This is a genomic window from Bradyrhizobium sp. (genome assembly GCF_035273305.1).
In the GTDB taxonomy this organism is placed as follows: Bacteria; Pseudomonadota; Alphaproteobacteria; order Rhizobiales; family Xanthobacteraceae; genus Bradyrhizobium.
The window spans coordinates 1-46,276 of record NZ_DATEPI010000043.1 but is presented as its reverse complement, the minus strand read 5'-3'; the positions used below and the strand labels follow the sequence as shown (position 1 = coordinate 46,276).

43 protein-coding genes are annotated in these 46,276 nt (G+C 60.3%); 24 read left to right on the top strand and 19 right to left on the bottom strand.

What is annotated here, in order from left to right:
- The 3 genes from VJV58_RS03060 to VJV58_RS03050 all read left to right on the top strand — a co-directional run.
- Positions 1-705, top strand: a 705-nt coding sequence (locus tag VJV58_RS03060) for an FAD-dependent monooxygenase (RefSeq protein WP_324135865.1), incomplete at its 5' end; no start/stop codon positions are given.
- A 93-nt stretch (positions 706-798) separates the two neighbouring features.
- Positions 799-2,175, top strand: a complete 1,377-nt coding sequence (locus VJV58_RS03055; protein ID WP_324135864.1) for an MFS transporter — start codon at positions 799-801, stop codon at positions 2,173-2,175.
- A gap of 64 nt (positions 2,176-2,239) precedes the next feature.
- Entirely contained in the window at positions 2,240-2,401 is a 162-nt protein-coding gene (locus VJV58_RS03050) for a hypothetical protein (protein ID WP_324135867.1), read from the top strand.
- A 5-nt stretch (positions 2,402-2,406) separates the two neighbouring features.
- On the opposite strand, the gene VJV58_RS03045 is transcribed toward VJV58_RS03050, so the two are convergent.
- Together VJV58_RS03045 and putA are read right to left on the bottom strand one after the other, a co-directional pair.
- Positions 2,407-3,612 carry a CoA transferase gene (locus VJV58_RS03045; RefSeq protein ID WP_324135863.1) on the bottom strand — a complete coding sequence of 402 codons (1,206 nt, stop codon included), beginning with the start codon at positions 3,610-3,612 and terminating at the stop codon, positions 2,407-2,409.
- A gap of 131 nt (positions 3,613-3,743) precedes the next feature.
- Complete coding sequence (putA, locus tag VJV58_RS03040) at positions 3,744-6,830, bottom strand: bifunctional proline dehydrogenase/L-glutamate gamma-semialdehyde dehydrogenase PutA (RefSeq protein ID WP_324135862.1); 3,087 nt, start codon at positions 6,828-6,830, stop codon at positions 3,744-3,746.
- 98 nt (positions 6,831-6,928) lie between these two features.
- Between putA and VJV58_RS03035 the strand changes: the two genes are divergently transcribed.
- Positions 6,929-7,600, top strand: coding sequence for a hypothetical protein (locus tag VJV58_RS03035; protein ID WP_324135861.1), 672 nt, complete (start codon positions 6,929-6,931; stop codon positions 7,598-7,600).
- Between the two features lie 101 nt (positions 7,601-7,701).
- Here VJV58_RS03035 and VJV58_RS03030 read toward each other — a convergent pair whose 3' ends face one another.
- The 4 genes from VJV58_RS03030 to VJV58_RS03015 form a co-directional block, all read right to left on the bottom strand.
- Positions 7,702-7,902: a cold-shock protein gene (locus tag VJV58_RS03030; RefSeq protein ID WP_079600225.1), complete on the bottom strand. Its 201-nt coding sequence runs from the start codon at positions 7,900-7,902 to the stop codon at positions 7,702-7,704.
- A 293-nt stretch (positions 7,903-8,195) separates the two neighbouring features.
- Complete coding sequence (locus VJV58_RS03025) at positions 8,196-8,522, bottom strand: cytochrome c (protein WP_324135857.1); 327 nt, start codon at positions 8,520-8,522, stop codon at positions 8,196-8,198.
- Between the two features lie 11 nt (positions 8,523-8,533).
- A complete protein-coding gene (locus tag VJV58_RS03020; protein WP_324135855.1) occupies positions 8,534-9,733 on the bottom strand; it encodes a molybdopterin-dependent oxidoreductase in 1,200 nt (399 codons plus the stop codon).
- 118 nt (positions 9,734-9,851) lie between these two features.
- Complete coding sequence (locus tag VJV58_RS03015; protein ID WP_324135854.1) at positions 9,852-11,606, bottom strand: adenylate/guanylate cyclase domain-containing protein; 1,755 nt, start codon at positions 11,604-11,606, stop codon at positions 9,852-9,854.
- A 216-nt stretch (positions 11,607-11,822) separates the two neighbouring features.
- On the opposite strand from VJV58_RS03015, the gene VJV58_RS03010 reads away from it, so the two are divergent.
- Entirely contained in the window at positions 11,823-13,367 is a 1,545-nt protein-coding gene (locus VJV58_RS03010) for a glycosyltransferase family 39 protein (RefSeq protein ID WP_324135866.1), read from the top strand.
- A 3-nt stretch (positions 13,368-13,370) separates the two neighbouring features.
- On the opposite strand, the gene VJV58_RS03005 is transcribed toward VJV58_RS03010, so the two are convergent.
- Both VJV58_RS03005 and VJV58_RS03000 read right to left on the bottom strand, forming a co-directional pair.
- Entirely contained in the window at positions 13,371-14,402 is a 1,032-nt protein-coding gene (locus VJV58_RS03005; RefSeq protein ID WP_324135852.1) for a TIGR01620 family protein, read from the bottom strand.
- Positions 14,399-15,868, bottom strand: coding sequence for a YcjX family protein (locus VJV58_RS03000; RefSeq protein WP_324135851.1), 1,470 nt, complete (start codon positions 15,866-15,868; stop codon positions 14,399-14,401). Before VJV58_RS03000 ends, VJV58_RS03005 begins: the two co-directional genes overlap by 4 nt.
- A gap of 165 nt (positions 15,869-16,033) precedes the next feature.
- Here VJV58_RS03000 and trhA point away from each other — a divergent pair, with 165 nt between their 5' ends.
- Together trhA and VJV58_RS02990 are read left to right on the top strand one after the other, a co-directional pair.
- Positions 16,034-16,729 (top strand): PAQR family membrane homeostasis protein TrhA, encoded by a 696-nt coding sequence (gene trhA, locus VJV58_RS02995; protein ID WP_324135850.1) that lies wholly within the window; start codon positions 16,034-16,036, stop codon positions 16,727-16,729.
- 27 nt (positions 16,730-16,756) lie between these two features.
- Complete coding sequence (locus VJV58_RS02990) at positions 16,757-17,551, top strand: SDR family oxidoreductase (protein WP_324135848.1); 795 nt, start codon at positions 16,757-16,759, stop codon at positions 17,549-17,551.
- 34 nt (positions 17,552-17,585) lie between these two features.
- On the opposite strand, the gene mdlC is transcribed toward VJV58_RS02990, so the two are convergent.
- The 6 genes from mdlC to VJV58_RS02960 form a co-directional block, all read right to left on the bottom strand.
- Entirely contained in the window at positions 17,586-19,214 is a 1,629-nt protein-coding gene (gene mdlC, locus VJV58_RS02985; RefSeq protein ID WP_324135847.1) for a benzoylformate decarboxylase, read from the bottom strand.
- A 44-nt stretch (positions 19,215-19,258) separates the two neighbouring features.
- Positions 19,259-20,113, bottom strand: coding sequence for an FAS1-like dehydratase domain-containing protein (locus VJV58_RS02980; protein ID WP_324135846.1), 855 nt, complete (start codon positions 20,111-20,113; stop codon positions 19,259-19,261).
- On the bottom strand, positions 20,110-21,240 hold the full coding sequence (locus VJV58_RS02975; protein WP_324135845.1) for a CaiB/BaiF CoA-transferase family protein: 1,131 nt from the start codon (positions 21,238-21,240) through the stop codon (positions 20,110-20,112). Before VJV58_RS02975 ends, VJV58_RS02980 begins: the two co-directional genes overlap by 4 nt.
- Positions 21,241-21,249: 9 nt before the next feature.
- Entirely contained in the window at positions 21,250-22,416 is a 1,167-nt protein-coding gene (locus VJV58_RS02970) for an acyl-CoA dehydrogenase family protein (protein ID WP_324135844.1), read from the bottom strand.
- Between the two features lie 114 nt (positions 22,417-22,530).
- Positions 22,531-23,805 carry a cytochrome P450 gene (locus VJV58_RS02965; protein WP_324135843.1) on the bottom strand — a complete coding sequence of 425 codons (1,275 nt, stop codon included), beginning with the start codon at positions 23,803-23,805 and terminating at the stop codon, positions 22,531-22,533.
- Positions 23,806-23,841: 36 nt separating this feature from the next.
- Positions 23,842-25,113, bottom strand: coding sequence for a cytochrome P450 (locus VJV58_RS02960; protein WP_324135842.1), 1,272 nt, complete (start codon positions 25,111-25,113; stop codon positions 23,842-23,844).
- Between the two features lie 240 nt (positions 25,114-25,353).
- Here VJV58_RS02960 and VJV58_RS02955 point away from each other — a divergent pair, with 240 nt between their 5' ends.
- The gene (locus tag VJV58_RS02955) at positions 25,354-26,526 is read left to right on the top strand and encodes an isovaleryl-CoA dehydrogenase (protein WP_324135841.1); all 1,173 of its coding nucleotides are present in this window, start codon (positions 25,354-25,356) and stop codon (positions 26,524-26,526) included.
- 55 nt (positions 26,527-26,581) lie between these two features.
- On the opposite strand, the gene VJV58_RS02950 is transcribed toward VJV58_RS02955, so the two are convergent.
- Positions 26,582-27,397, bottom strand: coding sequence for a DUF2927 domain-containing protein (locus VJV58_RS02950; RefSeq protein ID WP_324135840.1), 816 nt, complete (start codon positions 27,395-27,397; stop codon positions 26,582-26,584).
- 76 nt (positions 27,398-27,473) lie between these two features.
- Positions 27,474-28,043 (bottom strand): L,D-transpeptidase, encoded by a 570-nt coding sequence (locus VJV58_RS02945; protein WP_324135839.1) that lies wholly within the window; start codon positions 28,041-28,043, stop codon positions 27,474-27,476.
- A 221-nt stretch (positions 28,044-28,264) separates the two neighbouring features.
- On the opposite strand from VJV58_RS02945, the gene VJV58_RS02940 reads away from it, so the two are divergent.
- The 6 genes from VJV58_RS02940 (at position 28,265) to VJV58_RS02915 (ending at position 33,722) form a co-directional block, all read left to right on the top strand.
- The gene (locus VJV58_RS02940; RefSeq protein ID WP_324135838.1) at positions 28,265-29,809 is read left to right on the top strand and encodes an acetolactate synthase large subunit; all 1,545 of its coding nucleotides are present in this window, start codon (positions 28,265-28,267) and stop codon (positions 29,807-29,809) included.
- A gap of 45 nt (positions 29,810-29,854) precedes the next feature.
- Entirely contained in the window at positions 29,855-30,361 is a 507-nt protein-coding gene (locus tag VJV58_RS02935) for a hypothetical protein (protein ID WP_324135837.1), read from the top strand.
- 23 nt (positions 30,362-30,384) lie between these two features.
- A complete protein-coding gene (locus VJV58_RS02930; protein ID WP_324135836.1) occupies positions 30,385-31,734 on the top strand; it encodes a M20/M25/M40 family metallo-hydrolase in 1,350 nt (449 codons plus the stop codon).
- Between the two features lie 178 nt (positions 31,735-31,912).
- On the top strand, positions 31,913-32,095 hold the full coding sequence (locus tag VJV58_RS02925; RefSeq protein WP_324135835.1) for a hypothetical protein: 183 nt from the start codon (positions 31,913-31,915) through the stop codon (positions 32,093-32,095).
- 113 nt (positions 32,096-32,208) lie between these two features.
- Positions 32,209-32,337, top strand: coding sequence for a hypothetical protein (locus tag VJV58_RS02920; RefSeq protein WP_324135834.1), 129 nt, complete (start codon positions 32,209-32,211; stop codon positions 32,335-32,337).
- Between the two features lie 302 nt (positions 32,338-32,639).
- Positions 32,640-33,722 (top strand): AraC family transcriptional regulator, encoded by a 1,083-nt coding sequence (locus tag VJV58_RS02915; RefSeq protein WP_324135833.1) that lies wholly within the window; start codon positions 32,640-32,642, stop codon positions 33,720-33,722.
- 87 nt (positions 33,723-33,809) lie between these two features.
- Here VJV58_RS02915 and VJV58_RS02910 read toward each other — a convergent pair whose 3' ends face one another.
- The gene (locus VJV58_RS02910; protein WP_324135832.1) at positions 33,810-35,045 is read right to left on the bottom strand and encodes an MFS transporter; all 1,236 of its coding nucleotides are present in this window, start codon (positions 35,043-35,045) and stop codon (positions 33,810-33,812) included.
- 404 nt (positions 35,046-35,449) lie between these two features.
- Between VJV58_RS02910 and VJV58_RS02905 the strand changes: the two genes are divergently transcribed.
- From VJV58_RS02905 to VJV58_RS02875, 7 genes are all read left to right on the top strand, one after another.
- A complete protein-coding gene (locus VJV58_RS02905; RefSeq protein WP_324135831.1) occupies positions 35,450-36,619 on the top strand; it encodes a helix-turn-helix transcriptional regulator in 1,170 nt (389 codons plus the stop codon).
- Positions 36,620-36,828: 209 nt separating this feature from the next.
- Positions 36,829-37,095 carry a hypothetical protein gene (locus VJV58_RS02900; protein ID WP_324135830.1) on the top strand — a complete coding sequence of 89 codons (267 nt, stop codon included), beginning with the start codon at positions 36,829-36,831 and terminating at the stop codon, positions 37,093-37,095.
- Between the two features lie 87 nt (positions 37,096-37,182).
- Positions 37,183-37,602, top strand: coding sequence for a GFA family protein (locus tag VJV58_RS02895; protein ID WP_324135829.1), 420 nt, complete (start codon positions 37,183-37,185; stop codon positions 37,600-37,602).
- A 322-nt stretch (positions 37,603-37,924) separates the two neighbouring features.
- The gene (locus VJV58_RS02890) at positions 37,925-39,034 is read left to right on the top strand and encodes a helix-turn-helix transcriptional regulator (RefSeq protein WP_324135828.1); all 1,110 of its coding nucleotides are present in this window, start codon (positions 37,925-37,927) and stop codon (positions 39,032-39,034) included.
- 182 nt (positions 39,035-39,216) lie between these two features.
- Positions 39,217-39,414, top strand: a complete 198-nt coding sequence (locus VJV58_RS02885; protein WP_324135827.1) for a hypothetical protein — start codon at positions 39,217-39,219, stop codon at positions 39,412-39,414.
- Between the two features lie 74 nt (positions 39,415-39,488).
- A complete protein-coding gene (locus VJV58_RS02880; RefSeq protein ID WP_324135826.1) occupies positions 39,489-39,872 on the top strand; it encodes a hypothetical protein in 384 nt (127 codons plus the stop codon).
- 247 nt (positions 39,873-40,119) lie between these two features.
- Positions 40,120-40,635, top strand: a complete 516-nt coding sequence (locus VJV58_RS02875) for a hypothetical protein (RefSeq protein ID WP_324135825.1) — start codon at positions 40,120-40,122, stop codon at positions 40,633-40,635.
- An 877-nt stretch (positions 40,636-41,512) separates the two neighbouring features.
- On the opposite strand, the gene VJV58_RS02870 is transcribed toward VJV58_RS02875, so the two are convergent.
- Positions 41,513-41,752, bottom strand: a complete 240-nt coding sequence (locus VJV58_RS02870) for a hypothetical protein (RefSeq protein ID WP_324135824.1) — start codon at positions 41,750-41,752, stop codon at positions 41,513-41,515.
- A gap of 223 nt (positions 41,753-41,975) precedes the next feature.
- Here VJV58_RS02870 and VJV58_RS02865 point away from each other — a divergent pair, with 223 nt between their 5' ends.
- From VJV58_RS02865 to VJV58_RS02855, 3 genes are all read left to right on the top strand, one after another.
- Complete coding sequence (locus tag VJV58_RS02865; protein WP_324135823.1) at positions 41,976-42,788, top strand: RMD1 family protein; 813 nt, start codon at positions 41,976-41,978, stop codon at positions 42,786-42,788.
- Positions 42,789-43,126: 338 nt separating this feature from the next.
- Positions 43,127-44,110, top strand: a complete 984-nt coding sequence (locus VJV58_RS02860) for an ABC transporter substrate-binding protein (protein WP_324135822.1) — start codon at positions 43,127-43,129, stop codon at positions 44,108-44,110.
- A 154-nt stretch (positions 44,111-44,264) separates the two neighbouring features.
- Entirely contained in the window at positions 44,265-44,729 is a 465-nt protein-coding gene (locus VJV58_RS02855) for an ester cyclase (protein ID WP_324135821.1), read from the top strand.
- Between the two features lie 270 nt (positions 44,730-44,999).
- Here VJV58_RS02855 and VJV58_RS02850 read toward each other — a convergent pair whose 3' ends face one another.
- A complete protein-coding gene (locus VJV58_RS02850) occupies positions 45,000-45,971 on the bottom strand; it encodes an ABC transporter substrate-binding protein (RefSeq protein WP_324135820.1) in 972 nt (323 codons plus the stop codon).
- Positions 45,972-46,276 lie beyond the last annotated feature (305 nt).

The window sequence follows — 46,276 nt, the reverse complement described above, 5'->3', positions numbered from 1 at the left end:
GAGCCGCGTTATTCGGGCGTCAACATGTGGCGGGGCGTAACCAGGTGGAAACCGATTTTGTCCGGCGCCAGCATGATACGCGCGGGCTGGCTCTCGCACGGCAAGATGGTGATCTATCCGATCCGGCCGGCCGGGCCCGATGGCCTGCAACTGATCAACTGGGTGGCGGAGATCGAGACGCCAACCTATCGCAAGCGCGACTGGAATCGCCGCGGTGCGATCGGGGACTTCATCGGCGGGTTCGGCGATTGGCATTTTGACTGGCTCGACGTGCCGGCGTTCATTAGCGCCGCTGATAGTGTGCTGGAATTTCCGATGGTTGATCAGGACCCGCTGCCGCGTTGGAGCTTCGGGCGCGCGACGCTGCTCGGCGATGCCGCCCATCCAATGGTGCCGCGCGGCTCGAACGGCGCTGGGCAAGCGATCCTGGATGCGCGCGCGCTCACCTCGGCTCTACTTCAAAACGATAATCCCGTGGCGGCGCTCACCGCTTACGAAAAGCAGCGGCTGGACGCGACCACGCGTATCGTTCTCACCAATCGAACCAATCCTCCTGACGCAATCTTGCGCGAGGTATTTCAGCGGACCCATGATCGGCCGTTCGTCGTTATTGATGACGTCATCAGCCGCGAGGAACTGGTTGCCCTATCCGACGGATACAAGCGGATCGCCGGCTATTCAAAGGATGCACTTCGCACGCCGTGAGCGGCAGGTCTGCCCCGGATAGGTGGTAGGCTCATATCGATGACAAGACGGCGCGAGCGCCGCGGCGTGTAAAAATCCAAGGGAGGGACGATGATGGCGATTTCCGAGGCTCAGGCTAGTGGCGCGCCCGTTGACGTCGCCGAGTTCATCGATCAGCAACCGGTCGGCAGATTTCAGTTGAAGCTCTTGTCGCTGTGCGCGGCCGTGCTCTTTCTCGACGGCTTCGATACCCAGGCGATCGGCTATGTCGCGCCGGCACTTGCCAAGGAATGGGGCCTGACCAGGGCCGCACTGGGTCCGGTTTTTTCGGCTGGCCTGTTCGGGCTGATGATCGGGGCGCTGCTGTTCGGACCACTGGCGGACCGGGTCGGACGCAAGAAAATCATCATTTTTTCCACACTGGCGTTCGGCATCGGCGCGCTTGTCACGGCTTTCGTCCACGACGTCAGCGCGCTGCTCGCGATTCGTTTCCTGACCGGCCTTGGTCTCGGCGGCGCCATGCCGAATGCCGTCGCCATGACATCGGAGTTTAATCCGCGCCGGCGACGCGCCACGATGGTGATGATCATGTTCTGCGGCTTTTCGGTGGGCGCGGCGCTCGGCGGCCTGCTCGCGGCCGCCCTGATTCCGCAGTTCGGCTGGCGCTCGGTGTTTGTGGTGGGCGGCGTCGCGCCGCTTCTGCTTGCTCCGATCCTTGCGCTGAGTCTGCCGGAATCGGTTCGGTTCCTCGCGCTCACCGGCCGCTCTGATGACAGCGTTAGTGGCCTGCTGGGATGCATCAATCCGAAAGCTGCTTTCGCGGCTGGGACGCAATTTATGATGCACGAACCACATTTGCCTGGGATTCCGGTGCTGCATCTGTTCCGGCAAGGGCGGACCTTGGTCACGCTTTTGCTGTGGGTCGTGTTCTTCATGAGCCTGCTCGATATTTATTTCCTGGCGAACTGGCTGCCGACGGTGCTTAACGATCTCGGCTCGTCGGTATCCGCCTCCGCAGCGATCGGATCGATGCTGCAGGTCGGCGGCGTGGTCGGGACCTTTGCGCTCGGAAGCATCATCGACCGCTTCTCATTCCGCGCGCTGGCGCTGGTGTACTTCATCGCCGTATTCGCGGTCGGCGCTATCGGCCAGTTCGGCCATTCGATCATTTTGGTCACGGTGGCCATCTTTGCCGCCGGGTTCTGCATCATCGGCGGTCAGATCGCAGCCAATGCGTTGGCCGCGGCATTCTATCCGACTTCGGTGAGAGCGACCGGCGTCGGCTGGGCACTCGGTATCGGCCGGATCGGCTCGATTGTTGGGCCGCTGGTCGGCGGCATGCTGATGACCATGAAATGGAGCGCGGCCTCGGTATTCATGGCGGCCGCAGCCGCCGCCCTCTGCGCGGCATTGGCGGCGTTTTGGCTGAGCCGCCTTGCCGGCATGGGAGGAACCGGCAAGCTGGTCCGTGAGGCACAGGTGATCGCGTGACGCAGGTTGCTTCAAAGAATGGCCAGCGCGAACCGGTAATCGAGCTTCAGATGGAGCGCAGATGGTGAACGACGAGAAGAACACAAAGGCGCGCAACCGCAAGATCGCCCGCAACGAGAGCGCAAGGCAGATGATCGGCGACATCCGCGTCAGTGCATGGGCGATCGGGATTGCGGTGATCGCAGCTCTCGTCGTCGTCACCTGGATATTGGTTAAGAACAGATAGGGCGGTCAGGCCACCGCGCCCGACGCCCGCAATTGCTTGATCGCGGTCTCGTCATAGCCCGCCTGCTTTAGGATTTCATCGCTGTGCTCGCCGATCTCGGGTGCGCGCCGCGGCCCGACTTTCTGGCTGCCATCGACCCAGATCGGGCTGTTGATGGTCAGCATCGTGTCGCCCTCGAACGGGATCAGTACCTCGTTTACGATCATCTGCTGGTCATGCGGGATATCGTCGAGGATGCCGACCACACCGAACACCAAGCCGTTGCCGTCCAGGATGCGGCGCCATTCGGCCAGGTCTTTGGTGGCAAAAATTCCGTCGAAGATCTTGATCAACTCCAGCGAGCGCGCGTGGCGATCGGCCTTGGTGGCAAACCTCGGATCTCCAATGAAATCTTCGCGGCCCAGGCACCGCGCCAGCGTCGGCCATTGCCGCTCCTCATTGAGCAGCGACAGGATAATCCAGCGCCCGTCCTTGCACTGGTAATGATTGGTGACTGCGTTTAGCGCCCGTTCACGCGGGCGTCGCTCCTGAAACTTGGCGCCGCATAGTTTGGCCTGGGCAAGCACAGACGCGGCCCAGATTCCGTTGGCCATCAGGTTTGAACTGACATGCGATCCCTTGCCGGTGCGCTCGCGCTTGTACAGCGCGGTGACGATCGCGCCGTAAAACGCCATCGCGCAGGGGTGGTCGCCCATGCCTGCGACCGAGCGCGCCGGCGTGGTGTGCTCATCCGCGCGCACCAGATCCATCAACCCGGAACGAGCCCAATAGGCGTTGCTGTCGAAACCCGGCTTGTCGGCCTCTTCACCCTTCTCGCCGTATCCGGTGAACGAGGCATAGATCAGTCGTTGGTTGAGCGGCATCAATTCCGGATGGGTGATTCCCAATCGCTTGCGAACTCCAGGCGGGAAGTTGGTGATGAAGACATCGGCCTCGGCGATGAGGCGATACAGCACGGCTTGGCCTTCAGCTTTGGAGAGGTCGAGCGCGAGGCTCTTTTTATTACGAGACTCGAGCATCCACGCGAAGTTGTGCTGGCTGGCGGGATATCCGGGCAGGTTGGGCAGGTTGCGATAGGGATCGCCGAGGCCCGGCGGCTCGATCTTAATCACGTCGGCACCGAAATCGGACAGCACGGTGGCGGCCGCCGGCGCTGCGATAAAGCTCGCGCAGTCCAAAACCTTCAGGCCTTCGAAGATGCCCTTTTCCATGGTGCCGTCGCTCCCTTAGAGGCTGCTTGTTTATTCCGTACTGTGGAATCTCTCGACAGCCTGCATTTGAGCCATGTTGGCGGCGCGATGCAACGGGCGAAGATCGATGACGCACGCCTCGCCGTCCGGACTCAATCGATGTCCGACATCAATGCAGCGTTGCCGCCGACGGCGGCTGTGTTGATAGTCACCGTCTGTTCGGTTGCGAAGCGCGTCAGGTAGTGCGGCCCACCGGCTTTCGGGCCGGTGCCGGATAATCCCTGGCCGCCGAATGGCTGCACCCCGACCACGGCGCCGATCATGCTGCGGTTGACATAGACATTGCCGATCCCCAGCCGGTCGATCGCGGCATCGATCGTGTCGTCGATCCGCGAGTGAATTCCGAGCGTCAGGCCGTAGCCGCTGCGCTCGATCGATTCCAGAACGCGCTCAAACTGATCGGCCTGATAGCGAACTACATGCAGGACAGGTCCGAATACCTCGTCCGTTAGTTGTGAAGCGTCTGCCAGCTCGAAAATATGCGGCGCGACGTAATTTCCATCGGGAGCAACTCCGGCGTAGTGCAGCACGGCCTGCTTCTTCATTCGCGCGATGTGCGCATCCAGCCGCTGCTTTGCCTCGGCGTCAATGACGGGCCCTATATGGGTGGCGATGTCACGGGGATCGCCGATCGTCAGCTCGCGCGCCGTGCCTGAGATCATCTCTATCATTCGATCGGCGACGTCATCTTGAACGAACAGCAGCCGCAACGCCGAGCAGCGCTGGCCGGCCGAACGAAATGCGGAGGTCGCAACATCGTCGGCGACTTGTTCCGGCAGCGCGGTCGCATCCACCACCATCGCGTTGATGCCACCGGTCTCCGCGATCAGCGGCACAATCGGCCCGTCCTTGGCCGCCAGCACGCGGTTGATAGCATGCGCCACTTCGGTCGAGCCGGTAAAGACGACGCCGGCAATACCGGGATGCCCGGTCAGCGCCGCGCCAATTTTACCGTCACCCGGCAACAGATGCAGCGCCGAGACCGGCACGCCCGCCGCATGAAGCAAACGAACAGCCTCAGCGGCAATCAGGGGGGTCTGCTCGGCTGGTTTCGCAACGACGGTGTTGCCGGCCATCAGCGCCGCCGCGACTTGCCCGGTGAAAATCGCCAGTGGAAAATTCCACGGCGAAATGGCAGCGAACACGCCACGGCCGCGCAGCCTGAGCGTATTGCTCTCGCCGGTCGGCCCTGGGAGGGGCATAACATGTCCGAATAGCGCGCGGCCTTCGGCGGCGTAGTAGCGGCAAAAATCCACAGCCTCGCGGACTTCCGAAACCGCATCGTCCAGCGTCTTGCCACCCTCGCGCTGCAGCAGCGCGATCAGATGCGCGCCTCCTTGCTCCAGCAGGTCGGCGGCCCGCTCCAGGATTTCCGCGCGCCGTTCGGCTGGGGTTCGGCTCCACTCTGGAAATCCCTGATGGGCCGCAAGTACAGCCGCGTTTGCATCGTCCGGCGTTGCATCGACGACGCTTCCGACAATGGTCGTTCCGTCGATCGGACTGACGATCGGACGGCTCGGGCCTGTGTTTGTCTTGCCTTCGATGAGCGGCGCTGCGCGGTCGGCGCTGTTTTCTGATGCGATGGCGGCGATCAATCGGTTCAATGCCGCCCAGTCGCCGAATTCGATGCCGCGCGAATTCTGCCGTTGTGGTCGATACAGATCGCGCGGCAAGGGAATTTTCGGGTTCCGTGCATTCTCCGCTGTGCCGACGATTTCTGCAGGGCGCCGCAGTAATGTCGCAAGGGAAATTGCATCATTGCTTGCCATGGCCACAAAGGATGAATTGGCGCCGTTCTCAAGCAGGCGCCGCACCAGATAGGCGAGGAGATCGCGATGGCTGCCAACCGGCGCATAGGTTCTGCAGGCGATTGTTGGATGGTCTTCGACGAATCGCGCGTACAGCGCCTCTCCCATGCCGTGAAGGCGTTGAAACTCGAAACCAGTTTCGCGGCCCGCCAGTTCGAAAAGGGTCGCCACAGTCAGCGCGTTGTGGCTGGCGAACTGCGGAAACAGCCGGGGCCGCAGCGCCAGTAGCTTTTGGGCGCAGGCCACGTAATTGAGGTCGGTCATCGCCTTGCGTGTGAACACCGGATAATCGTCAATCCCGCGTTCCTGCGCGCGCTTGATCTCCGTGTCCCAATAGGCGCCCTTCACCAAGCGGATCATCATTCGTCGATTCAGCGCGCGCGCGAGTTCGTCGACGTAGTCGATCACGGCTGTGGCGCGTTTCTGGTAGGCCTGGATCGCCACTCCAAAACCGTCCCAGTTCTTCAGCGAGGCATCGCTGAATGCCGCGGCGATCACGTCCAGCGACAGCTCCAGGCGATCCGCTTCTTCCGCATCAACCGTGAAATTGAGATCGTAAGTCTTAGCGCGACGCGCGAGCTCAATCAGCCGCGGCACCAGTTCAGCCATGACACGTCGAGCGCTAAGGGATTCGAAACGCGGATGCAATGCGGAGAGCTTGACCGAGATGCCGGGTCGATCGGGGAGGGGCCGATCGCCCGCGGTACGTCCGATTGCTTCGATCGCGCTCGCATAGGAATCGAAGTAGCGCTCGGCATCGGCGGCAGTACGGGCGGCCTCGCCGAGCATGTCGAACGAATAGCGCATCGCCCCGGCCGAATGCGCGCGCGAGAGCGCCGCTTCTATGGTTTCACCAAGCACGAAGTGGCTGCCCATCAGCCGCATCGCCTGTCGCGTGGCGGCGCGTATCGCTGGGACGCCCAGCCGTTTTGCTATTCGTCCGATAGTTCCTTCCGGACTCTCGCCGGATTGAACCACGCGCGCTGAGACGCCGAGCGCCCAGGCCGAAGCGTTGACCAGAAACGCGCTCGATTGGGTCTCATGATGGACGAAATCGCCCTGGCCGAGCTTGTCCTCGATGAACTGATCGGCGGTGCGGCTGTCGGGTACCCGAAGCAGGGCTTCCGCGAGCACCATCAGCGCCAGGCCCTCCTTGGTCGAGAGTGCAAACTCGCGAAGCATATCTTCGATACCGCCGATTCCACGGTCGCTCGTGCGAATCGCCTCGATCAGACGCGTCGCCATGCGGTCGATCCGCGCGTTCTGTTCCGCGCTGAGGCGAGCGGTCTCAAGCAACCACGCCCCCGTGACGCCATCATCGGGCGCATAGGGTGCATCAAACGTCGGCAGGGATGATTTGCGTGAACTCATCTCGGATCCAGGTTCCGGTGCACATCATGCCGCCAGTGTTGGAATCGCGAAAGCGCTGCGATAGCTTTCGCGGAATTTCAGAAGGAATGTGGTGGCGAATGGGACTGGCGAACAGGGGGCACGGAGCGAGCCGCGCCGGCCGGAGCGTAACGCGCTTTGGCTTGGCGGTCGGTGTGGCCGGATGGATTTCATCGCTCGGGTGCGCGCCTGCGTATTCGATCGAACTGAGCGCACCCCAGGATGCCCTTTACAGCTCGGTGTCGATTTTCCCGCCTTCGGCCCAGCGCATGACGGTGTGCTACGGCTTTGTCTGCCGGCGCCGCGAGATTCTCGATTTCACGCCCGGCGATCGTAATGCCCTGGCGCAGATTATGGCCGCAGGCCGTGCTTCCGCAATTGCGGAACGGGCGGCGGTGCAGAAAGCGGTGATCTGGTTCGATCGCCGGATGGGGCCGATCATCGGCACCAACAAGCGCGTCGCGAAGGCGGATTTCCGCTACTTCGACGACAAGCACAATTATGATTGCTGGGATACCACTCGCAACACCACCAGTTTGCTTTTGGTGCTGCAGCAGTGGGGATTGTTAAAGCACCATGTGGTGGGAGATCCGCATTATCGTGGCAACGCCCTGGTGCTGCAGACGCCGCATAACACAGCGGTGCTTGTCGAGCGAGCGACAAAGGCCGAATGGGTCGTCGACATGTGGCCGCGCGGCTATTTGCAGCCGCCGGATGTCATGAGAGTCGAAAAATGGGTCACCGAGGATTGAGCGGTGCCCACTCTCGCCGTTAGCAATTCAGCTTATTTGATTTTTTAGCCCCACTCCCGGAATGGATCCGAGAGGACGCTGCAATCAGTCACGCCGCCGCGTCAAACCTTGAGGTTCTCGGCCGAGGTCTTGCCGCGATTGGCAACCTCTTCGTATTCCACTGTCTGTCCTTCGTTGAGGGTGGAAAGGCCGGCCTTCTCAACCGCCGAAATATGAACAAAAACGTCTTTGCCGCCACTCGAGGGCTGGATGAATCCAAAACCCTTGGTCGCGTTGAACCACTTCACAGTACCTTTAGCCATCACGTCGTCTCCGCGGGATCAAAGAATAAAAACGGACCGCCGGTCCCCGCAAACCGGCATCTCCGGCGGGCGCACGATACGCGGTATGGCGTGGGCTTGATAGCTTAAACCATGGCTCCAAACCGGCAGAAAACGATGATTATTGCGGCACATTTGCCGTTTTTCGGCACTTCGCGAGCATTTGAGGCGCCAAATGAGCGGGAAATGCTGATTGCAACGGCAAGCCCGTTAATGCCGAATCCCGGTCCCGGGCAGGCCGCTTGCAGGCGCGCGAAATACGCATGCGAGCCGCTTCAATAGGTCGTGGCGAGGTATTCGACGATCTTCGGGACGTCGGCATCGTCGATCGTTGCACCATAGACCTTGATCATCTTGGTCACTTCGGCCTGCCAGAAATCTTTTTTGAATTTTGGTCCACGAGGCTGAATGTTGACATAGTCCGCCGAGTGACAGGCCGTGCAATTGTTCTGCACCACCTCAAGGTTGGGGCCAGGCTTGAACGCGCCGGTTTCTTCCGGAAGCTTGTAGTTGACGGGAGCCGCGGTGACCGCCCTGCCGAGACCAACTGCTGCGACGGCGCCGAGTGAGAGGAAGAGCACAAATGGAACGCGACGATTCATGGCTGTTCTCCTCACGCCGCGGTGACGCGAACGGTTTCGATGACATTGCGCAAGTAGCCCGCCGGATTCCACTTTGGCTCGCTCGGCTGGCTGTCGCCAACATTGTTGGTGGCGCGAACCTTGATCTCGTGGGAGCCCGCCGCAAGCTTCACCGGAAGGTGCCATTCGCGGAATGAATATTTGCCGAGATCCTTGCCGAGTTTTGCCGGCGTCCAGTTCTTGCCGCCGTCGGTCGACACCGCGACCTCCTTGATGCCCTTGCCGCCGTCAAAGGCAATGCCTTTCAGCGTCGTTGCGCCGGCTTTGAGCCTGGCGCCATCGGTCACATTGGTAATGAATGAGCGCACCGTGAACCGGTTGATCGGGATCGTCGCCTTTGGCGCGGTGCCGGGATCGACGCATCCACACGGCGTGTCCGGAATCCGATAGGCGGTCTTCATCCAGAAACCATCAAACACGTTATCGATCACGGTGATTTCGTTGAGGTGCTTGACCCAGTAGGTACCGTAGTAACCCGGCACGACCAGGCGCAGAGGAAAGCCGTTGAGAACAGGCAGATCCTGGTCGTTCATGCCGTAGGCCAGCATCACCTCCCCATCTCTGGCATGGTCGATGTCGAGCGCTTTGACGAAGTCCGGCGTCTTGTCGCTCACCGGTCCGTCCATCCCGTTCAGCGTGATCTGCTTTGCACCTTGCTGTATGCCAGCTTTGTCGAGCACGGTTTTCAGCGGCACGCCGCGCCAGCGCGCGTTACCCATCGCGCCGTTACCCAGCTGCCCGCCGGCGACGCGCGGATCGAAGAAGCCGCGGCTGTTGCCCGAGCATTGATTGACCGCGATCAGCTCGACCGCAGGCATTTTTTTCAGCTCTTTCAGTGACAGCTTGAGCGGATGGTCGACCTTGCCCTTGATCTCCAGCGTGAATTTATCCGGATCGATATCGACCGGTATCTGGGCCAAATGGTAGCGGACGAAGAAAGCATTGTTCGGCGTAATCGGGCCTTCGTTAAAGACCGAAAATGGTGTCTCGAGTTGTGGCGGCCGACTGGTCACCCCAATCATCGGACGCTTCTGAGGATATTTCACCAGTGGTCGCTCGCCATTGCCGATCGGCAGTGTGACCGTTTGTGTTGCTAACACCTTCGACGAGCCGAAACCGGTCGCGAGCGCTGTCATTGCGGCGCCCTTCATCATCTCTCGTCTGTCGAGCATGGCGCTTCCTCCGAAGCTTTGAATACTTCCGGGTCTCCGCCCGTATCGTCAAACGATCTTTCCGCATCGGCGTGGGGCAAGTCAATTCATAGTTGGAAGGAGAACGTCGCGCCGGCCGTCAAGCCGCGGCGGCTTCCAGATCATCAACCAGGGCTGACAGGACTTTCGCGCTCTCGACAGCGCCCACGGTGATCGGCTCGACGCGTCCGCGAATGCTGACTTGCTGCTGCGGCAACGCGCCGGCCGCAAGCCCCGCCGTGGCGCGGACCTCGTCCGATATGATCGCTTCGCATCCGAGGCTCTTCGTCATGTCCTGCAGCCGTGCCGCGACATTGACGGCATCGCCGAGCGCGGTGAACACGATGTGGTCGCGGTATCCGATGTCGCCGATGATCACTTCTCCGCCATGGATACCGATGCCGAAGCGTATCGGTTCGCGCAGATCGTGGCTCAACAATCGATTTAGTTCATCAACATTGTCGGCGATAATGGCGGCGGCCCGGAGTGCTTGCCGGCATGCGGTTTGCGGGCCGCTCGACAATCCGAACAGCGCCAGTTGCCCGTCTCCGACAAACTGGTTGGGCTGGCCGCCGCATGCAATCACGGCCTGCGAGACCGCCCCGAGGAAGCGGTTGACGATGAAAACGGTATCGAACGGCAATTGGATTTCGGCGAGTTTTGTCGAGCCTCGCATATCGATGAACATGCTGACCAGATATCGCTCCTGGCCGATGCGGTGCGGCTGCGAGCCTCGCGCAGTCGTGGACATGTGCGGCATGAAGAGCTGAAAGAACGACAGGTCGGTTTCGGGCCTGAGCTGACAAGCGAGGCGGATCGACGGATCGGTGGCGCCGACGCGGTTGAGCACGAACGCCTCGCGCTGCGATGGCGGGGGAAGCGAGCTGGTATCGCCGATCACGCGAATGCGGCAGGTGGAGCAGCGCGCGCGCCCCCCGCAGATGCTGGCGTGCGGCACGTTATTCCGCAGGCTCGCCTCGAGAACGCTGAGGCCCTTCGGCACGCGAACCGTCCTGCCATTGCCGTACGACAGATTGATCATGCCGCCGCGGCGCTCGGCGATGGCGCGCGCGCCCCGTCCGACCAGCACCAATCCGATCAGGCCGAGATAGAAGATCAGGAAATAGTTGACGACGCTTTCCAGCACTTCTTGTTCGGCAACGGTACCGACCTGGCGTTGGGAAAGATTGTCGGCCCGCCATTCGTCGCTCTCGCTGTCGGCCACGACGTTTCGTCCGGCCTGATAAAGACCCAGCATCGCCAATGTCGGCACCAAGACAGCCGCCGCGAGCAAAAACGGCGCCGCGCGCTTGTAGAATGCTTTCATCCGCAGCCAGAAATAAAGCCCGATGCAGCCATGTATCCATGCGATCAGCAGGAGCGCATACATCTGCAAGATCTTGTAAGGCCATGTCACCCAGTACGCGTAGAGCACCTGCGGGTAGTGCCTTTCCTGTCCGAACAGGGCCGGCCCGAGCCGCACGCCGATGATGTGGGCGATGATGAGCGCCGGGATACTCAGGCCGAGCACAAGCTGCAGGGGCTCGATTGCCTTCCAGCGAAATTGCCGCCGCTCATAAAACGCCCATATGCCGAGTCCGGCATGCACCAGCGCCGCCGCATAGAACACGATGGCAACAGGCAGAAATTGCCAGAACAGGATGTGATAGTACAAACCCGTGGCAAGCGCGTCTGCGGAGATATTGCCGAGCGCGTGGTTGAGAAAATGGCTGACCAGGTAGGTGAACAACACCGCGCCGCAGGTCAGCCGAACCTGCCGGATGCTGATGCCTCGGATCATTCTCATGATCTGCTGCTGGGAGAGTTGGGCCATGTGCTCCAATTGAAGGCTCATCGATAAATAGATCGCGATGATAAAGTTTTATTCCCGCTGTGACCACCAGACCCTTGTCCTCGGACTCACGCGCAATCTCCTTTGCCGATCCGTTGACACCTCCTGAGGAGTCGGGGAGAAAGCGTCGTGACCATCGCCGCCCCCGATAAAGCGCATGCCGGAACGGACAGTCCGGCGCTTCGGAAACTGCTCGCGCCGGCCATGCTGATCGCGGCGATGACCGCGATGCGCCTGGTTTACGCAGGGGTGACCGATCTGCGCACCGACGAGGCCTACTACTGGACCTGGTCCAAGGAGAACGTGCTTTCGTTCCTCGATCATCCGCCGATGATTGCCTGGTTCATCCGGTTCGGTACGGCCATTTTTGGTGACACCAATCTGGGCGTCCGGTTCGCCGGCATTCTCGCGATGCTGGTCACGCAGTTGCTGCTCGCCGATATCGTCCGGCGCGTGACGCATGATACACGCGCGATCGTGCTCGCCGTGCTGATGCCGGAAGCCGCGCTGTATTACGGATTGCTGATGGCCAAGGTCTCGCCCGATACTGCGCTGATTCCGTTTGCGGTTGCGATGATGTGGGCGCTGGTTCGGCTGGCGGAAAGCGGGAACTCGCGCTGGTGGCTGGCGGCCGGCGCGTTCGCCGGGCTAGCGCTGCTATCGAAGTTCACCGCGCTGATGCTGGTGCCGGCGGTCGCCGCATTCATGCTGGTCCCGAAATGGAGAACGCGTTGGATCGCCAGCCCGTATCCGTGGGCGGCCGCGCTGATCGCCATACTGTTGTTCACGCCGGTTCTGATCTGGAATGCCGAACATGACTGGGCCTCGTTCCGCTTTCAGCTTGTGCGCGCGACCGCGAACCACGAATGGTCATGGCGCACGCTTGGGGATTTCATCGGCATTCAATTTGGACTGGTCGGGTTTATCCTGTTGCCGGTGGTCTTGTCGGGAGTGAGCTTGAGTGCGTGGCTCGGCTACCGCCGGCGGGATGCGGTGGGCATTCTGCTCTCGACCGCCGTGATTGTCCCCTTTGCATACTTCTTCTGGAAATCGTTGACGCTGCGGGTCGGCGACACCTGGCCGATGTTCATATGGCCCGCGGGATTTGCGGCAACCGCCATCAGCATTGTGATGCTGCCCCGGGAAGGCATCCCCGCCTGGATGATCAACTCGACAATCGGGTGGGCCAAGACGGCGATCGCATCCGGCATCATCTTTGTCGTTCTGGTTTTTAGTTATTATGTCGGCACGCCCTGGAATTTCATTGGCAGGATGGACCCAGTCGGCGCAGAGGCGGGCTATGCGCATCTTGGAGATCGCACGGAGGCCGAACTGCAAAAGGTCGGCGCGACCTGGGTAGCCACGACCGACTACCGGACGTATTCCATGCTGCGCTGGTACTTCAAGGGGCGTGTCCCGGTGCTCCAGATCAACGAGCGCGGCCGGTTCATGGGATTTGGCGATCCTGGCATGAACTCGATACGCGGACGCGTCGGCCTCTATGTCGGGCGTCAACCTGATGACAAGAGCGCTCTATGGGCATCGACGACCGCGGTCCGGGAGCCGCTTGAAAGTGTCGAGCGGAGCTGGCGCGGAACGGTGATGGATACTTACGCGCTGGAAAAGCTGACAGGGTGGACCCCGGAGCTTTCGCCGCCGGCGGATTCGCCGTTTTATCGGTGGCGCGTGTTGGCCGGCGATCTCGAGCCGCAATCGCGGATTGCGGAATTGGCGAACACTCTCCACCTCGCCCAGAACAACTAGCGTTCACTCGTCCGCGTCGCGCTTGCGCAGCAGCTCTTTTGCAAGATCGGCCAGCGCTGGCCGAGGCAAGGCGGTGAATGGCAGCGGACGGGTTACCTCGATTGCGGCCAGCCCGAGCCGAGCGGTCAAGAGGCCGTTGAGCACGCCTTCGCCGAGCCGCTGCGATAGTTTTGCAGCGATGCCATGGCCGAGCATCTGCTGGATCAGGCTGTCGCTTGCCGCCATTCCGCCGGTGATCGCGAGGTGAGCGATGACATGACGCATCAGCCTGATCATGCCGAGCGCGCCGGGCCGTCCACCGTATAGCCGCGCCAACTGACGGATCAGCCGCAGCGCGGCCGCGAAAACGAATAATACATCGACGAGAGCGCGCGGACTGATTGCGGTAACGATCGACACCCGTTGAGCGGCCGTCGAGATCAAATACCGCGCCTCCTGATCCAGCGGCGCCATCAATTCGCGTTCGGCCAGGCGGATCATATCGGCGCCATCGATGATATCGTCGGCATGGCCCTGCAACGCGGCGCGGGCCCGTGCCAGATGCGGGTTGCGGCGCGCGAGTTTGACGAGTTCCTGCACGATGCTGCGGCTTTCGACGCGGTCGTCACTTGCAAGCACCGCGGTTGCGCGCAGGTGAAGGTTTTCGATCGCCGCCAGCCGCGCCAACCCGAAGGCCTCGCGCACCACAACGGCGATCAAAGCGACCGCTGCCGTCAAGGCAAGCGCCACGCCGAGTGCACCGAGGCCTTCGCTGCGCGCATACAGGTCTTCGATCAAGCGGGCAGCGCCCAGGCCAACGCCCAGCAGCACCAGTCCCGCAATGGCGGCCCAGAACAAGGCGCCCCAGGAAAAGCGGCGACGCGCCGGCACGGCAGGCCCTTCGAGCGGCACGGGCAGCATCGCTGGATCGGCTTCAGGGGTGACGTGCACGGTGCCACGGAGGGGACGGCTTGCATCCTCCGGGTCCATCACGACCACGCTGGGATCGTCCAGCTTGAAGGTTGCGGGACGTCGATGACGAGAGCGCTCGCTCATTGCAGTCTGTCTCCGATCAGGAACTGGAGCGCCCGGTCGAGGCGGATGTGAGGCAGAGCTGGCGCCTCCGTGCCGACGCTCTCGAGCTGCGGCGGCCGAAAACGAAGAAAGCGAAAATCGGTCGTTTCAGCCGTGGCGCTTGCAAGACCCCTGAATGCATCCGCACCGGTGAAAAGCTGTTGGGGATCTGCGGGGAGATCGCCAGGAAAGGTCGCGACCTCGGTGGCGCCGTCGAACGCTTCCCCGTTCACGATCTCGCCTGGGGCAGGCGTGCCGAGGATCGACGGCAACTTGTCGCGCCCGCGCTGCACCTGCGCTTCTCGCGTGGCGCGCACTGCGGCCAGCGCAACGACATCGATCTCAGCGCCGGTATCGGCGGCGCGTGTAACCGCCTTCGCAACCGTGCGCCGCAGCACCGCCTCAAGCCGGTCATGACTGGAATGATGCAGGTGATCGGCCTTGGTCGCAGCGAACAAAATCCGATCTATTCGTGGGCGGAACAGGCTCGAGAGCAGCGTGCTGCGGCCTATTCTGAAGGATTCCAGAATTCCCTCCAGCGCCGCCTCGAGGTCCACAAGCGCCTCCGGTCCGGAGTTGAACGCCGAGAGTGCATCCACCAGAACCACCTGGCGATCCAGTCGCGCGAAATGATCGCGGAAGAACGGGCGCACCACCACGTCCTTGTAGGCCTCGTAACGCCTCTCCATCATTGCCCACAGCGATCCGTCCGGCGCAACGCCTTCGTTCGGCAGGTCCAGCGGCGTGAATGTCAGCGCCGGAGAGCCGGCCAGGTTGCCGGGCATCAGGAAGCGCCCCGGCGGAAGCAGGCTCATGGCGAAGCGTTCGTCTCGGCAAGCGCGCAAATAGTCGGTGAATAGCCTTGCGCCTGCCAGCGCGGCCTGTTCGTTCTCGCGCGCCAAAGCATTCAGCGTCGCTAGCTGCGCATGCCACTGCATGGCCAGCCGCGCCCGCGGGCGCTCGCGCGATAGCGCGAGGCTCTCGCGGGACCATTGCTCGTATGATTTGTTCAGCAGCGGCAGATCGAGCAGCCATTCGCCCGGATAATCGACGATGTCGAGCGTGAGCGTCCGGTCCGCGCCATTTTGGCGCTGATATTCGATGACAAGTCGCAGTTCGCTGATGTCGACCGTCGAATTCGGCCATTGGCGCTCGGAGATGAGACTGTGAAGATGGTTCTCGTAGTCGAACCGCGGCACCGCGTCGTCCGGCTGCGGCTCGAGTCGCGCCCGCGCAATTCGCCCGGTGGCAAACGGCTCGAAAACCGGGAAGCGCCCGCCACGGGTAAGCCCGTGGATCAGCGCGGTTATAAAGACGGTCTTGCCGGACCGGGACAGTCCGGTCACCCCGAGCCGGACCGCCGGACTGAAGATATGCTCGCCAAAATCCAGCAGCGCCCGTGCCGATAGCCGCGCTTCTTCGACGATATCGGAAAAACGGGAGGCCATTCGGAAGGGAAGAACTCGGCTGAAAACCCCTGGCGGGCTATCGGATAGGTGGCGATTGCCAGGCCAAAAACAAGTTTCATACTTAGGACGCGATTGCCCTCTTAATCTCATTGAGCTCCAATAAGCCTGACCTGTGGCTCGCGCCAGGAATTTGCCGGAACGGCCATGACCATCTTCAGACTGAAGCAACTCGCCTCGACCTCCGTGCAAGCCGCCGCCGGCGCCGTTCGGTGGAATTACGATCGGGCCGAACTGATTGCCGATGGGATTGTGCACGGGATTGGCGTGTTCGGCGGGCTGATCGCGGCTACGGTGCTCATCGTGTTGACCGCGATCTATGCCACGCCGCTCGAACTCGGCGTCGTTTCGATTTATGTCGCGGGATTGCTGGCCATGTTGGTGCTGTCGGCAATCTACAATCTATGGCCGGTGTCTCCCGTCAAATGGGTGCTGCGCCGCTTCGATCATTCCTCGATCTATGGGCTGATTGCGGCGACCTATACGCCTTTCATTGCCCAGATGAAGGACAGCATTTCCGCGGTCGCGCTGCTGATCGGGGTGTGGTGCGTGGCCGCCATTGGCATCCTGCTCAAGCTGCTTTTTCCGGGCCGTTTCGACCGGGTGGCTGTCGCTCTCTATCTGCTGATGGGCTGGAGCGGCTTTGCGGTGTACGACGCCGGTATGACATCGCTGCCGACATTGACGGTCTGGTTTATTGTCGCGGGCGGCCTGCTCTATAGCTTCGGCGTGATCTTTCACGCCTGGCATCGCTTGCGTTTCCAGAACGCGATCTGGCATTGTTTCGTGCTGCTGGGCGCGGCCTGCCACTACACGGCCGTGATGGACCTGGTTCTGGCCTGACAAACTCCAAATAGCTGAAGGCGCGCGATGCAGGTGACGGGCAAAGTCGTGGTGGTCACCGGTGGCGCCAATGGCATCGGGCGGGCGCTGTGCGAAGCTTTTCATCGCGCTGGCGCTGCCAAGGTCCTCGTGGCCGATCTCGACCTGGCAGGCGCCAAAGCCGTTGCGGCCTCGGTCGATGGCGCGGCGTTCAGATGCGATGTGGCGCAGGAACAAGACATCGTTCACGTCATCGATGAAACCGAGCGGCAGTTCGGTCCGATCGCGCTGTTCTGCTCCAACGCCGGGATCGGCGGCGGCTTTGATCCGCTATCGGAGAATGCCGGCGGCATTTCCGACGAGCCCTTTGCGCGAAGCTGGGCGATCCATGTCATGGCGCACGTTTACGCCGCGCGGCACTTGATCCCGCGCATGAAGGTGCGCGGCGGAGGTTATTTCCTCAACACGATTTCGGCGGCCGGATTGCTCTCGCAAGTCGGAAGCCCCGCCTATTCGACCACGAAACATGCGGCGGTCGGATTTGCGGAGAATTTGGCGATCTCGCACAAGGCGCATGGGATCAAGGTTTCCATCCTGTGCCCGCAAGGCGTCGATACGAATATGCTGCGCTCGATCCCGAAGGGCCCTCAATCCGGTGACGGCGATCTAACTCCCGAGCAGGTGGCGAACGATGCGCTCGCCGGTATCGAGCAGGAGACATTCCTGATCCTGCCGCATCCACAGGTGCTGGGCTACATGCGCAAGAAAACCGAGAACTATGATCGCTGGATCGCGGGCATGGCGAAGATTCAGGCCAGGATGCGCGAAGCATATGGGGAGTAGGTGGAAGCCCCGTCGCTACCGACAGGCATAACCATCAACTCTTGCGCGCGTACAGCAGCGGCACCGCGTTATCGACCATCACTTCGACCAGACTCACGCCGTCATGGACGAGGCCCCGCTTGAGCGCGGCGGACAGTTCCGAGGATCGGCTGACGCGTACGGCGTCGCAACCGAGGCCTTCCGCAATCTTTACAAAATCGATATCCGGCAGATCGAGTCCGGGCACGTTGCGCACCTGCATCACCTGGCTGAATGAGCGCATCGCGCCGTAGCCGGCGTTGTTGATCACGATCACCGTCAGCGGCAGCTTGCGCTGGGCAGCGGTCCACAGCGCTTGAATCGAATACATCGCGGAGCCGTCGCCGATCAGGCACACCGTGCGGATGTTGGGTCTGCCGAGCGCGACTCCGACCGAGGCGGGCAGGCCGTATCCGAGGCCGCCGCTCGCCATCGTGTAGAAACTGTCCTGACCGCGCATCGGCATGAATTTTTGCATGGTCGGGCGGTGCGACGGGGCTTCCTCAACTAGCGCCGCGTCGGCAGGCATGGCCGACGCGAGCGTGTCCAGCAGGAATTCCGCCGGAATCGGATCTGTGGCGCTCGGCGCGGGTGGCGCTTTGCGGGGTGCCGGCATCGCGCGGCTGGTTTCCCGGGGCAACAGCTCCACTAGCATGCTCAACGCCGGCTTGATGGTCGAGATGATGCTATTGCCCCGCGGCATCAGCGCGGCCGCGTCCGGATCGTCAGTGATCTGAAAGATCACGGTCGCGCCATCGAAGATTGGTGCGTCGCCTTCGACGTGGAAGGTAAACGCCGGCGCGCCGATCACGACGACGAGGTCATGAGGATAAAGCGCGTCCGAGAGCTGTCCGGGCGAAGCATGCAGGAAACCCGCGAACAGCGGATGACGCTCCGGGAAACTGCAGCGTGACGAAAACGGGCTGACCCAGACTGCGGCTCGCGCCTTTTCCGCAACCTGCACCATCAGATCGACGGCTTGTGCGCGATCGACGCCCGGACCGACGACAAGCGCAGGCTGCTTACTTGAGCCGAGCGCCGCGGCGAGCGCCTTCATTGCGTTGGCATCCGGTGCAAGCTCGCGGCTGAGGTGGCGCGGCTCTATCGTCCGGGTTTGACGCGTCCAGTCATCGATCGGCACCGAGACGAATGTCGGGCCGCAGGGCGGTTGCATCGCAACGTAATAGGCGCGCGCGATCGCCGCCGGGACATCTTCGGCCCGCGCCGGCTCAACCGAAAACTTGACATAGGGACGTGGAAATTCCGAGGCCCGCTCGGCATAGAGGAATGGCTGCAGCGGAAGGATGCTGCGCGCCTGCTGGCCGGCGGTAATCACCAGCGGCGTCTGGTTGCGGTGCGCGGTGTAAACGTTGCCGAGCGCGTTGCCGAGACCGGCCGCGGAATGCAGATTGACCAAGCCGGCATTGCGCGTTGCCTGCGCATAACCATCGGCCATGCCGACAACAGAGGCTTCCTGCAGGCCAAGCACGTACTCGATATCGTCGGGCCAGTCGCTGAGAAACGGCAGTTCCGTCGAGCCGGGGTTGCCGAACACTTTGCGAATTCCGAAGCCACGCAGCAGTTCGAGCGTCGCCTGCTTGACGCTGACCGGCTTTGTGTTTGCTTTCGATCCTTCACGCGCCAAGGCAAGTTACTCCCGGACCGAATCTCGATTGAGCAAGCTTAAACTCACCACGTGGCAGTGCCCTTCATGGTCGGCTGACCCGCCGAGTTTGCGGTCCACAGCTCCATGCCGGCGCCGGCTTCGTTGGCGTTGACGCTGAACTCACTGCCTTCAAACAGCGGCTGCACCCCACGATAAACAAACTTTTTCGGCGCGGTCCCGCCATGCAGCTTGGCCGCGAATTCCACCAGGAACGCCGCCTGCATTGGTCCGTGAAAGATCAAGCCGGGATAGCCCTCGACCTTGGTGACATAATCGCGATCGTAGTGAATGCGGTGCCCGTTGAAGGTCAGCGCCGAATAGCGAAAAAGCAGCACGGGATCGGCCATGTGGGTCTCGCGGTGCTTTGCAACGGGTAAGGGCGGGGGCGGCTTCGCCGGCGCCGAAGGCTGCGCGCTGGAGATGTCCCGGTAGACGATGTCCTGCCGCTCGCGGATTGCTGCTCCACGCGACGTCGCGATCAAATGATCGACCGAAACGAAACACAGCATCCCGGTGCTGCCGGTTTTCATCGTCACATCAGCGATGCGCGAGGTCCGAGTCACCTCATCGCCTACGCGCAGCGCCTCGAATATCTCCAACTCGCCGCCGGCCCACATTCGGCGCGGCAACGGCACCGGCGGCAGGAAGCCGCCGCGGGTGGGATGCCCGTCCGGCCCCAGCTCCGACATCGGATAAACCTGCGGGGCCAGGCACCAATGCACCGTGAACGGTGCGGCATCGCCCCGCTTCGGCTCGCCGATATCCATGAACAACGTGGCGCGCAGTCCCTTCACCAGTTGCGCGGTGACGATATCGGAGGCTTGGGCGCTGCGACCGATCCACTCGCGCAAATGATCCAGATCGGGCTCTTCAGTCATGACGATTTGATCCGGGCACGAGAGGATCTGACGGCACTGATGCATTCGCCGATGGCCGGGACGCCGCGATAATGGCGCGGCGTGTCGATGAAGATGGCCGCCGGCGCCGGATAGCTCACCGGCCCCGCCGGGGTTTCGACCTCGATGCGACGCAAGTGCGGATGCACCGCCAACTCAGCCATCGAGTTGACCTCGGCAAAGGCGATATCTGCAGCTGACAGGCGCTTCAGCAGTTCGTCGCGCGTCATGGTGGCAAAGATCCGCCCGACGGCTTCATCGGTAAGCGCGCGATGGCGAACGCGCTCCACCATCGTCGAAAACCTGGGATCGTTGGGCAGGTCAGGCCGTCCCAGAACATCCGAGCAAAGCTTCTTCCACTCGCGTTCGCTCTGGATCGAAATCAGGATGTCCTTTCCGTCGCCGGAGCGAAACACGCCGTAGGGCGCGATCGATGGATGGGCAAGGCCCATCCGTTGCGGCGGGTTGCCGGCTTGAGCGTTGAGCAGCGGCACCGACAGCCAATCGGCCATCACGTCGAACATTGAAATCCGGATGTCGGCGCCTGCGCCATCGCGGGAGCGCGCGATCAACGCCTCGAGGATGGCGGCATGCGCGGTTGCGCCGGTCGCAATGTCGACGATCGAGACACCGACCCGCGCCGGCCCGTCCGGTCCGCCGGTGATGGAGGCAAGCCCGCTTTCCGCCTGGATCAGGAGGTCGTAGGCCTTGCGGTGCGCATACGGGCCATCGTCGCCGTAGCCGGAGATGGTGCAGCAGATCAGCTTGGGGTAGTCCTTGCGCAGGCGCTCCAGCGTGAAGCCGAGCTTGTCCATCGACCCGGGCTTGAGGTTCTGGATCAAGACGTCGGCGCCGGCGATCAGGTCTTCGAGATCGGCGCGGCCCTCGCTGGTGGCAAGGTCGATCACCACGGAATCCTTGCCGCGGTTGAGCCAGACAAAATAGCTGCTTTGTCCGTTTGCCGCCGCGTCGTAGCCGCGTGCAAAGTCGCCTTCCGGCCGCTCCACCTTGATGACGTGGGCGCCGGCGTCGGCCAGCCGCGAGCTGCAGAACGGCGCGGCAACTGCCTGTTCGACGGCAATGACGGTCAGTCCTTCAAGCGGCAGCATCTGTTGTCCTCAGTAGGAGCGGGGCATGCCGAGCACGTGCTCGGCGAGGTAGGACAAGACGAGGTTGGTGGAAATCGGCGCCACCTGATAGAGGCGAGTCTCGCGGAATTTGCGCTCGATATCGTATTCCTCGGCAAACCCGAAACCGCCATGGGTCTGCACGCATGCGTTCGCGGCTTCCCAGGACGCATCAGCCGCGAGCATCTTGGCCATGTTGGCCTCGGCGCCGCAATCGATGCCGGCTTCATATTTGCGCGTGGCTTCCTTGACCATCAGTTCGGCGGCACGCATCGCTGCATAGGACTTGGCGATCGGGAACTGAATGCCCTGGTTCTGGCCGATGGGACGGCCGAATACCGCGCGCTCCTTAGCATAAGTGGAAGCCTTGCCGATGAACCATTTGGCATCGCCGATGCATTCGGCGGCGATCAGGATGCGCTCGGCGTTCATGCCGGAGAGGATATAGCGGAAGCCCTTGCCTTCCTCGCCGATCAGGTTTTCGGCCGGGACACGCAGGTCAGTGAAGAACACCTCGGTGGTCGAATGGTTCATCATGGTGCGGATCGGGCTGATCGAGAGCCCGTGATCCTTGGCTTCCTTCATGTCGACGATGAACACCGACAGGCCATCGGTGCGCTTCCTCGATTTCTCTTTGGGTGTGGTGCGCGCCAACAGGAGCATCAGGTCGGAATATTCGGCGCGGCTGGTCCAGATCTTCTGGCCGTTGACGATGTAGCTGTGGTTGCCTTCACGCCTGGCAAAGGTCTTCAGCGATGAGGTATCGGTGCCGCTGGTCGGTTCGGTGACGCCGAACGCCTGCAGCCGCAATTCGCCGCTCGCGATCTTCGGCAGCCATTTGGCTTTTTGCTCGTCGCTGCCGTGCCGCAGCAGCATGCCCATCGTGTACATCTGGGCGTGGCAGCCGCCGCCGTTGCAGCCGGCGCGCTGGATTTCCTCGAGGATCGCGGCCGCCGCCGACAGTTTGAGGCCGGCGCCGCCGTATTCTTCGGGGATCAGCACGGAGAGATAGCCGGCCTGCGTCAGCGCGTCGACAAACGCCTGCGGATAGGCCATTTCGCGGTCCAGCTTACGCCAATATTCGCCGGGGAATTGCGCGCACAGCTTGGCAACGGCATCGCGAATATCGGCGTAGTCTTCTTGTTCTGTTGCGGTCATCGTAGCTCGGGAAAGACATCGAGGGAGCGCGCGGCCGCGGCCGCCGTAAAGCCTTTGGGAGTGGCTTCGGCGAGGCGCGGCAAATTCAAGCTTCTGTTCAAGGATTTGTTCAATTCACGAGGGAATGCGTACTGGCAGCGACTCGATACCGCGCACGAAGCTGGAATAGACCCGCTTCGGCTCGCCTACCACCTCGATGCGCTCGAACCGTTTCAGCATCTCCTGCCAGACGATTTTCAATTGCAGTTCAGCGAGCCGCATGCCAACGCAGCGGTGGATGCCGAATCCGAACGACAGGTGCGTGCGGGGCCGGGCACGATCGATGATGAACTCGTTGGGATTGTCGATGCCTTCCTCATCGCGATTACCGCTGACGTACCACATCACTATCCGGTCGCCTTTCCGGATTTTCTTGTCACCGATCTGGGTATCGACCAGCGCGGTGCGGCGCATGTGGGCGAGCGGGGTTTGCCAGCGAATGACCTCCGGCACCATCGAGTCGATCAGTCCGGGGTTGTCCCGCAGCTTTTGATACTGCTCGGGATATTCGTTCAGCGCCAGCACCGAACCGCTCATGGTGTTGCGCGTGGTATCATTGCCGCCGACGATCAGCAGGATGATGTTGCCCATCAGGTTGTCGGCGTCCATGTGACGCGTGGCGTCATTGTGCGCCATCATCGAGATTAGATCGTTTCGCGGCTCCGCATTGACGCGCTCGTTCCAGAGTCTCGAAAAGTACGCGGCGCACTCGTCCATCTCGGCGCGGCGCTGTTCCGCCGATTCCACAATCCCGCTTTTCGGCAGCGCGGTCGACACATCCGACCATCGGGTCAGCTTGCGGCGTTCCTCGAAAGGAAAGTCGAACAAGGTTGCGAGCATCTGGGTGGTCAGTTCGATCGATACCCGATCGACGAAATTGAAGGTCTCGTCGCGAGGCAGGGCGTCCAGCACCCTGCCGGTGCGCTCGCGGATCAGGATCGCAAGTTCGTCCAGATGCGTCGGGGTGAACATCGGCGACACGGTCTTGCGCTGGGCGGAGTGCCGTGGCTGATCCATCGCGATGAAGCTCGGCCAATCGTAGCCCGGGGGCACGTCGCGGATCGAGATACCTCCAAGGGAGACGTCGGACGAGAAGACGCCGTGATTAGTGTCGACCTGCATGATGTCGTGGTATCGCGTCACCGACCAGTACGGTTCGATCGGCGCATTCGTACAGTAGTGCACCGGCTCTTCCTTGCGCAGTCGCTCGAACCAGGGCCACAGCGTGTCATCCTGGAACAGCCGGGGCGCCCCGGGATGGAAGTCCTTTAGCGGCGTGGAATAGGCTTCTTCACGCGCCAGGCGTTGAAGTTCTGCTTTATCGGGTCGGACGGGTGTCTGAATGTTCATCGGCGATCGATCCCAATATCCTCATCAGAAGCATGATCACCCGGCGATCCGGACTGGCAGGGTCTCATAGCCTTTCACAAAGCTCGAATACACCCGCTTAGGCTCGTCGACCAACTCAATCTTGCCGAAGCGCTTCAGGATCTCTTCCCAGATGATCTTCAACTGAAGCTCAGCGAGCCTGAGCCCGACGCAACGATGAATGCCGAACCCGAACGAAATATGGGTGCGCGGGCGCGCCCGGTCGATGATGAATTCGTAAGGACGATCGATCACCTCTTCATCGCGGTTGCCCGAGACGTACCACATCACGACCTTGTCGCCCTTCTTGATCTGCTTGCCGCGGAACTCGATGTCTTCAAGCGCGGTCCGCCGCATATGTGCCAGCGGCGTCTGCCAGCGGATCACTTCCGGCACGAAACTGTCGATCAATTCGGGATTTTCCCGCAACTTGCGATACTGGTCCGGATTCTTGTTCAAAGCATAGATGCTGCCCGACAATGTGTTGCGCGTGGTGTCGTTGCCGCCGACGATCAGCAAGATCAAATTGCCGAGGAAGTTCTTCGGGTCCATGTCGCGCGTCGCCTCACTGTGCGCCATCATCGACAATAAATCGTGCTTTGGCGGCTGAGCGATACGCTCTTTCCAGAGCTCGGAGAAATATGCCGCGCATTCGAGCAGTTCAATCTGCCGCGCTTCTTCGGTCGGCACCAGACCCGCCGGTCCCGGGATCGTCGTTGCGATGTCGGACCAGCGCGTCAGCTTGCGACGATCCTCCCAGGGGAAGTCGAACAGCACCGCCAGCATCTGGGTGGTCAGCTCGACCGACACCTGGTCGACCCAATCGAACACATCGTTCTTCGGCAAGTTGTCGAGGCATTCAGCCGATCGTTTGCGAATGTTGATAGCGAGCTGGTCGAGATGGGTCGGCGTGAACATCGGCGCCACCGTCTTGCGCTGAGCACTGTGGCGCGGCTGATCCATGGCGATGAAGCTCTCGCGGCGAAGGTCGGGCGCGACGTCGCGAATGGTGATGCCCCCGAGGGAGGAGGCCGACGAGAACACCGCGTGATTGGTCTCGATGTCCATGATGTCGTTGTATTTGGTCACCGACCAGTACGGCCCGAACATGCTTTCTTTGCAATAATGGACTGGCGCTTCCTTGCGCAGCCGGTCGAAATACGGCCAGAAGGAATCGGTACGAAACAATTCGGGATCGCCCGGATTGAACTGTTCGAGCGGAGTGGAATAGGCGAGGCCTTTGGCGGCGTCCTGCCTGGTCTCTTCAGCCGGATCGATAGTGCCGTGCATCGGGCAATTCCCTGTTCGCCCAGCCACGGTTGTTCGCTGGGGCCTGATTTTGAGCGAATTACAGCCCGTTGCGTGCGCCAGAGCAAGCGGGAGTTTCGCCTTCTGCGGCAATGGCGCGCTAGCCGCCTGGTATACGGCGGAAGCCTCTTCTCAGCATGTGCCGGGCGTGACAAGCTAATTCCGAAATCAACGGTTTAGCCGCACAAAGCATCGCTATATTTCTTCAGAGGCCGCCCGACTATGATCCCCAACGCGCATCGGATGTTCAACTTCGATCTCGGCGAAACCGCGGATGCCATTCGCGAAACCGTGCATGATTTTGCAAGTCATGAGATCGCGCCCCGCGCAGACGAAATCGACAAGAGCAACCAGTTTCCGAGAGATCTCTGGCCGAAAATCGGCGCGCTTGGATTGCACGGCATCACCGTTGAGGAGGAGTATGGCGGCTCGGGACTCGGTTATCTCGAGCATTGCATTGCGGTCGAGGAAATCTCGCGCGCGTCCGCAGCCGTTGGCTTGTCTTACGGTGCGCATTCGAACCTCTGCGTCAACCAGCTCCGTCGCAATGGCAATGAGGCGCAGAAACGAAAATACCTGCCCAAGCTGATTTCGGGCGAGCATGTCGGCGCGCTGGCGATGTCCGAACCCGGCGCGGGTTCCGACGTGGTATCGATGACGACCCGTGCCGAGAAAAAGGGCGATCGATACATCCTCAACGGAAGCAAGATGTGGATCACCAATGGGCCAATCGCCGAGACGCTGGTGGTCTATGCCAAAACCGACCCGGCCGCCGGGCCGCGCGGCATCACCGCGTTCATCATCGAAAAAGGCATGAAGGGATTTTCAACCGCGCAGAAGCTCGACAAGCTCGGCATGCGTGGATCCGACACCGGCGAACTGGTGTTCGACAATTGCGAAGTGCCGGACGAAAACGTGCTGGGTGATGTCGGCCACGGCGTCAACGTGCTGATGTCCGGGCTCGATTACGAGCGCTCGGTGCTTGCGGCGGGTCCGCTCGGTATCATGCAGGCCTGTCTCGACGTGGTGATGCCTTACGTGCATGAGCGCAAGCAGTTTGGTCAACCGATCGGGAACTTTCAGCTCGTGCAGGGCAAGATCGCGGACATGTACACCACGATGAACGCTTCTCGCGCCTACGTCTACGCAGTGGCGAAGGCCTGCGATCGCGGCGAGACCACGCGCGAGGATGCGGCTGGCGCCATCCTCTACGCTTCCGAGAAGGCAACCCAATGCAGCCTCGATGCCATCCAGTTGCTTGGCGGAAACGGCTACATCAACGATTACCCGACCGGCCGGCTACTTCGCGACGCCAAGCTCTATGAAATCGGCGCCGGCACCAGCGAAATCCGGCGCATGCTGATCGGGCGCGAGCTGTTCGAAAAATCGGCATAAAGACCGATTACATAAACACCGATTAGAAGGCGATCTGCACTGACGCCGCACGCGCTCATTCAGCGAGGCGATTGACCTTTCTCACCCAGGCACGAACGTCGGCAAGCACGTCGGGCAGCAATGATTTTACCTCCGCGACCGTCATGCCTGGCTTGATGCGCGGATCGTACAACACGTTCAGGATGTATTGATCGTAAACATCGAAGTACCCCATCGACACGTTGTCGTTGAACATGGTCCAGGGCACGGTCGCTGTATCGTTGATCGGTCCGAGCGATTGCAGCAGTTCCTCATAGGCGCAATCGAGAAAGGTGAAGTCGCCGGTGTCCACGGTGAGGATGACATCGGAGTGCTCGATTTCGTACCTGTCGTTCTTGCGGAATCCTGAAAGGCATTGCGGATCAAGCGAGCTTCTGATCTCGCGGGCTTTTGCGCTGCCAAAGAAAGCCGTGATGGTGGGATTGAGATCGCGGTCCCGCACCAGTTTCACCACCACGTTCGCGCTTTCACTGTTCTCGGCTAAGGCGATGTCGAGATGCTGAACGCGTTCACCGATGTCGGCTATCACCTTTGCAACCTGCGCCTTCCTCTGCTCGCCGTTGCCGTCAACGAACACCCGCACCGGTCCGTCATATTTCCTGATGCGGTCGACACGTCCGGCCATATGATATTCGGCGCCGAATGCCGTCTTGAAAAATCCTTCTGCTATCTCGACGTCCGTGAAAGTCTTTTTCTCAACGCGCTGTCGCGAAGCGATGGCGGGAATTTCGGCGGAAGCGGTCGGCGGGGCGTACGTCTGGTCGAACGCGACTACCGTCAGAAGGATCGCTGACCTCAGGTATGGATGCGAAGATCGGCCGATGGCGATCATTGCCGGAGGCTGCCGGAATCAGTCCGCGCATGCAAGGCTCGACGGCCAAGCCTTGCAAGTTCCTGCTCCGTGCTGATCAGTTCTTCACGATCACCGTGGCGCCCACCGAGACACGGTCATAGAGATCCTCGACGTCCTCATTGGTCATGCGGAAGCAGCCTGATGACACGGCCTGGCCAATGGTCTCCGGCTCGTTCGAACCATGGATACGATACAAACTCGATCCGAGGTACATCGCGCGCGCGCCGAGCGGGTTATCGATCCCGCCCGCCATGTGGCGCGGCAGATCGGGCCGCCGTGCCAACATTTGCGACGGTGGCGTCCAGCTCGGCCACACCTTTTTGGCCGAGATGCGATGGACCCCGCTCCACCGAAAGCCGTCCCGGCCCACACCGATCCCATAGCGGAGCGCCCGACCATTGCCGAGCACCAGATAGAGCCGCCGCTCGGCGGTATCGATGAAGATCGTGCCCGCGGCGTAATTCCCGGCAAAACTCACGGTCTGCCGAGGGATTGGGCTGGACCTGCCGATGCTGAAGTTGGGGCCGCCACCCATGATCTCGCGTATATCGAAGCTTTCGGCCTGCGCGTGGCCGGCGCACATCATCATCGCTGCGGCAAACAGCAAAGCATATGACCGGATCATCTCGTCCTCGTCAGAAACACCACTATGGCTTCAAAACAGGCCATAACTCGCGCGAATTCGCAAGGCGCGGTGGTGCGAGCTCTGCGATTTTCAAATGCCGCGGTTAAAAAACGCATGACGGGAACCGGTGATGGCAGCAATGCCCGTCAGCCCTTTGACGAAACGCGCCAGTAATGATTGATCTTCAACGAACCAAACGAGAAACGATGGGGAGCAGACTCATGAATGGTGCGGAAAGCCTGGTGCGGACACTTGTGGCCGGCGGCGTTGACGTCTGCTTCGCCAATCCAGGCACCTCGGAGATGCATTTTGTCGCCGCGCTGGACCGGGTCGAAGGCATGCGCTGCGTACTCGGGCTGTTCGAGGGCGTGGTCACGGGTGCCGCCGATGGCTATTTTCGCATGAAGGGCACGCCGGCTTCGACGCTGCTGCATTTGGGTCCGGGGCTGGCCAACGGGCTCGCCAACCTGCACAACGCGAAAAAGGCAAATTCCGGCATCGTCAACATCGTTGGCCAGCATGCGGTTTATCACATTGGCTTCAACGCGCCGCTGACGTCCGACATCGAGGGGCTGGCGCGGCCGATGTCGGCGTGGGTACGGACTTCGCCGGATGCGAAGTCGATTGCCAGGGATGGCGCCGCCGCGATCGCCGCTGCTAAAAGCTCGCCCCCGCAAATCGCGACCCTGATCCTGCCGGCCGACACCGCCTGGAACGAAGCCGACGGTGTCGCGCAGGTACCCGCGGAGTCGCAGCGCGCCAGCTACTCGTCGCAGGCGGTCGAAAACGCCGCCAAGGTGCTGCGCGGCGGGTCAGAGACGCTGCTCCTGCTCACCGGAAGCGCGCTGACCGAGCATGGGCTGGCGTTGGCAGCGCAGATCGCGGGCAAGACCGGCTGCAAGGTGATGGGCCAGACCTATAACCCGCGCATGGCACGCGGGCGCGGACGATTTTCGATCGACCGCATTCCCTACGTGATCGAACAGGCGCTGCCGATTTTGAAAGATTTCCGCCACATCGTCCTCGTCGAGGCCAACGATCCAGTAGCGTTCTTCGCTTATCCCAACAAGCCGAGCATGCTCAAGCCTGAGGGCTGCGAGGTCCACCGCATGACCTCCGGCGGGGAAAATTCGGTCGCGGCATTGGAAGCGCTGGCCTCGATCCTTGGCGCCAAACCGACCGACGCCAAGCCGCAACCGATGGTGCAATTGGCAAACCCGACGGGCGCGCTCACCCATGCCTCCATCGCGCAGGCGATCGCAATGGCGATCCCGGAAAATGCCATCGTGGTCGATGAGTCCATCACCACGGGCCGTGGCTTCTTCCCGCCAACGGCAGCCGCCGCGCCGCACGACTGGCTGCAAAACATGGGTGGCTCGATCGGTTTCTCGACTCCTGTCGCGACGGGGGCGGCGGTGGCATGCCCGGATCGAAAGGTGATCTGCATGGTCGGAGATGGCAGCGCGATGTACACGCTGCAATCGCTATGGACCCAGGCCCGCGAAGGCCTCAATGTCACGACGATCGTGTTCGCCAACCGAATCTATCAGATCCTGCGCGGCGAATTCGATGGGGTTGGCGCCGGCGAGCCAGGGCAGCGGGCCCAGGATATGCTCAAGCTCGACCGACCGACCCTCGACTTTGTCGCGCTCGCCAAGGGAATGGGTGTTCCCGGCCGCGCGGTGACCACGGCCGACGAACTGGTCAACGCGTTGGCGGAAGCCATCCCGGATCGGGGACCGCGGTTGATCGAAGTGCGGATGTGAAGGTCGCCTCGCTCGCCGCAATGAGGAAACGTCGTCGGAGCCGCAATGCAGGCCGAGCTGGACAAGGTCGTAACGGCGCTTACCGAGCTCTATGGTAGCGAGAGCTGGTTGTTTGAACACGATCTCGGCGAGCGCACGCTTACGCATCGGTTGGCGGTTCATCTCGAGAAGCAGTTTTCGGACTGGAAAGTCGATTGCGATTACGACCGGCTGGGCGAGCGCACCTTGCGGCTGCCGCGTGGCTCGATTGTCTCGACCGATGATCATCTCGCAAAATCGATCTATCCCGACATCGTGGTGCACCAGCGCGAGATCCCGAGGAATCTGCTTGCGATCGAGGTGCGGAAGGCGAGTAATCATCAGTCGCCGGAACACGATCAGCACAAGCTGCGCGCGATGACGGACCCGCATCTGTGGTTCGCTTACGGAATCGGAATATATCTCGTGCTGGACAAGAAAAGCGTCGTCGCCGAGGTCTATGTCGGCGGCGTGATGGATGGATCGATTTCGGCCTGGCTCGCAGGCAGGTTGAAACAGGCGGGACTGGGATAGAAATGAGCTTGGGAGGGTTGCGAATGACAATCAGGCCTACAGGAGCACTTGCGGGCGCTTTCGCGTTGACTGCTGCGTTGTTGGGGGCTGGGTTCATCATCGGGCGAGCGGATGCCCAGACGCCTTCCGTCGCGCCCGAGATCGATGCCGCCTATCAGGCCATCCTCGGCAACCCAAAGATCATCAAGACGCTCGACGATATCAAATCGGATGATGATACGGCGCTAGCCGAGCAAAAGCGCATCACCGAGATCCCGGCGCCGCCATATAAGGAGAAAGTCAGGTCCGAATATTTCCTGAAGCGCATGCAGGAGCTCGGCTTCAAGGACGCTTCCATCGATTCAGAAGGCAACGTGATCGCCTTGCGCAAGGGCAGCGGCGGCGGCAGGCCGAAGCTGGTGGTTTCGGCGCATCTTGATACCGTGTTTCCCGAAGGCACCGATGTTAGCGTCAAGGAGAAAGACGGCGTCATCCTCGCGCCCGGTATTGGCGATGATGCGCGCGGTCTCGCCGCGCTGCTTTCGCTCATCAAGTGCATCAACGCCAATGAGGTCGCCACGGTTGGCGATGTGATGTTTGTCGGCACCGTCGGCGAGGAGGAGCTCGGCAATCTCCGGGGCGTCAAGGCGCTGTTCCGCGACCACCCCGATATCGACGGCTTCATATCGATCGACGGACTTGGCATCACCCGGGTCGTCAACCAGGCCACAGGAAGCCATCGCTACGAGATGACTTTCAAGGGCCCTGGCGGTCACAGCTTCCAGGAATTTGGACTGCCGAGCGCGATCCATGCGATGGGCCGCGCGATCGCGAAGATCGCCGATCTGCAGACGCCATCCGATCCGAAGACAACCTTTACGGTCGGCACTGTCAAGGGAGGTACCTCGGTGAACGCCATCGCCAGCGAAGCCAGGATGGCTGTCGATATGCGCTCCGACTCGACGCAGGAACTGCTCAAATTGGAAGCGCGCCTGCTCGATCTGGTCAAGCAGGCGGTGGTGGAAGAGAATGGACGCTGGAATTCCGACAAGATGACGGTTGAGATAAAGCTGATTGGTGATCGGCCCGCTGGCATCGTCGCGATGGATTCGCCGATCGTGCAGGCCACCCAGCGTGCCGTCACGGTCATCACGCGGACGCCGCGCGTCACCTTTGCCGGCTCAAGCACAGATTCCAACCTAGCGATGTCGCTGGGTATCCCCGCGGTCACGATCGGCGGCGGCGGCGAGGGCGGCAACTGGCATTCGCGCAACGAATGGTACAAACCGGTCGACGCTTACTACGGCCCGCAAAACGCGTTGCTGACGATGCTGGTGCTGACCGGACTCGATGGCGTGAGCAAGCCGGCATTGGCGGTGCGGCAGCGGAAGTAGGGCGCGTCCATTGCGTGCGCTCGTTTGCATTGGCGCGCGTTAGGGCAGATTTAAATTCAGCCATGCGCTTCGTATCCTGAAAAGTTTGTTCAAATTCTTCGCTTTCAGTAACCTTCATCGGCAAGGTTAAGACGCGACTTCGATTGCGCGTCTGTTTGGCCGCTGGTTGTGATGGACGATGTCCAGTTCATTTCACAACGCGGACAGGCGCACCCACCGAAAAATACTGTTGGTGGGTTTCCTGCTCTGCGCGGTCTTCGTGGCGATCAGCTTCTTTGCGAGGGAGCAGCGCGACAACGGCTACGTCCTGACCAAAGCTGACAAGCTGATCCGAACCGCGGGCACGCCGCTTCCCAAATAATGAATATCGGACCTGACCTCGGGAACCAGCGGTCAAGGTGGCGGATTATGTGGTTGAACCTTAGGCAGCTGGAGAAGGACCCACCTATTGGAGCGATCCGCAAGGAGGCTGCCATGACCGATTGGCACGATACCATGGTGGACAGGCCGGAAACAGATGAAGCGGCTTATGTCACCGGATGGACAATCTCGGGTCTCGCCGTACTCGGAACCATCGTGGCGGTCTGGCTGCTCGGGATTTAGCAGCGCCGCACTTCAGACGAATATCACCCGCCTCGTCGCAAATCTCGCGCGATCACAAGCTGTGAACCCGCGGGATTTTTGATGTTTCAACGGCGCGGCGACCGTGTGCGGGCGTCCGTACAAAGCGCAATCCGTAGAACTACTGCACCTTGAAATCGACGTCTCCTGAGCGCGCCCGAAACAAATCTGTCCCTAACGATCCGCGACTAGCCGGTGCGCGCTGCAGCTGAGTTCCATGTCGCTGATTTGATCAGCCCCGCTGTCCTCTGTCATCCGGTCGGAGGACGCGGAGTCTGGAATCATTGCGTATCAGAGCAGCGGCACTAGGAAGCGCCTTTGCCATTGGCGATTCGCGTCAGGCGTGGATCGCGTTTTTCATTCAGGGTGATTTGGTGTTGAAAGCTAATAATCTTGTCGCAGTAAGTCTTGCGACCGACGAGTTGCCGGAATCCGATCGCGTTGCTCGGTGGCGAGAACATTTTTGCCAAGTGGCCTATGCCGTCGAGATTGCACCGGAGAGTGGCACGTCATTTCGCGCCTGCGTGTCTTCGATCACCATACCGGGATTGCAGTTGCTGCACGGAAACATGTCGCCCGCGGTCCTCACCAGAACCGCGGTCCATCTTGAAGATGGCATCACCGACCTCGCGTTCTTCATAAATCGGTCCGGCTCCGCCAGCGTGCATGCGCGTGGCCGAGATGTGACGTTGCTGCACGGCGACGCGGTGCTGATGAGCAGCGCGGAAGTCACCACCCTCAAGCGTCTCACGCCCGGAAGCTCTACTTCGCTTCGGCTCTCGCGATCCATTCTCGCGTCGCTGGTGCCGAATCTTGAAGACACGCTCATGACCCGAATTCCGGAACATGATTATGCGATCAGGATGCTCGACGGATATCTGAGCAGGCTGCAGGGCGGTGCCCTTATGGGTACGCCTGAACTCAGGCAAGTGGTCGTGTCACATGTCTATGACCTGGTGGCGATCGCCTTGGGAGCGGTGCGCGACGGCGAAGAGAGCGCAAAGATCCGCGGAACCCGGGCGGCACGTCTCGAAAGAGCGAAAGCTTTCATCGTCGAAAACATCAATCGAATGGACCTTTCAGTAGCTGTGGTTGCGTCCCACCTCGGTGTCGGCGCCAGGTATTTGCAACGGCTGTTCGAAGAGGATTCCAGCACGTTCTGCAAGTTCGTGCTGGAAAAGCGACTCGCGCGGGCCCACCGGATGCTTTCGGAGCCCGTGTTCTCGCCACGCGCCGTGAGTACCATTGCGTATGACGTCGGCTTCGGAGATCTTTCGTACTTCCATCGGAGCTTCCGCAAGCTCTACGGCACCACGCCATTGGGAGTGAGGCATGCGGCCCGCGAAAGCTCGTTGGAGCAGGCGTGATTGCATAAGGCGACTGCTCGATTGCTGTGTCCTGCCGTCGCTTTCTGAATTTGATCAGGCAAGCCGAAAGCGTGGACGCCGGTTAGCTCAGGACTTGGCGGATATCGGCTTTGAGGCCAGCGTCATCAATATGACCGCAATCAAAGCGGACGCAGCGCCGATGCCAATCGACACCGCATACGATCCGAAGCGGTCGAACAAGTCACCGGCAAGCTTGGGACCGACAAACGAGCCCGCTGCACCGCCGGTATAGAGCAGACCCAGGATGCCGCTGGCGTTGCGCGGCCCGAAATAGTCGACGGTTATCGACGGGTACAGCGCGACGAATCCGCCGTAGCAAGCGCCGAAGACCAGCGCAAATAGTGCTAGCTGCCACGCGGCGATCGAAGCGAGCCACCAGAGCTGCGCGAGCGCCAGGCCGACGAACATGGCTATCAATAATTTGCGCCGGCCGAGCCGGTCCGCCAATCCGCCCAGCGCGAACCGCCCGGCGAGACTCCCAACTCCGATGAGACCGAAGATCACAACGGCGGTGCCGTGCGTCAGGCCGTAATCTTCCGCGTAGGGAACGAGGTGCACGAACGGGATTGACGCCCCAATCCAGATCACGACGAGAGCGAGATAGAGCAGCACGAAGGCGCGCGAGGTGACCGCCTCCCGCAGCCCGAAGCCCTCGACAGTCGAAGGGCCGCCGGCCGCATGCGGGCCTATGATGCCGCCATCGGCGGAAGCCCCGCGTCGCTCCGGTGAGTTGTCGGTGAAAAGGGCCGCGATGCCGCCGAATAGAATGATGAACAGCCCAAGCACGATCCAGGCGTTACGCCAACCCAGGCTGGAGATCAGCTCAGTGGCGATCGGAGGGACGACCAACGTGCCGAGCCCTATACCCGATACGGCTATCCCCGACGCGAGACCGCGTCGGCGCACGAACCACCGTTGAACCGCCGCGAGCGATGGCACAAAGGAGAAACCGATACCCAGTCCCATCCCGAGGCCAAAGCCGAGATAGACTTGCCATAGCGCGTCCGCGTGCGCGGCAAAGATCAATCCGGCGCCTCCGATCGCAACGCCAGACAAACAGGTCAGGCGAGAACCGAACCGGTCCGCGATCGGCCCGCTCATTGCTCCGACCACATAGTAGAGGGGGATGGCGATCGAGAAGATCAAGGAGACCTCGCCGCGCGAGGCGCCAAAGGTCTGCTGAAGCGAGGTAAAGAAGACCGAGAAGCTGTAGGCAGCTCCGAAGGTCGCGAACATCACGCCAAATGCGCCGGCAACGACCATCCAGCCCTGTCGAGTCGAGAGCCGGACGGCGCGCGCCATGTCTGCCTCCGACACGATCGCCAATCCGAGCTCCTCCCCGCAAACACGAGCGATCAGGTTTGTCGCCGTGCGAACTGACCCCTGCCATCAAATTGTGCAGGGCGCGTCATCCGTTCGAAGGAGGCAAGGCAATTATTTTGTTGGCAGGCTCGCAGGTAGCCGCTTCCCAAGAGGGCAATCCAGTACGAACGAAGGACCCGCAGTCGAAAAAGTGCGCTCCAGGCCAATTTCTATACGCTCATGTCCAAGAAACAGAGTTTCCGTCTGGCTATAAGTCGGCTACTCGACCAGTGGGCCTCTTTGGCCGACACCAAGGTGTCGAAAGGAGCGAAGTATAGCCGGCCGCGGATAGCATCTTTTGCCTGCAGCGGCTCAATAGCTCCGATCCTTGGAAGGATAATTGCATGAAGGCGATCTTGCCATTCTCGGCAAACCGGGTCACCGGACCCATCGGGGACGAGGAATTCAGCAATCTGGTTGGCGACATTTATGATGCCGCCCTAAACCAGTCGCTATGGGTCTCGGTCCTCGAAAAGTGCGTCTCCTTTGTCGGTGGTTGCGGTGCCGCCCTGTTCTTCAAGAACGCGGCTGCCAATGGCGGCGACACTTATTTCTACACCGGCATCACGCCATATTTTCGGAAACTCTATTTCGACCAATATGTCATGCTCGATCCCGCCACCACGGGACATTTCTTCGCCGATATCGAGCAACCGGTCGCGATTGAAGACTGCATCTCTTACGACGAATTCCTTGAGACGCGATTCTACCGGGAGTGGGCGCGGCCTCAAGGTCTGGTCGATTTCGTCAGCACCGTGCTGGATAAATCCGATACCAACGTCGCCATGTTTGGCGTTTTCAGACACGAGCGCGACGGGCTCGCCGATGAGGGGGCGCGGCGCAGGATGGCGCTGATCGCGCCTCATATCCGTCGATCGGTGATGATCGGCAAACTGATCGAGCTGAAGCATACCGAGGCAACGTCGTTTGAAGTCCTGGACGGCTTAAGTGCCGGAATATTTCTGGTGAACGGTGATGGCTCTATCATCCATGCCAATCTGGCGGGGAACAACATGCTCGGCGACGGCAACCTGTTGCGCCGCAACGGCGGCCGGCTCACTGTCGAGGACGCGCGGGTAGCTCAAACCATGCGCGAGGGTTTTGCCGCCGCGGAGGCCGGAGATGTCGCGCTCGGAAGCAAAGCCATCATGCTGCCAATGACATCAACCACAGGCGACCGCTACGTCGGTCATCTGCTGCCGTTGAATTCGGGAAAACGCCGCCATGCGGGGATCGGATATGGAGCAGCGGCGGCGCTATTCGTGCGCAAGGCGGCGCTTCAGACCCCATCGGCTCCCGAGGTTATTGCCAAAACGTTCAATCTCACTCCGACAGAACTGCGGGTACTTCTGGCCATTGTTGAAGTCGGTGGTGTCCCGGAGGTGGCGGCGGCACTGGGAATAGCCGTGACCACCGTCAAGAGTCATCTCGGACGCTTGTTCGAAAAGACCGGTGTCACGCGGCAGGCTGAACTGGTGAAGCTGGTGGCCGGCTATTCGACCCCGCTGGCCTGATGCACGTCCCCAACGACGCGGCCCGGATGATCGGCGCCTGACGCTATAATTTTCCCGTAAAACTCATCCGTTCGCAGGACGCCATCGGCGTGCTGATCGCTACAACTCCTGGGAGCCGAGCGCGAACAGATTCGTGCGCTCGCATCCGATGTCTATAGCTATTCACCCACATCGCGGGCGATGCTCGCCGACAAGAAGGTCAGGTCGATATGAAGAATATCTTGAAATTTTTTTGCGTCGCTTCGGTCATTGCGATCGGATTCACAGCGATCGGTTCGGGCGTGAGCGAAGCGGCAACAAAAAAGGGCAAAACGGAAGTCAAGGATACAGATGGCGGACGCACGGCATCGTCATATCGCAAGCCGATCAAACTTAGCGGGATCGGCACCCCTCACCGCCGCGGCTCCAGGCTCCACAAGGAATCCGGGGGAATGCAGCCCGAGAGCGGCGGGCTGAAGAGTGCGCCACTGCAATAAGCATCGGCTTCGACGGTGGCGCGCCCAAACGGCGCGTCGCCGACGTTTTTAGCGAGGCCATAACCAGTATTAATGGAAAGGAAAAATATGCATTTCGGGAGTTGTTTTTGCGGCGCGGTTGAGCTGCAGGTGTCAGGAGAGCCGGAAGCGATGGGCTATTGTCATTGCCGCTCGTGCCGATCCTGGTCGGGTGGTCCGGTTAATGCGTTCAGCCTGTGGAAGCCGGAAGCCGTGATGATCACGTCCGGGGTCGAAAACGTGGCGACCTTCAAGAAGACGCCGCTTAGCGAGCGCCGCTATTGCACCAGATGTGGCGGTCACTTGATGACCAATCATCCGCCGCTAGCGCTTGTCGATGTGTTCACCGCAACGATTCCGAGCCTCAACTTCGTCCCCGGCGTGCATGTCAATTATGAGCAGACGGTGTTGCCTATGCGAGACGGGTTGCCGAAGCTGAAGGATTTTCCGGCCGAATTTGGTGGCTCGGGCGAAGCGATTGCCGAATAGGGACCGTGAACATTATTCCGCATTGCACCGCGTTTCCCGCAGCACTCTTACCGAGGAGTCTGGGAGGTCCGATCCGCAGGGAGGGTAAGCTGAGTGGCACAAATTGCTGGCGCTCGGTAGGTTAACCCAGCGTTTACGGCTGAACGAAAGACGCCAGGACTGCCTGCTGACAGGTCAGCAGCGCTACCATTTTGAGTTGATAGTAGGCATTTTCGTGCTCAGTGCACGGGCATCTCCTCCGATCGGAGGATGACAATCCAGAATCGCTCCGATACCGTGCCCGCCGCCTGAGACCAGCAACATTGCATGGCAGATTGGTCCAATGCGCGACAATATTTCAAGCCTGATCGAGGGCATCTATGATGCGGCGCTCGAGCCCTCCCGATGGGCCGATGTGATCATTGCCATCAACGATTTTGTCGGTGGCCGGGCGTGTGGGATCTTTTCCAAACATTCGATCAGCAAATTCGGCGTCACCCATTATTACTGCGGCGCCGATCCCCATTACATTCAGCTTTACTCGGAAACCCACTGCAAATTCGACCCGCTCGCGAACTTGCCGCCCTATGGCAAGGTCGTCAGCATCCCGGATCTCGTCCCATTTGATGAATACCGCCGCGGGCGTTTTTACCAGGAATGGCTCCGCCCCCAGGGATGTGTCGACGCCGCCAACGTGGTCCTCGAAAAAGCCAAGTCGAGCTTCCCGGTTCTGCTCACGGTGCTCGCGGGCAAACAGATGGTCGACGAGGAAATGCGGCGACGCATTTCGCTGATCGTGCCGCATGCGCATCGCGCCTTGCAGATCAACAAGGCGATTGAACTGAAACACTCTGAAACGGCGACCTTTGCCGACGCGCTCGACGGACTCAGCGCCGGCGTCTTCATTGTCGATGCTAAGTGCCGCATCGTTCACGCCAACTCAGCCGGCCGCGAGATGCTGATTGCCGACGATTTTTTGCGTTCGGTCGCCGGCCAACTGATCGCTCGCAATGTCCAAGCCAATAAAGCGTTGCGTGACATATTCACCGGCCATACCGCGCTTGCGATCGCGGCCAGGGATACGTCTTTCCCGCTGACCGGGCACGACGGTGAACGTTTTGTCGCCCACGTGCTGCCGTTGCGGCCGCTCACCCGCCAGCACGCTGCGACCGCGACCAAGGCGGTCGCGGCTTTGTTTGTGACCAGAGTGGGACTGGACAGCCACGCGAGCGGCGAACTCATTGCGCGGACGTTTGAACTGACTCCGACCGAGCTGCGGGTTTTGATGGCGATCATCGATGTGGGCGGAGTTCCACAAACGGCGGAAAACCTCGGCCTCGCCGAGACAACAGTAAAAACCCATTTGCATCGGGTATTTGCGAAAACCGGCGCCTCGCGTCAGGCAGACCTCGTCAAGATCGCAGCCGGCTATTCAACGCCACTGGCGAGTTGATCGTTTGGAACATCTTCGAGCGAAGTGGACGCCGGCGAGGAAAACGCGTCGGAAGGAGAAGCTCGACGCACTTGTCGAAGAAGGCTTGGCCGTGCTGTCGCTAGCGGTCTAGTTCTTTCGAACTAAGTCAGGAACTCAAGACAACCCTTCCGCGTTGTGCAGGGCTGCTTCGGGGGTTCTGCATGCCGAGTTCAAAGTACCATCGCGATCAAGCCAAGCTTCTGGCCGGGTTGGCGCTTTCAACCAACAGCCAAACACAGGCACAGCGTTTCACGCTCGCAGCGATAGAGCATTTGGAGCAGGCGGAAGCCATGGACGGTGCTTCCCTCGTTCAAACGCAGATGCCCTCCACTAACGAGAAAACGCCCGATCGCGGCTGAACTGCCCGGCAAAGCAGCGGTTGGTGGCGCGCAGCCTCTTGCGTCTGCCCGACATCTGATCTCGGATCATTTTGATGCGCGCGATTGCAACGCCGGCTCGACTGCTTATCTTCAGTTTCACGGCAGGTCAGTCGAGATTCGGTGCAATGGTGCAGAATTTACCTCCTCCGAAACCGGCCAAAGGTGGCTCGCTTACCGGCGGCCAATTCGTTCTGCTTGGTGCGTTAGTGGCGATACTGATCGTCACGATTGTCTGGGCGACGGCGGTATGGACGTCCAGCAACACCGTTCCGATGTCCAAACATGGCTGGATCGCTCTCGGGCTCGGCACGTTTTTCTCGCTTGTCATCGGATGCGGCCTGATGGCGCTTATGTTCTTCAGCAGTCGGAGCGGTCATGACGAGGCGGCGACCCCGAAGTTCGTGCAGCGTCGCGAACCGACGCATGACGAAGAATGAGGCTGCGCGCGGTAGCCTTGGATTTTCGACCTCTTCGACGTGATGGCGCCGAGCGCACCGCCGTTTCAGCAAGGCGATGGATCATCAGTGGCGGAGGCTGACGGAAACAAAGCTTTAAAGCCTTGGTGCTCAATATGTCCGCCAAGGCGGATTCAATTTGAATTTTGAGAATGGGACAGTTCACAGCATTCGCTCGATAAGTCAGCGCGGTTTAGCGCTTGCCTGGGCGAGGCTCGCAAGAGACGGCTTGCCGCCATTCGACCGGTTCAAACCCGATCCGCACATTCACGATCCGAAACAACTTGCGGTGTGGAAAGTCGAGGGCAGGGGCGCCGAAACCGATTTTCGTGGCTTGTACCGTGGAAGCTTGATCGACGAGGCCTTCAACGACGGCTGGACCGGAAAAACGCTGACCGAGATTACTCCGCCATTGCTGCAACCGGCGATCATCGGCGCATCCCGTCAGTGCGCCAATACCGGTTGCGCAGTTTACTCGATCCTGCAAACCTATGATGGCGACGGATTTGCAATCAATCTGGAACGTTTGCTCCTGCCGTTCGGTACAGACGGTCGCGTTCAGGTCATTCTCGCATCTCTGCAACTGATCAGCTTGCATGGCACCGTCAGTCGCCGCGACGTCGTTCGGAAGTTCGAAGCGCATTGTGAAACTGCGGTCTCGATTACGATACCGGCTGCCAGCGTCCTGGTTCGGCACAAGCGGATGACGCCTCAGGCCGCGCGCGATGCGAACGCCGGAATCTAAAGACCGTGACGTCAGGCTTCATAATGTCGCAATGGCCGCAGGGTCGGCCGCGCGGCTTGAACCCGACCGCGTCATATGGCCAGCTTCCTTGAAAGCGCTTGTGAACATCGGAGGGTGTGGCAAGCACGCCACGTCGAATCGCAATAGCTACGAGCCGTTTCGACCGCAAAAGAACGGACGACTGGGGGCTGAACCTGACACAGCCATCTGCCTTGAGCCGCTTGGAAATGTTCCAGGCGGCTCTTTTTTGTGGGGTGAAGCCTGCGGCTTTCCGGGCTTCGCGCAGCGCATCCCCGGCTCCGCAGGATGAAAATGTGCTGCGGATTGGGGATCGGCCACCGAGCAGTCAATGTTCTTATTGTGTTCCCAAAGGCGAATTGCAGTTTGTAAATGAATTTGTCGGATGCTTCGCCGTCGGGCACCGGCGTCGAACTGGCGACGGCGTGAGTTCGCTCTGCAGCTGACCGAGCCGTCGTCGCTGGGTCGCTGCCGTTGGGGCCCTTCGAACGATTTCCTGAGTTGCGAGTTGGCAAAGATGCAGAACGACCTTGACGAACTCGACCAGATCCACATCCGCGCGATAACGGCGGAAGTGGGCGAGAGATTACGGCAAATGCTGGGGGAGCCGCCCCGGCCGTCGCGTTCTCTACAAAATCTCATCGACCGACTACGCGAACTGGACTCACCCCCGCTTGCCCCTGAATAGGGACGTTGAGTTTTCCGGAACTCGCTGTGCAGTCTTCGATAGCTGCATTGTTCTCAGCGCAGTACACGTCTCAACTGTTCCGTGCAGATGCGACGTGATCATCACGCAAGAGAGCGCGTAAAAAAATGGCCCCCGATCAGGGGGCCATTTCTGCTTTCTCAGCCATTCGCGCTAGTAGTCGTCCCAGTAATGATGGTGACGACGGATCACGAAACGGTCCCGATCATGGTGGTACCAACCGCGATGCCATCCTCGGTCGTGGGCGTAAAACTCGGCACGAGGCCCACGGTCACCATAGTAATAGTCCCGGTCGGGACCCACGCTGAAACCGAAACTCTGTGCGCTCGCCACTGTCGGCGCCGCAACTGCGATGGTCGCTAAGGCTGCGAGAACGAAGGAAACCTTCTTCATGCGCTTTCTCCTATCGTTGTTGCGCATGGGAAAACGAATGGGCCATGGGGACGTTCCTGGAACTGCTTCGGAACTTTTTTGAATGGCTGTTCAGCTTGTTCCGCGGAACCCTTATGCAAGGTCAAATCTTCGTTGCTTAGGGCGGCCATGCAAAAGCGTTTTCGAGCGAAGTGGTTGTCCGGTTCGCGTGAAGCAACGCGTTAGAAACAACTGAGGCCCGGCGGTGGAGGCGCAAAACAAACCAAGCGGTACTGACGCGGGTCTCATCGTTCGCGCTTTGCTGGTCGCAGACCGTCTAAATTCAGCCGGCCTTGAAAGCCGCGACCTGATCTCGACAACTCCGGTAGCATTTCGCCTTCATCCATCGGGCGTGGTGGTTCTATTTCGTTACGGCGTCGTCGTCATGATTGGGCTTGGCGCTGACGAACAGACGACGTTCTTGAATGAGCTTAAACCTCGCCTCATTGGGGAATTCGCGCGCTATGAGGAAGAGTTTACTCGCGTCGAACTCTGCGATGATGCCGGTGAAACGGTCCAGCCAGGTGGCCCGATTTGCCTGAAAGAATTCTCAAATGATCGGCTTCTCGTCGTGGCCGATGCGTTGGCCAAGAGTACTGTTCTCGCCCATGATGAGCGCAGAGTCTCGGCGGTATTTGATATAATCGAGCCGTTTGCGCAGGAATTGGCGACACATGGACGAACACCAAGGCGTCGAACTGAGATCCTGAAGCTCATAGGAAACGCACTTCTGGTTCAGCAAAGAGTATCCGGCCGTGTAGCCGTTGCTGAAAAACCTGATGTCCTTTGGGAAAAGCCCGAGTTGGAACGGCTGTATGCAAGACTTGAAGATGAGTACGAATTGAAAGAGAGAGTTGATGCACTGGACCGAAAGCTCACTGTAATTGCCGAAACAGCTAACGCGCTAACTGATATTATCGATACAAGACGCGCGTTGCGTTTAGAGTTGGCGGTCGTTCTGCTTATTATCTTTGAAATTGCAATTGCTCTTTATCAGATCATCACTGCCAACCACTGATACGCGATTACGTCAGGGCCACCCCGGATGCCGGGGCGCTAAAGGACCACAACCACATACAACCCGAAGTCGTGTTTCTGGCCCTTTAGACGTTTGACATCAGAGTAGGGGCTAATTTCAGGCACCGGCTTCGCCTTGCCGGATGCGCGAATATGGGAGTAGCGATAAGGCCGGGTTCGATGATGCCGACACGTCATTGAACCCCTTGATTTCCCGTGCAAGGCAATCGGCCATTGCCTCCTGATGGTCTTCTATGAACCAATACGGTGGCTGAAAAGAATGCCGTCGTGGCGGAAGTACTTTGAAGACCAACCAAAGCCAGAAGCGGGGCGGGACCGATGCTAGGTCAATCTCGACGAGTATTCATCACGTTGCTCGGCAGTGCAGCAGCTGCCCGGCCGCTTGGCGCATGGGCGCAGGAACCGGGACGTATCTATAGAATTGGCAGTTTACACCAGGCGCCGCGCAATGCCGCGCATCACGTCGCGTTCTTTGCCGTTCTGGAGCAAAATGGATTCGTTGAAGATCGTAATCTTGTGGTGGACAGACGCGGATATGGGATGTCCGCCGAGCAGTTCGCTGGATTGGCGAAACAACATGTCGATGACCATGTTGATTTGATTTTGTGCGGCGGCGATGCGGCTGGGCGTGCGGCGCAAGCGGCTAGCAGGACCATTCCCGTCGTTGTCCTTGCAGACGATATGGTCCGCGCTGGCTTGGTTTCATCTTTGCAGAAGCCAGGCGGAAACATTACCGGAGTCAGCATTTTTGCTGCCGAACTTAATGGCAAACGGCTGGAACTCCTGATCGAGGCTGTACCTAGCGCGCGCCGAATCGCAATTTTATCTGATCCGGAATCGACGACCGCGGTCCAACTGCAGGCGCTGCAAGACGTCGCGAAGTCGCACGACGTTGAGCTATTGATCCATCAAGCCGGAAAACGTGAGGCGATCGTTTCGGCTCTCGACGCGGCGAAAGCAACCGGCGCGACCGCCCTGAACGTGCTCGCATCAGCGCTCTTCTTTAACAACCGGCAGAGCATTTTTCGGCAGGTCGCAGCGCTACGGCTGCCAGCCATGTATCAGTGGCCGGAAATGGCGGAAGCAGAAGGCCTCCTAGCCTACGGGCCGCGCATCATTCAGATCTATCGGGACATAATTGCTCGACAAGTCGTCGCCGTAATGCGCGGCACTAAACCCGCCGAGCTGCCGGTCGAACAGCCGACGCGGTTCGATCTTGTAGTGAACCTGAAAGCGGCCGGGGCGATCGGTCTCGAATTGCCCGCCGGTTTGGTTCTTCGTGCTGATAGGCTTATTGAATAAGAGAGCAGCGTGTGTCCTATTGGCCCTTAACGGACTTCCCAACCGCGCCGCCGAATGTCCGCTATCGCCGGCAAAGCGGAAGTGGCGTGGGCGCGGGGCAGTGTCGCTTAGTGACCCAAAGCGGACTTCGTCTCCTCATCACGAGGAGCTATAAGTGTTCTTCGACGGTTTCAACGAAAGATCAACTGGGTGGGTAATGAATAACCTCGGCTCGGATAATGTGCAGTTATTTCGGAAGATTATTGATCGTGGCTTTTGCCAAGGCGACTTGAGCGTGGCTGATGAGATTTGCGCGACGAAGCTTTCGGAGCATGAGTACCTTGCGAAAACTGATGTACCCGGTCCGGAAATACTGAAGGACCAAATCCGCGACGCACGTAGCAGCATAAAGGACCTGATCCTTACCGTTGAAGACATTGTCGAAAGCGGCGGGACAGTCTGGGCGCGCAGCAGAGCGAGGGGTAGTGATCCGCGATCGGGAAAACCTGTCTCGATTTACGTTATCGATATCTGTCGCTTTGAAAACGGGAAGCTGGTTGAACATTGGGGTGTACCGGACCGCTTCGCGCTCCTTCATCAGATTGGAGCGCTTCCACCTAAACCGCCGTCGCCTGTCTAATCGTCTGTGCCGCAACAACTCTTACTCGCCTGAGGATGGCAGCTTCGGGCCTTAGCGGACCTGCGGGGCACGCGCACTAATGTCTGTTCTCGGGGCAAAGCGGAAATGATACGAGGCACCCATCCCCGACTATCAAAAATGGTAAACCCCTGTGAAGACTGTGTGTGCGTGAACCTCGCCGGATTCAGGTGGCAGCGTAGAACTCTTGCACCGTTCCTTATTCGGCTTCGACACCGCATTTAGGGTAATGCACAAGCTGACCTTCTTCATTCACTCGATCACCTCATCGGCGCGGATCAACAATGTCGGGGGCACAGTAAGACCGAGCGCTCTTGCGGCGCTCAAATTGATGACGAACTCGAATTTCGACGGCCGCTCAATCGGAACGTTCTCAACCTTGTCCCCTCGGAGGATCCGATCAGCGATCTGAACGGCTCGCGGGAAGTAATCTTCCTGGTTGGGTCCGTAACTCATCAAGAATCCGGCTTTCGCCGCTGCACGAAGAAACGACATAGCTGGCAGCTGGTATCGTTCTGCGGCCGCCGCAAATTTCTCTGCGACGGTGGTGATTCCGGGAAACGTAAGTTGAATGACACCGGTCTGCTTTGGTCCCCTAAGGCCTGACAGACTCGCCGCGAAGTCATCGGCGACGTCGAATTCCATAACGGTCGCTTCGATATTAAGAGTCTTGGCAACGCCAAGTGCCACATCCAGTTGGCTTCGCCCGGTCGAGGGCTGCCATGCGAATGCAACGCGGTCCAATGATGGAACCATCTCGCGCATCAGTTGAACCCACTTGGTCGCAAGGGCAGGCATGTCTAGGAAAAGGCCTGTCACGTTCCCGCCTGGCCGCGCATAGCTACCAATAAGTCCCGTTTGAACGGGATCGGTTTCCATATCGATCGCAACGATTGGGACGGTCGCCGTAGCTTTTGCGGCGGCACGAACAGCATCAGCTCCGACGACGATGAGAACACCGACCCGCCGGTCAATTAGCTCCTCGACCAACTTGGGTAAAAGACCCGGATCATTCTCACCGGATCGAGCAAAGACGGTCTCTCCATCGACGTAGCCAAGGCGCCGCCATTCCCGCTGGAGCAGCGAAAATGTGATGTGTGTTGGACTAATCGTAATCGGATGCAGATATCCAATCTTGCCGTTGACCGGCTCCGCCAGAGGCGCTCGCGGCCAACCTCCAGCGCCCAACGCGGCAATTAGCGTCAAGAAGTCCCGCCGCCTCATTCGATCACCTCATTGGCACCAAGGCTCAGCCGATGCATCTGATCACAGGCAGTGATTATCGGCCAGCGGATTGGCGGCCGGCGTCAAGCGTCCGCTCTCGGAACAAAGCGGGGCTCGGCCGGGAGGCGACTTCCCTACTGAGCCCGTGCGAGTCTCCGTGGGCTGCGCGCACGCCGTGACTAATCACCGCAGTCGAACTGTGATCCAGTTCACCTCGTGCGCTCCAAAAACTCGGTAGATGGGAGTTAGATGATCAAGCAACGAGGTTCGATCATGCCCGGTTTATTCGATTTTCTCTATCATGA

Bases quoted from the DNA above. Each gene is read 5' to 3' on its own strand.
- VJV58_RS03045 (WP_324135863.1), bottom strand. From the start codon at position 3,612: ATGGAAAAGGGCATCTTCGAAGGCCTGAAGGTTTTGGACTGCGCGAGC.
- VJV58_RS03010 (WP_324135866.1), top strand. From the start codon at position 11,823: ATGACCGCGATGCGCCTGGTTTACGCAGGGGTGACCGATCTGCGCACC.
- VJV58_RS02870 (WP_324135824.1), bottom strand. From the start codon at position 41,752: ATGAAGAAGGTTTCCTTCGTTCTCGCAGCCTTAGCGACCATCGCAGTT.
- VJV58_RS02850 (WP_324135820.1), bottom strand. From the start codon at position 45,971: ATGAGGCGGCGGGACTTCTTGACGCTAATTGCCGCGTTGGGCGCTGGA.
- VJV58_RS02920 (WP_324135834.1), top strand. From the start codon at position 32,209: ATGACCGATTGGCACGATACCATGGTGGACAGGCCGGAAACAGATGAA.
- VJV58_RS02880 (WP_324135826.1), top strand. From the start codon at position 39,489: ATGCGCGCGATTGCAACGCCGGCTCGACTGCTTATCTTCAGTTTCACG.
- VJV58_RS02990 (WP_324135848.1), top strand. From the start codon at position 16,757: ATGCAGGTGACGGGCAAAGTCGTGGTGGTCACCGGTGGCGCCAATGGC.
- VJV58_RS02980 (WP_324135846.1), bottom strand. From the start codon at position 20,113: ATGACTGAAGAGCCCGATCTGGATCATTTGCGCGAGTGGATCGGTCGC.
- VJV58_RS02885 (WP_324135827.1), top strand. From the start codon at position 39,217: ATGCCGAGTTCAAAGTACCATCGCGATCAAGCCAAGCTTCTGGCCGGG.
- VJV58_RS02890 (WP_324135828.1), top strand. From the start codon at position 37,925: ATGCGCGACAATATTTCAAGCCTGATCGAGGGCATCTATGATGCGGCG.
- VJV58_RS03005 (WP_324135852.1), bottom strand. From the start codon at position 14,402: ATGAGCGAGCGCTCTCGTCATCGACGTCCCGCAACCTTCAAGCTGGAC.
- VJV58_RS02945 (WP_324135839.1), bottom strand. From the start codon at position 28,043: ATGATCCGGTCATATGCTTTGCTGTTTGCCGCAGCGATGATGATGTGC.
- VJV58_RS02955 (WP_324135841.1), top strand. From the start codon at position 25,354: ATGATCCCCAACGCGCATCGGATGTTCAACTTCGATCTCGGCGAAACC.
- VJV58_RS02975 (WP_324135845.1), bottom strand. From the start codon at position 21,240: ATGCTGCCGCTTGAAGGACTGACCGTCATTGCCGTCGAACAGGCAGTT.
- VJV58_RS03035 (WP_324135861.1), top strand. From the start codon at position 6,929: ATGGGACTGGCGAACAGGGGGCACGGAGCGAGCCGCGCCGGCCGGAGC.
- VJV58_RS03030 (WP_079600225.1), bottom strand. From the start codon at position 7,902: ATGGCTAAAGGTACTGTGAAGTGGTTCAACGCGACCAAGGGTTTTGGA.
- VJV58_RS03020 (WP_324135855.1), bottom strand. From the start codon at position 9,733: ATGCTCGACAGACGAGAGATGATGAAGGGCGCCGCAATGACAGCGCTC.
- VJV58_RS02930 (WP_324135836.1), top strand. From the start codon at position 30,385: ATGACAATCAGGCCTACAGGAGCACTTGCGGGCGCTTTCGCGTTGACT.
- VJV58_RS02940 (WP_324135838.1), top strand. From the start codon at position 28,265: ATGAATGGTGCGGAAAGCCTGGTGCGGACACTTGTGGCCGGCGGCGTT.
- putA (WP_324135862.1), bottom strand. From the start codon at position 6,830: ATGAGTTCACGCAAATCATCCCTGCCGACGTTTGATGCACCCTATGCG.
- VJV58_RS02895 (WP_324135829.1), top strand. From the start codon at position 37,183: ATGCATTTCGGGAGTTGTTTTTGCGGCGCGGTTGAGCTGCAGGTGTCA.
- VJV58_RS03025 (WP_324135857.1), bottom strand. From the start codon at position 8,522: ATGAATCGTCGCGTTCCATTTGTGCTCTTCCTCTCACTCGGCGCCGTC.
- VJV58_RS03055 (WP_324135864.1), top strand. From the start codon at position 799: ATGGCGATTTCCGAGGCTCAGGCTAGTGGCGCGCCCGTTGACGTCGCC.
- VJV58_RS03015 (WP_324135854.1), bottom strand. From the start codon at position 11,606: ATGAGCCTTCAATTGGAGCACATGGCCCAACTCTCCCAGCAGCAGATC.
- VJV58_RS02950 (WP_324135840.1), bottom strand. From the start codon at position 27,397: ATGATCGCCATCGGCCGATCTTCGCATCCATACCTGAGGTCAGCGATC.
- VJV58_RS02935 (WP_324135837.1), top strand. From the start codon at position 29,855: ATGCAGGCCGAGCTGGACAAGGTCGTAACGGCGCTTACCGAGCTCTAT.
- VJV58_RS02900 (WP_324135830.1), top strand. From the start codon at position 36,829: ATGAAGAATATCTTGAAATTTTTTTGCGTCGCTTCGGTCATTGCGATC.
- VJV58_RS03000 (WP_324135851.1), bottom strand. From the start codon at position 15,868: ATGGCCTCCCGTTTTTCCGATATCGTCGAAGAAGCGCGGCTATCGGCA.
- VJV58_RS02905 (WP_324135831.1), top strand. From the start codon at position 35,450: ATGAAGGCGATCTTGCCATTCTCGGCAAACCGGGTCACCGGACCCATC.
- VJV58_RS02910 (WP_324135832.1), bottom strand. From the start codon at position 35,045: ATGGCGCGCGCCGTCCGGCTCTCGACTCGACAGGGCTGGATGGTCGTT.
- VJV58_RS02965 (WP_324135843.1), bottom strand. From the start codon at position 23,805: ATGAACATTCAGACACCCGTCCGACCCGATAAAGCAGAACTTCAACGC.
- trhA (WP_324135850.1), top strand. From the start codon at position 16,034: ATGACCATCTTCAGACTGAAGCAACTCGCCTCGACCTCCGTGCAAGCC.
- VJV58_RS02860 (WP_324135822.1), top strand. From the start codon at position 43,127: ATGCTAGGTCAATCTCGACGAGTATTCATCACGTTGCTCGGCAGTGCA.
- VJV58_RS02970 (WP_324135844.1), bottom strand. From the start codon at position 22,416: ATGACCGCAACAGAACAAGAAGACTACGCCGATATTCGCGATGCCGTT.
- VJV58_RS02925 (WP_324135835.1), top strand. From the start codon at position 31,913: ATGTCCAGTTCATTTCACAACGCGGACAGGCGCACCCACCGAAAAATA.
- VJV58_RS02960 (WP_324135842.1), bottom strand. From the start codon at position 25,113: ATGCACGGCACTATCGATCCGGCTGAAGAGACCAGGCAGGACGCCGCC.